Genomic DNA, 57,671 nt, shown 5'->3' on the forward strand with positions numbered 1-57,671 from the left:
AATGCATTGTAGTTGAACTCCCTTCGTGTGAAGTTCTCGTCCTCCTCGGTCTCTTCCTTGCGTTTATGGGCAGAAACCTCCAATACATCATCTTTCATAGTGATTTCGAAATCCTTTTTTTCAAAACCTGGTGCGGCAAATTCAATTTCAAAATCATCTTTGTGTTCTTTAACGTTCATTGATGGGTGGGTTTTTTCCAAATTGAAAAAATCATCATCAACAAACGCATCTCGATTGAAAAAATCAATCAGTCTTTCATTCCATGGAAATCGCTTTCCATCCAACTTTACGAGTGACATAACTACTTAATTTACTGATTAATGAATATGTATGTGACAATCCGACAAGAACCGTGTTTGTAGTATCAAAAACAGCCCGTCAGCTCAATGGTTTCTTTTTCTTGAGCACCGCCCCTGCATAATTGTAGACCTCTTTTTTGAGTTTGATGTAGGATTTGATGTAGTCCGTTACCTTGTCCTTTAGGTTCTGGTGCTTATCGTAATAATGGGCATCGCATTCGTCTTGGACACATTCAAAAATGCCCCCAAGCCCATTTTCATGCATCTTGATGGATTCCGAGAGTGATTTCCTGTCTTGTTTGGAGCTATTGAAATGCTGTTTGAAGTTTTCCGACCGTTCGAACAGTTTTGGGGTCCTTGGCTCAAAGACATAGGAGTCGAGCAACCTTTGGATAAAGGCCATTTCATCTTCGATGAACAGCAAATAGGATTTCCAATCCTGAAGTTCATCGTGCATTACCCCTATTTTTCTCTCCCTTACCATCACTGGGTACTTTAAATCGTTAATGAATGTAAGGTTTGGTCGGTTACTGTGAAATGATCTACATCATGTTGCTCAGATCCATTAGGAGGTTTCCGGATATCGATCATCCATTCCAAAGGATTGTTTCACCAATGCTTTGAACTGGTTCTGGGTCATACTGTCCACGGTTTTGGTGGAGGTTACCTTGGCCGCCAATCGGGGATGGTTCTTTTTCAATTCCTCTACAAATTTTTCAGGGGCTTCCGCAGGCCCGAAAATGGCTATCTGCTCCGCATCTGAAATTTCTTCCGCTATTTTTCCAAAATAATTTTTCAGTTGGTGTTTTTCACGTTCCAGATATTTGCTGTCCTGAACCACATCCTGGGGGCCCCATTTGGTTTTGGACCGTGCCCCTCCCTTGGGATTGAAAAAGTCCAATTCCGAAGGAATGTTGAAAAGACGTTCCTTTCCATTGTTCAATATGACGCCCTTGGCCACTTGCTTGTCCAACCATACTCCTACTCGCTTCATAATTCCATCTTTTTTAGTTATCATTCAGTTCCAAAATGGGCACTTGTGGGTCGTACCCTATCTTTTTTACCAAAGGGTTTGAAAGGATGCTTCCGAAGAACAGGTGTTTTCGGTTCAAGAAAGCGACCATTTGGCAATTGTGCTCTTCTATGAATGTATTGATACCATCACTGATTCCATCGGCAGGCAAAAAATGCATTTCATAGTCCGTGCCCTGAAGAATTTCCTTCAACAATTCCTTGTTCGCCGTTTCTTTTCGGCTGAGTTTTCCATCTTTGTCCTTATCGATGTGCACCACATTGATCTTCGCATCATGTAGTTTGGCCATCGCTATCAAATCCCCAATTTCCTTTTTCTTGAAAGGGGTTCTATAATCGGTGGGAAAAACAATTTCCCTTGGTATTTCGAACATATAATGGCTGGGTACGGCTATCACGGGACACTCTTTAATGCGCTCCATTACCTTGACGGTATTGGTCCCGAAAATTCGAGCCCTGGACTCCGTGATTCCTTTGGTGCCCATGACAATGATATCGATGTCCTTTTTATCGACCAAAATCTTAATGGCCTCCGTCAAACTATTGAAGGTAGTAATGGTATGGAATCGGTGCTTGTCATTTTGTGGGTGCAGTTGGATCATTTGCATCAATCGCTCCATCCCTTCTTCAGATTCCTTTTTTGCAGCTTCGTAATACGGCTCCCCTGTTTCGGGTACCCGCATACTGTCCAACGTATATCCGGAAATATGGAAAACGTTGAGGATATAGAACTCGCATCGCTCATTACTGAATAGCTCCATGGCATATCTAATGGCGTTCAATGCGTTCTTGGAATAATCCGTGGGTAACAACACTCTCTTGTCCATGATGCTTTTTGTTTTAATGAAAGTTACGGTACCTCAACATCCTATGCCATGATTTTGGTCAATTTGGTGTATTGGGCAAAATCAAAAATGGCACTTTCAGTTTGGTGTTGAGTTCCTTGATGATTCCCTTACCGATAAACTCCAAGAAAAAATGATGTGGATAATAGACCATGCAAAGCATATCTATACTCCAGAGATCAACAAATTCCAGAATGGTGTTCGCTTTACCATCGAAAATGGGCAGTTTGACTTCTTTGGAAGCTTTTTTCTCCATGCTGGCCAGAAAATCGGCCTTGTTCCTTCTATTGACTTCCGCTACGTTTTCTTCCTCGATGCCCATGGGCACGATAACACTGCCCATCAGATCGCCAAAAAACCGAAGGGCCCTGATATTCTCCGCTGCAATCGGATTTGCGTAATTGGAAGTGAACGCGATTTTATCCACTCTTTTAAAATCGATCTCCAATGGAACGATCAGTACGGGACAACTTGTCAACTCCCTTACCAATTGCATGGCATTGTTCCCAAAGAGTATGTGTTTTATCTCTTCTTTTGCTTTGTTTCCGATTACCGTGAGGTCCACCTTGTGTTCCTTTGCATAACCGGCAACACCCTTGGTCATATCGGAACACAGGGATACCTTGGTGAAAGTGTGGTCATTGTTCGCCCCAACATCCCTGACCAAACGGTGCACCAAAGCCTCCAAACTTTCCAAGGAAGCCACCTTGGCCTTCTCCCTATCAGCATCGTTTTCGTTACTGCACACATTCACGATATGAAATGTGCATTCTTTCTCCTTGAACAAGCGCGCGGCATAGTGGAGTGCATTGTATGAGTTGTTCGAAAAATCGGTGGGCACTAGAATCTGTAACATGGCTTTTTTTTATGGATTATACGGAAGTACTAAAAAGGGGACTTTACTGTGGAGCCCTATGTTTTTGATGACGGGTTCCACAAAAATGCGTTCCAAGAACGTATGCTTGTTCTTTACCATGGCCAGGAGTTCGACAGGGACCGCCTTTTGGAATTGGTTGATGGCCCCTATCAGATCCTGATCGGGCAGGTCGTGAAATTCGTGGTTGTGTTCCAGCAACCTCCCCTCCAAAAATGATTTATGGTCCAATTGGTCGGAATCAAGTCCTTCGGGGGATGTTACGTGCATAATGTGCAATTTGGAATGCTCGAGTTTTGAAAACTTGAGCAAAAAGTCGAGATCGACCTTATTGTAATCCACTTCATAATCGGTAGGGAAAAGAATGTTTTCCGGTGGTCGGAATTCAAATTCCGATGGCACGGCCAAGACAGGTATTCCCGTTTTCTGAATGACATGTACCGTATTGGAACCAAATAGGATTTCCTTGGCCCCGGTCGCTCCTTGTGTACCCATGACTATAAAATCCACATTCTCCTTTTGGGCGATGGAAGCGATTTCATCCGCCAAGGAATTGAATGCCGCATGGGTAACAAAAGTGTGCTTGGATACATGAAACTGTTCCTTGATTCTTTTTCGGGTATTTTCCAATGCTTCTTCGGCCTTGTATCTTTCATCGTCCGGTAGCCCCAATTGGCCTGGGCTTCCCAGGGTATAATCCACTCTGTACACTGGAGGTGTATAGGCATGTACCAAATAGAATACACAGGTGGAGTTTTCCAATAACTTCACGGCATATGAAATGGCATGAAATGCATTTTCTGAAAAATCGGTGGGCAAAACTACTCTGATCATAGCGCTGTTATTTAAGAACCTACTACTAACAAAACTATCCACAGAATAAAAATTATACTATGATTTACATCACATATACAAAAGGACCGAAGTATTTCGGTATTTGGAGGGAGCAAGATGACCCCACATCACTCGTGAATGACGTAGAACGGGATTTTGGTATGAAAGCTGATCTGCTCCACTATGGTATCAAAAAGGATTTGTTGGATAAAGTTCAGGTTCTTGGCCACCATGATCATCATATCGATATCCCTGCTCTCCACAAAACATTGGATGGCAGCCTTGACTTTCTGATTGGTAATGGTGTGAAAACTATGGGTCTCGGGGAAGGTATCTTCCAAAAAGTCCAACAGGTGTTCCTTGTTCTTTTCCTGTTCTTCATTAAGGCTATCCCCTTCTTTTAAGGCATTCATGACCCTGAACTTGGATTTTCCCAAGCCGATCATTTCTTCCATGGGACGTAAAATCCTCAACGAATAAAAAATATTGAAATCCGTCGGAAAGGCTATTTCCCTTGGTCTGGACAGCTCAACATCAATGGGGACCACAAGCGTGTTGCATTGCACCTTGGTAATGACATCCCCGGCATTGCTCCCCAACACCTTCTCCTTGAGTCCCGAAACACCTTTGGTTCCCATGACAATGAGGTCGATGTTTTGTTCTTCGATGTGTTTTCTGATGGTGGGGATGAAAAAGCCGTATTCGTGCAGGGCGAAAAAAAAGTGATTGGCCTCAGTACTGTGCTTTCTGCTCTGCTTGACCAAATCGGTCAATTTCTTCTTTGTGTTTTCCGAAGGTTCCCCTGTGGTTTCCTGAAAGGATTCCGCATCATTCTTGGTATCCAATAAGGTACCGACGTACAGCAAGTGGAAATTGCATTCCATTGCACTGAAAAGCATCTCGGCATACTTAAGTGCCCGAATGGAATTTTCTGAAAAGTCCGTTGGGACAAGAACATTCTTCATTAGGTCATAAATTGATGGTGCAATTTTATCATTCGGTAGGTCAAACCAAATGATAAATATCACTTACGCCATTTACGACCCATATTTTCTAGTGAACATGTTGGAGTGCCTCCTTGTCAAGGACCATGATATTCCTGTTTTCGATGGCAATAAGGCCTTCGTTTTTAAAATCGGAAAGGGTTCTGATAAGACTTTCGGTCGCAATGCCCGCAACCCCGGCCAAATCGCTTCGGGCAATTTTCAAGGGCCCCTGTTTGTCCCTATTCACTGCCTTACAGAACATCAAAAGGGTCTGTGCCGTTTTTTTCCGCACCGAACTATAGGCCATTTGCAGCAATTGGTTCTTTATTTTGGCCAGATCCCCGGTTATGACATCCATCAGTTCCAAGGAAACACTTTTGTTGTCTTCCAGGATTCCCTTTACCTTTTCCTTGGAGATTCCGGCCAGTTCCACATCTTCCATCGCCAATGCATATTCTTGGTACGGCATATGGTCCGTCAAAGAGGTAAATCCCAAAAAATCATCTTCGGAATATACGGATGTTATGAGTTCTTTTCCCTCCTCATCCAATCCACAACTTTTCACAACCCCCTTTAATATCAGGTACACCATATTGGAATGGTCCCCTTTGGAATAAATGGTCTCATCCTTTTTGAAGGACAATGCCTCGCCATGGTCATCAAAAAAATTCTTGAGTTCGTTGAGCGAACGTATTTCGGGTTCTCCAGGTCCTTTTGACGGGTGTTCCGCCAATGCGGTCTCCATCTGTTCGGCCTTTTCCAAACGGCAGTGGATGGCCGACAAAAGTTCTTCCTCTTCAAATGGCTTGGTCAAGTAATCATCGGCCCCAAGGTTCATCCCCCTTCGTACATCCTGTCTTTCGGTTTTGGCCGATATAAAGATAAAAGGGATATAACGGGTAGCCTCAACGGATGAGAGCTGTTCCAATACTTCGTAACCATCCATTTCCGGCATCATGATATCACACAGGACCAAGTCCGGATGTTCTTTGATCGCTTTCTGTACCGCTATCTTTCCATTGGACGCCGCAGATACATCAAAACCGGACAATTCCAACAGTTCCGCAACATTTTCCCGTAGGGAATTATCATCCTCCACCAGTAAGATTTTCTTCATTTTCCTTGTTATTTATTGGTATATACAGTGTGAATGTGGATCCTTTCCCATGTTCACTTTTAAAGGTCACATTGGAATCGAGGTTGTGTAAATGCTGTCTTACGATATTCAGTCCAATACCCGTTCCCTGCACCGTGAGCACATTACTGGCCCTGAAATATCTGTCAAAAATAAAAGGTTGGTCCTCTGGGGGTATGCCCAACCCTTTGTCGATTATATCAATGTGGAGTCGTCCGTTCCTCTCTGATACCGAAAGTTCAATTTCCGTATCCTCTGGGGAGTATTTAATGGCATTGTGCACCAAATTGGACAGGGCCAGGCCCATGATCTTCTCATCAAACTCCACGGTTATCCCATCAATGTTCTCTGGGTATTTGATTCGCTGTCCCTCTTTGAGCAAGGTATTGGCATCGTAAACAACTTCATTGATCAATTTGCTCAAGGGAAACGAGGTAATGTTGTACTTTACCTTCCCCAGGTCCAATCGTTCTATGGACAAAAAATCAGTCAGGATATTGTCCAAGTATTTGACCTTGGACTTAATGGTCCCGATATGCTTGTCCCTTTTATCCTGTTGTTCAGATTCCGTATATTTTTTCAGCAGGGAAGTTGAAGTCAATATACTGGACAAGGGTGTCTTGAACTCATGTGATACCAAAGACAAAAACTTGGTCTTCAGCTCATTCAGTTTTTTCTCCGCTTGAAGGGCCTGCTGCAACTGCTGTGTACGTTCCTCTACCTTGTTCTCCAGTTGTTGTGTATAGTTTTTACGCTCCGTGATGTCCAGTACAATGGCAACGAACACCCTTTGTTTTCCCAAAAAGGAAAGTTGAAGGTGTACCTCCACTGGGTATGTGGTGCCATCTTTCCGTTGATGCACGGATTCAAAGACCACTTTCTCCTTTTTGCCGGACATCAAGGGGGAGACCAATCTGGTAAACACTTCCTCGCTGAGCTCTGGTTTGATGTCCAACACCAACATTTGACGCAGCTCCTCTATGGTATATCCCAAATTGTGTTGGGCACCCTTGTTCACATTGATGAAAACAAGTGATTCCGCATCGAAAACATAGATTTCATTCAAGGTTTCGTCAAAAATCCGAAACCAGTGCTCCATCGCTTCTTCTGCCTTTTTTTGCTCCGTCACATCCATGATCAGGGCCAAAACATATTTTTTCTTGCGCAATTTGAAAGGATTGAGGCTTATTTCCAAAGGGAATTCCCCTCCATCTTTACGGCGCCCTACCAGGTCCCTGCCCTTGCCCATTTGTCTGGCCTTTCCCTCATGCATGAAGTTTTGCGCCAATCCCGAATGATGGTCCCTTACCTTTTGAGGCAGTAAAATCCGCATAGGTTGGCCGATGAGTTCATCGTCTTCATAACCGAACAGGGTATTGGTAGTGGAATTACTGGCGGTAATGAGCTGCTGTTCATCGACCACAAGGATTCCTTCGGAGATGACCTCCGATAACATACTGAGCACATTACTTTTTTCAAATAGTTCCAAAACAATATATAAATTTACTGATCTTGGTCATGGGAGGAAAGTTTTTACATGACTATATTTAGGTTTTAGCACTAAAATTTAAGAAAATGTTGGATTCTAAAAAAGACCTTGGAAACGAATTTTACCAAAATCTGGGTAAATTATTCTATGCCATGGCCATGGCAGACCACAGTATACATATGAAGGAAATGGAAAAGCTCAACGAAGTGGTTCGTGACCATTGGTTGGAGATTGATGATATCGAGGACGAATACGGCACTGATGCCGCTTTTCAGATCATCACTGTTTTCGATTGGCTATTGGACTACGAGAAGGACAGTGAGGAATTCTATGAGGAATTCGAAGCTTTTTACATGGACCATAAACTTCTTTTCACCTCAAAAGTGAAACAGCTGGCCATGTCCACATCAAGGGCCATTGCCGCATCGTTTGCTGGCAGCAATAAGTCCGAATTGATTTTGTTGGGACGTCTACAGTTACTCTTCGAAAAATAATCAAAGTTTGATGGTCATCACGGGCATCTTTGCGTGATTGGATACATTTTCCGCCAAACTGCCCACAACGAAATGTGCCAAGCCTTTGCGTCCATGGGTTGGGATGACCAATAAATCGGCATCCTTCTCAAAACAATAGTTCAAGATACCACGTTCCACACTGTGGTGGTTGTAAAAATCCACTTTGACATCTTTACCGATTTCCCCTTTAAAGGATTCCATTCTTTTCTCCACATCATCATGCCCCATAAAATTGGCGCCAGCTGAATTGATGTAAACAACCTCCAAGGAAGCCGAGAACAACTCAGCATACGTTTTGGCCTTCCGATAAACCGGAATGCACTCCTTGCCAAGGTCACAGGCCATGACCATTTTGTTGATGGTAAAATCCTTGTGCGGTTTTTTGATGACGATCACGGGCAGTTCAGAGGAGCGAACCACTTTTTCCGTGTTGGAACCCACGAACAGGTCACTGAAGCCACTGGTTCCATGGGAGCCCATGACGACCAGGTCACAATTTTGTTCTTTAGCCACTTGGTTTACCTCACCGAAATCCTTGTAATTTTGAATGATAGTGGACACAGCGACATTTTGAAGATATTGCCTTTTCGTAAATTCCTTGATTTTTTCCTTGGCCAGTTTCAAAAAATATTTGGCCTCAGCTTCTTCGGCAATTTCCGAGTTCGCCAATATGGAATCGGACATACCGATCATATGCAACAAAACAATACCTGCCCCGTGTTGCTTGGCCAATATGGCAGCAACTTCCAAGGCATATTCGGAATAGGCTGAGAAATCGACGGGTACCAATATTTTTTTCATGACATCCAGTATTAAAACAAAATGGTCTTTATCCTTTTCACAGGAAATGGCTGTTTCCAAAGCTCCATTTCCAAAACCATTATGATCATTAATGTTTTCCCTAAAAATAAAACGGGGATGTCTCGATTCCTATGATCTTGGTCATGTCAAAAACGGCAATGATCATTCCAGTGCATCCAGTTTCTTTTTTAGGGATGCCACCTCTTGCTGTAAGTTTTCCACTTGCGTCAAAAGATGATGGATGGCCTGAATCCCTTCGGGATTGATATCCAATTCGTTGTGCAAACGCACCATTTTTTCCAGAAGGGGAAGGTCTTCCACATGAAGTCGCCCCTTCTCTTCCTGGTACTCCACTTGCAGAATCTCATACTCGTACATAGCGTACACAAAAGATTCCCCAACCCCATGGCGTTCACAAAAAGTCTTTACCGATATGTAGTTTTCCTGTTTCATGTCTCTTTATAGTAGGTTGGTTTTTTCCAAGGATTCAAATAACGATTGCTGCTCTGGGGTCAATTTCTTGGGTATTTTCACGGTATAGGTAAGGTACAAATCGCCGAACTGCCCTTCTTTCTTGTATTTAGGGAACCCCTTACCCTTGAGTTTCACCTTGGTGCCGTTGTCCGTACCCGGTGCCACTTTCAACTTCACTTTTCCTGTTAAGGTATCCACTTGTATTTCGCCTCCCAGCACTGCTTTTACCAATGGAATCTCGACCGTTTTATATAGGTTGGCACCGTCCCGTTTGAATGCTGTATTGTTAACTATGGAAAAGGTAATGTAGAGGTCGCCCGCGGGTCCACCCTCAATGCCAGCCCCCCCATGCCCTTTGATTTTGATGGTCTGCCCATCCTCGATACCCGCGGGAATGGTCAAGCGGATGTTCTTCCCATTTACCGTGAGTGTTTGTTTTTGGGTGGTGTACACATCCATCAGGGACAATTGAAGCTGTGCATTGTAATCCTGTCCCCTAAATCGTACCCGCTGTCCGCTGGCTCCGAACCCAGAGCCGCCTCCACCGAACATGGACTCAAAAAAGTCTGAAAAATCCTGGGCAGAGCCTCCGGAACGGCTGTAGGTATAGCCCGAATAATCGCGGGCATGCCCCTGTTGGGCCCGGGATCGTTTGGCCTTTTCAAATTCCTCAGCGTGTTGCCAGTCCTTTCCATACTCATCGTATTTTTTCCTTTTTTCCGGATCTGAAAGCACTTCGTTGGCCTCATTGACCCGCTTGAAATTTTTTTCCGCCTCCTGATCGTTGGGATTCAGGTCGGGATGGTACTTTCGTGCTAGCTTGCGATAGGCTTTTTTTATTTGGTCGGTGGATGCTTTTTTGTCCACCCCCAATACGCTGTAATAATCGATAAAATCCATAGGTCCGTACCGTAATCTTAAATTTCGTTTCCCTTAATTGACTCATTCAAATTTCGCTAAAAATCTTCTTTTATTCCAATGACCATTATCAGTGTCCAAACAAGTCTTTTGAGTCGGGATTTTCATTTTCATATGTTCCCAACAACATTTACCTTTAAGAAAAATCAATTCCCGACGCCATGATCATCCATCAGTTTGACCAGACCAATTCCATCCTCAATACTTTTATTTCAGAGATCAGGGACGTGGAAATTCAACAGGACTCCATGCGTTTCCGGCGGAACATTGAACGCATTGGCGAGGTTTTGGCCTACGAAATGAGCAAGACATTGGTGTATGGGGCAAAGACCGTTCAAACACCTTTGGGCACCAAAAAATCCTTTCTGTGTTCGGACAAATTGGTGCTGTGTTCGGTACTCAGGGCGGGACTTCCGCTCCACCATGGGATCTTGGGTTATTTTGATGGGGCCGAAAACGCCTTCATCTCGGCATACCGACACCATCCCAACAACGACGATGCCTTTGAGGTCATCGTGAAATACTTTGCCGCTCCTTCCCTTGATGGTAAGGTTTTAGTGTTGACAGACCCGATGTTGGCCACGGGAAAAACCTTGGAAAATGTACTTGATGCCCTAAAGAGCCATGGAACGCCCAAACAAATCCATATTATATCCGTCATCGGTTCCAAGTCCGGGGTAGCCAAGGTGGAACGGGATTTTCCAAAGGACACCCAACTGTGGATTGCCGCTGTTGATGATGAACTGACAAGCAAAGGATATATCGTGCCCGGACTGGGCGACGCAGGGGATTTGAGCTATGGTATCAAACTGTAACGCCCCGCTCCCCTTACAATGGAATTTCAACCACTTCGTACATTTCGGGGATATGACAGTTCCACCCGAATTTCTCATGGATTCTTTCCCTATAAACATCCATTGCAGACCTTTCCCCGTGGACCAAAAAGACTTTTTCGGGAACGTTTTTTATGGAACCCATCCATGTCAACAGTTCCGCTTGGTCCGCATGGGCGGATAAACTCTCCAAATGATGTACTTTGGCCTTGATAGATATGTACTTTCCGTAAATTTTAAGTTCCGTGGCCCCTTCGAGCAGTTTTCGGCCCCGGGTCTCTTCCGCTTGGAATCCAACGAGCAGGATGGAAGTCGATTCCAAATCCCCCAATTGCTTGATATAGGTAAGCACCCGTCCCCCTGTGACCATGCCACTGCCTGCAATCACAATTTTGGGTCGTGGGTCATCAATGGTCTCCCAAGTTTCGGCATATGAACTCACGATTGAAATATGATTGCACATATTGTGGTATTCCTCCAAAGTAAGTTTGTGCCAACTTGGAAATTCCTCGAACACTTCCAAGACATTGTTTCCCATGGGGCTGTCCACAAAAATGGGAATGTTCGGAATCCTGTTCATTCTGTACAGTTTCCACAATTGATACATTAAGGACTGCAAGCGTTCCACGGCAAATGAGGGGATGATCAAGGTTCCCTTTTTCTGCAAGGTTTCCTTCACGAGCTCCGTCAAGATGTGCTCCACATCCTCCTCTGGGTGCAACCTGTCCCCATAGGTGCTCTCCACAAACAGATAATCCGCCCATTCGGGTTGTTTCGGAGGATTGAGCAATTCGTCCTGTTGGCGTCCCACATCCCCCGAGAACACCAATCGTTTTCCATAAAGGTCCATTTCGATATAAGTGGAACCGATAATATGTCCGTTGTACAAAAATGTTGCTGAGCAATTATCGGAAAGCACAACCGCTTTACCTTCTTCTATCTGCTCAAAAAACTTCAATGCAAAAGCTGCGTCCTCTTCGGTGTACAAGGGAAGAGCGGGGTCATGTTTGCTATAATGCCCCTCATTGGCCCTCTTCGCTTCCTCTTCCTGTATCTTGGCGCTGTCCTCCAGAATGATCCTTGCGATTTCGAGCGTGGGCGCTGTTCCCAAAATTTTACCCCGAAATCCATGTCGCACCAACAGCGGTATATAGCCGCAATGGTCCAAATGACCATGGGTAAGCAGCACATAATCCATTTCAGACACATCCACGGGCAAACGTTCCCAGTTGTGCTCCCGCAAGTCCTTTAGGCCTTGGAACAAACCACAGTCCACCATGATTTTGACCTCCTCGGTCTCCAAATAATATTTTGATCCGGTCACGGTTCCCGAAGCACCAAAAAAATGGATGTTCAATTTTTTCATGAGTATCTAAGAATTGCAAAGTGATTTCATTTCCTTTAAGATTCGTTGCTTTCTGCCATTGGAGACCCCTAAATGGTCGAGCAAGAAGTTGTTTTTCATCAACTGTCTGCACAAAACAATGTCCCGTTCCAACAGGAAATCCTTTTCCCTGCCGGACAAGAGCGTGGAGACCGTTATTGGGTAGAGCCGCAATCGGTCAATCCGTTCCTTGAGTCCATCCCCATGCGGATAATCCCAACTTAAAAGGTACAGTCCCGCACACTTGCCGTATTCGAGGGCATCTTGGGTAAATCGTGTATTGGTGACCACCCACCCAACTGTTCGATTAAAATTTTTATCATTTTTTGAATCCAAAGGGGGCTTGACATCCTTGTACCTTGAATTGATGTACAATGGGACTTTCACATTGCATTTGAGTCCGTCCTCCCCATGGAATTTGCATTCAATGATATTCAGGGTGCCGTTTTTTGTGGCCAATACATCAATTTCATGGGATACGCATGTACCCTCCAGTATCTCCCCCACTTTGGTCTCATATCCTGAGTAATGCAGAATCCCACTGATGAACTTTTCAAAGGGGAAGCCTGTTGGGCCCAATTCGTAGATGGCCTTTTTCAATTTGTACTTGGATGCGTAGACCGATTCCTTCTTCTTCAAAAGGGCGAAGGCCCGATTGTAGATTTCCCTAGTGGAAATGCCAGGATAAAGTTCGTCTTGGACACGTTGCACAATCTCCTCCACCATTTCTTCTGAAGCTCCACTGAACTGAAGGGAGCTTTTTAGTTTTTCCATGGAAAAATCCACTTTTTCCCCTGTTGACTTGGTAATATGGAAATGCTTGGTTGCCATACCACTAATTTACATACGAAATGTAACTTTTAGAAATATTATATCATTTTAGCGCTTGTTCGATTTACAGTCCGCAAGGTTTTGGACTGGATATCCGAAGCGGAAAAAAGATAAATTGAAAACACCTATATTTATGAATATTCATGTGCAATAACGGTAGCTGGATAGATATTCCAATACAGTTAGATAACCGCAACTCACAAGTATGATAAAAAATAAAAGTTGGTTTTACACGACCATAATGATGGTGCTCATTTTGACCTATTCCTGTAAGCAGCAAAAAGACAATGAATGGATATCCATTTTTAATGGCGAAAATCTAAAGGGATGGTCCCCAAAGTTCACAGGTCAAAAATACGGGGAAAATTACCTGAACACCTTTCAGGCCAAAGATGGCAAGTTAGTGGTCAATTATGATGCCTACGAAGAGTTTGACAACAACTTCGGTCATATTTTCTATCAGGAAAAACTTTCGAGTTACAGGTTGCGATTGGAATACCGCTTTGTCGGAGAGACGGTAGCGGGCGCATCATCTTGGGGCTATAAAAACAGTGGGGTCAAAATCCATTCGCCCCATCCTTCCGAACTGCCCCTTGACCAAACATTGCTGGTGGCTGTCGAGGCCCAACTACTCGGTGGCAATGGTAACACCGAACGGTTCACGGGCAATGTATGCACCGCTGGAACCCACGTTGTCATGAACGATAGTCTGATCATACAACATTGCACCAATTCCGACTACCCGGCCATTAACGATGCCAGTTGGGTAAAAATGGAAATTGAAGTACACGGAAGCGAAAGAATCATTCATAAAATCAATGACCGGATAGTCATGGAATACGCCAAACCACAATATGACGACACTGATGAATTTGCCCGTGAACTCATGGAAAATGGTCATTCAAGGGTAATCAGTGAAGGTTATATTGCACTTCAGGCAGAGGGTCATCCCGTTGAATTCAGGAAAATTGAGTTGATGAAACTGGATGAGTGATTGTTCAACCCATCTAAAATGAAGGGCTTGATGGATAAATCATCCGTATATGCCAACTTCGTATTTCACCATAAAGCTCCAATAAACAATGTAAACCTGTTTTGCGAATCATGAAACGGCATTCCCTGAAACATCCACTTTCTTTACGGTCCTTCCTTTTTGAATGGCCAATCTAGCATCTTCCAAAACCAAATATAGGCAGGGTACGATAACCAATATGATCGCTGTAGCGAACACAATACCGAATCCCAGTGAAATCGCCATCGGAATCAAATAGAAGGCCTGACTGGAAGTCTCCAAAATGATGGGTGCCAAACCTCCAAAGGTGGTCATGGTCGTTAAAATAATGGGACGGAACCTCCGCAACCCGGCTTCGTGGATGGATTTGTAGATGGGGTCACCCTCCTTTCGCCGTTTATTGGCATAGTCTATCATGATCAGGGAATCGTTGACCACCACACCGGATAGTGCTATGACCCCCATCAAACTTACCAAGGAAAGATCGTAGCCCAATAATATATGTCCGATTACAGCACCTACGATTCCAAATGGGATTGCCGTCATCACGATCAAGGGTTGCACATAACTGCCAAAGGCAATGGCCAAGAGCGCATAGATCAAAAGCATGGCTATGGCAAAACCTGCCCGTAGCGTACTGGTACTTTCCCGCATATCTGCCTGACTTCCTTCAAACGTCCAAGTTATCCCTGGAAAATCCGCCCTTAGTTGGGGCAATGTCTCTTCCTGCACCTTGGCGATTACCCTGTTCACGGAATTGGCAGGCTCCACGTCCATACCAACATTGACCACTCTTCGACCATCCCTACGGTTAATGCTGGTAAATGCTTCACGTTGTTGTACCTCGACCACATCCATCAGGGGAACTTCCACCCCGTCCTGGGTACGAATCAAGAAATTTTCAAGATTTTGAATGTCCTTCCGTTCTTTCATGGGGAGCTTTACACGGACTTCAATTTCATCCATACCGCGGAGCTGCCGCATGGCCAAGGCCCCAAAAAATCCGTTCCGTACTTGTCTCCCCACTTCATTGGAAGTCAGGCCAAGATTTCTTCCCTGCGGCAAGAGTTTAAAGTCGTATTGTAATTTTCCTTTGTTGTAATTATCCGTAACGTCACGCGTATTGGAAAAAGCTTCCATTCGCTCCACAAAGGCCGTACTTGCCTTTTCCAACACATTGATGTCGTTATGGCTCAAATCAATACTAATGGCCTGACGTGCACCACCAGGTCCACGTTCCGCTTCAAAAGTGATTTGGTCCACTCCTTCAATATCGCCAATATTGTCACGCCATAGCGCAATGACCTCCCCTGCGGTAATATCCCTTTGGTCCGGCGGTAACATCACAATTTCCACATCGATGAAGTTCTGCCCCCGAACATTCGTTTTAATCCCCTCCGCAACCTCGTACAGATTATGTTCTTCAAACATTCTCTGGGTAGCATCGGATATATCATGGGCCACCTTGGCGGCTTGGTCGGGCGTAGTGCCCACGGGCAAACGCACCCCAGCCTCTATTTCATCGGCAGCCACTTCGGGCATCATGATCATTCCCATGTGTCCACTGTAACCATATCCCCCCACAATCAACAACAAAGCAATCGCGCTGGACAAGGTAATATAGCGATGCTTGAGACATTTGTCCAATAGCGGACGGTAGCGTCTGTCCACAAACTCATTGAATTTATTGGCGAAGGAACTTTGCCAGCCTTCCAGTTTATGTACCCATTTATTTTTGCTCGGGTCCTTTTTTAAATGGGCCAAATGAGAAGGCAAAATAAACAATGCTTCCAAGAGCGACACAGCCAATATCACAATAACCACAGCGGGCAAAGGCTGCCAAAACTTACCTGTTTCCCCAGGCATGAAAAGTAAGGGGACAAATGCAATGATTGTTGTGGTAATACTGAAAACAACGGGCAGTGAAACATCCTTAGTGCCCGCAATAGCAGCTTTTATGGGACTTAATCCCTTTTTTCGGTATTCGTACACATTTTCCCCGACCACAATGGCATCGTCCACAACGATACCGAGCACCACCAAGAACCCGAACATGGAGATCATGTTAACGCTAATTCCGATAAGCGGTAGGAAAATGATTCCTCCAATAAAGGAAACGGTCATTCCCATCATAACCCAAAATGCAAGACGGTACTCCAAGAAAAGTGTAAGAATCAACAATACGATGATAATGGCCAAAACTCCATTTTCAGTAAGCAAGGACAATCGCTCACGATAGTCGGATGCCCTATTGCTATCCGTACGGAAATTGACTCCCGGCGGCAGTTGAAAATCTTCCAATATACCCATGGCCACATCCTCAATTTCCATAGGCGATTGATCCCCTATCCTAAAAATCTGGAGCTCCACATAGTTTTGTTGGTTGAATTGTCCATGAAAACCAGTTTCCACGAAATCATCGGTAATGGTGGCAATATCGCTAAGACTGACCTTGGCTCCGGATGGAGCTGAAACGATGGTAATGTTTCCATACTCGTCCGCCCATTGTTTTCGTTCCTTCATCCGAAGCAAAATCTCCCCGCTCTGGGTTTGTACGGCTCCTGCGGGAACATCATTACTACTTTGACGGATAATATCGGCTACCTGCCCAAGGGTCAGGTTATATTTTTGGAGATTGTTTCTCGTGATTTCGATTCTGGTCTCGTAATCTGGCACGTTATTGAGCTCTACTTGGGTTATTGCTGGATTGCTCAATAAAATGGTACGTAAACGTTCGGCAAGTATCCGAAGTGTCCAAATATCCGCTTTTCCATAAAGGCCGATTTGAAGTACATCCCGCTGTCGCGATCGTAGGCTTACCTCGGGTCGTTCGATATCATCGGGAAATGTTCGGATACGGTTGATGGCCTGATCGATATCCTGAAAAGCCTTCATACGTTCGGAACCTGCCACTAGTTCAATACTGACCTCGGCCGAACCTTCATTGGCTTGGGAAACAATCTCTTTGATCCCTTGCACACTCCGGACCGCTTCCTCCACAGGTTGAAGCACACCTTGTTCCACCTCTGCAGGCGATGCTCCCGGGTAGGCCACGGAAACGTCCACAAAATCAAGCTGGAATTCTGGGAATACCTCCTTTTGGATGGTGTACATGGTAAAAATACCTCCTCCCAAAAGTATCAGCATCAATAAATTGGTGGCAATGGAATTTCTGGCCATATAACCAATGGCCCCTTCTTTTCTCACTTTTTTATCCGAATCCTTTTCCTCCATCATAGCATTTTTTAGTCATTTTCCTCTTCTGATGCATCTTCGGAACGTGTCCGCAGTTCTATTCCGTTGGTTACCGTACTCAAATTGGTGGTCACAATTTTGTCACCATCCGAAAGACCTGATTGTATATAGGCATATTGGTTATCGGTAAGTATGATGTCCAATTCCCGTATTTCCAATAAATTGTCCTTCATGACCCACGCCGTTTGATTGGTCCTGACCAAATCCCGGTTGATCCGAACCACATCGGGAATGGAATCTGCTTGAATATTTACTTCCACAAAAGTCCCTATCATCAATTTGGGAGCTTCTTTCAATTCATCTGTGGTTGCCAACGGATCTTCCACCCGGACCAATACCCTTGCCAATCTTGTTTGATTGTCCAAGGCCCCAATTTGTCGGTCCAAATATCCGACACGTTGTGCTCCTGAAGGCCATGCAGATGAATTTTCTATATGGACTATGGAACCTTTTTCGGTGTTCGATTCAGGGAATTTCAAATGTTGTAAACGGGAAACGGGCACAGTGGCCGTTACCCAATAGCTATCTGTTCCCACGATTCTGCCCAAATTATCCCCTTGTGCCACCTGACTGCCCACGGTTACATTTTGACTGAGGATATGGGCATCGAACGGGGCCCGTATCGTGGTACGTTCCAGGTTCAACTGAGCTTGGTTCTTGGAAGCCCTTGCCGCTTCTATAGTTGCTTTTACAGCGTTTAATTGTGGCTGACGGAGCACCAATTGCGTTTCGTTATCAGAAAGTGGGTTGTCTCCGAAAAGGGAATCGTTGTTGATGAGCTGTAAATCTTGTTCGGCAATCTGTTGGCGTCCCATTTCGGTGGCCAGAGCTGTTTCGGACTGCAATAATTCGCTCTTCCGGAGCTCCAAGGTATTTCTGTAGTCAGAAGGATCTATCTGTAACAAGACTTCTCCCTTTTTCACAAAACCACCAGGGGTAAATGCCGGGTCGCGACGAATGATCTGGCCCGAAACCAAGGGACTCAGCGTAACATCCTCTACAGGCTGTACGGTACCTGTGGCCACGATGGTCGGGGCAAAAGTTCCCTTTTCCGCATCGACAACATCCACCAAAATAGCGGTCTCTATACTGGCTCCTTCGCTCTGTGCCTCAGGTTCAGTGGAAAATATCAAGGTGGTCACCAATATGCCTCCCATTAAGATGGCCAGACAGATGTATATTATTTTTTTATTGCTCATAGAGTTCGTCCAATTTACTTTTTTGATCTTCTATTGTTCTTCCCGTATCAAACCCACCGGCCAATGCCCTGTACAATGCAATTCGTATTTGTACATGCTGCAGTTGGGCGGCCACATAATCCCTACGGAGTTGTTGCTCTTGGTCCAATCCCAAGAGCACATCCAAATAGGGGCTGAATCCGTTCAAAAATTCCACCCGTAATTGTTTGTTGCTCTTTTCGGCAAGTTCCAGTTGCCTGCCAATATTCTCGAGACGTTCGGTCTGTTTTACATCTTGAACCAAAGCATCCTCCACCTCCCTAAAGGCGACCAAAGTGGCCTGTCCGTATTGATACAACCGCTGTTGTTTGATCGCAGTTGTCCTATCCACCTCGGCATTGAGCCGTCCCCCATAGAATAGAGGGGCCAAGATGTTTCCTGCCAAGGAATAGGCCCAGTTGTCAAAAAGGTTATCGAAATTATTGGAACGGAGCTGTCCCCGTCCACTTAGGGAGATCCGTGGGTATTTGCTTTGCACTGCCGAGGCCATATCACGGTCCGCGGCCAACAAAAGGGCAAAGGATTGTTTTAGGTCGGGCCTTCGCCTAACCAAGTCCAAGGGCAATCCTGTATCCGGCAATTCAGGGACTGTGGGCATTGAAGCCTCATCTAAAGCGATTCCTTCTTGCGGTTGTTTACCCAACAGGACCGCCAATTGGTTTTCCAGTAATTCTACATTCGTCTCAAAAATTATTTTTTGCTCCCTTGTACTTTCCAGTAGTTGAGCCTGTCGCAAGATATCCACTGCACGTATTTGCCCACCCACAAAACGTGAACGTATCAGTTTGATGATGGCCTCATTGGTTTTTATTTGATCTTCGGTAATCTGTAATTGTCTTTTTGCCGCCTGTAGTTGATACCAGCTCGTTGTGATTTCCGCTGAAAGTGACAATGCCAGGGTTTCATAATCAAAAAAACTGGCTTCTGACCTGAACTTTTCTGCATTCACAGCAGTACCGATTCGCCCCCATAAATCGAGTTCATAGCTTGATAAAAAACCCAATTGAGTGTTCTCACCACCCACGAAGTCAGGTTCGGGAAGGGTTCTTGCTGTTTGGGCCGAAGCTTCGATTGATGGCCATTTATTGGAAGCTTGAGACCTGATGGAAGCCCTCGAGGCCAAGAACTGTTGCCAAGTGGCAGCCAAGTTCATATTGGACTGCATGGCACTGTCGATCAAGCTGTTCAGACTTTCGTCCTGGAACACCTCCCACCATTTATCGGTAAGCATGGTATCTCCTGCTATGGTAAATTCCTGGAATTCATCAATTGGCGGAGATATATCCGAATATTTGGGGGAACAGTTGAGGAATAGCGATCCAATGGAGGATAGAAGCAATATCATCCAAAGGCTTCGCATGGGGTAAACCTTAAGATTACCTCTTACGCTGTTTTTCTTTCTCATACCTTGATTTGATGGGGTGCAGTTTTATAAATCCACACTTATATAATAACGTGAATTTCAGTGGATTTATAAAATAAAACCGTTTCAACAACCGTCCTGGACCTCTGAACAACAGGTTTTGCCCCAGCAAGCGAAATTTCCAAGATCTTCATTTCTTAGGGATTCAATAAATCCATTGGTAACGAACATATTGGAAAAAAAAGGAGCTGTAGCATAACAGAAAAGCACGGATATGCCCGTGCTTTTCCTCTTGAATCTCTATCAAATAATTAACTAAACCAGATAGATTCCTATTCCCCTCGATCCTTTAATTGATCTGGGCCTTTTACCATCTTTTCATTATGCTCCTTTACCACGGCCATGATCTCCTCAATGGCCTCGGGATGTTTGGAAGCAACATCATATTTCTCTGATGGATCCACGCTCAGGTTGTACAACAGTGGTGGATCATGTTCGGTGATCTCAGGACCATAGGCCGCCTGTGTTATAAAATGGGCCTTGTAATCCCCTACGCGCGCTGCGTAAAGTCTATCGCCCCTGTAATAGAACATATCGTTCCTATCACTTTTCATTCCTTTAAAAAGGACCGGCGACAGATCAACCCCATCCACTACCCTATCATCGGGTATGGGGACGCCCACCATTTTGCTGAAAGTGGTGAACAGGTCCATGGTGGTCCCTATATCGGTGATCAGCCCCGGTTCGATTCTCCCAGGGGACCAGAAAATACAGGGCTCCCGCATTCCACCTTCCCAAGTGGACCCTTTTCCGTCCCTGAGCAATCCGGCACTTCCCCCCTCTTCGTCCATGATCAGCCAAGGGCCATTGTCCGAAGTGAACACAACAATGGTATTCTCCGCAAGACCATTGTCCTTTAAGGACTTTATTACTTGTCCCACACTATGATCGATTTCTTCCACAACGTCGCCGTATATACCTCTAGGGCTTGTTCCTTCAAAATCTTCCGAAGCAAATAGCGGAACATGTGGTAGATTATGCGCCAGATATAAGAAGAAGGGCTCATCCTTTTTTTCTTCAATGAATTTTACCGCCTCTTCGGTATACCTTTTGGTAATGGTATGTTGATTGGCGGGACGCTCAACGATTTCCGTATCCCTCATCAAAGGCACATTGAAGGAATTGTAATCCTTTCGTTTCTCGGAATTCCAGAATTCCATATATCCGCCCATGGATGTGAATGGTACCACATTATCCATATCGTTACTGTAAGGGATGCCAAAATAAGAATCGAATCCATGACTGGTCGGAAGATATTCTTCTTTATGTCCCAAGTGCCATTTTCCTATTGCTGCCGTTGCATAGCCCGCTTCTTTCATTTGCTCCGCTATGGTGACCTCGGTTTGTGGCAAGCCATTGTGCGAATCTGGAAAAAGCACACGGACTTTACTGCTGGCCATACCACTCCTTACAGGCAATCTTCCTGTCAATAGGGCAGCACGACTCGGGGTACAAACACTGGCTCCAACATAAAAATTGGTCCACTTTTGACCTTCGCTCGCCATTTGATCCAAATGCGGAGTCCGAATAGTCGGATGTCCGTAGCTACTTAAATCTCCATACCCTAGGTCATCCGCAAAAATGATGACTACGTTTGGCTTCTCCCTTAAGGTCATCTCTTGGGCATCAGCAGATTCTCTCTGTTCTCCATTACAGGACGCAAGTATCGCAAAAGCACCAATAATGCCGAAAAGAATCTTATTGAACTGGTTAAAATTGAACATATGAATTATTTAGTTGATTATATCCTGCTGTTTTCACTGATAAGATATAAAAGTCAGCTGTAACTTGAAGGATGATATTTGTAACAACACACCCAAAACCTGTTCTAGGTTTAAGCCATACCGTTTAAAATCCATATCTTTTCCGCATCAAACAATAAAAATAAATTGGCCTATTTTCGTCATTAATTTCATGAAAGTGACGTGTGTTAACACCCATTAAACGAATCAAATGCTATAAATCCCCTATAACTTCGATATATTGAAACCTGCAATTCTTTTTTCCTTACTGATAGTGCTGATAAGCTGTAAATCCAAAACAAATCAACCAGAAGCATCCGATAAAACGTCAGGTCCGGTAGAACTTCCAACACCCAAAAAAGCCCCAAGGAAAGCCCCTGAAGGAGTGGTATGGATTCCTGGCGGTGTATTTGAACAAGGAGCTGTGCCCGACGACAAAATGGCCATGGCCCATGAAAAACCTGCCCATAAGGTATATGTGGATGGTTTTTTTATGGACATACACGAAGTCAGCAATGCCCAATTCGCCCAATTCGTGGAGGAAACTGGTTACGTGACCGTGGCCGAACGCGAAATTGATTGGGAGGAAATGAAAAAACAGTTGCCTGCCGGTACGGAAAAACCCCATGACTCCATTTTACAGCCAGGTTCGTTGATTTTCAAAAAGACAAAGTCGAGTGTCCCCAACCTATATGATTATTCCCAATGGTGGGAATGGAAAATAGGAGCCGATTGGAAACATCCAAATGGTCCCGGGAGCAACATAGAGGGCAAGGAGGACCATCCCGTGGTGCATATTGCTTATGAAGATGCCCAAGCCTATTGTAAATGGGCGGGACGACGTTTGCCCACCGAGGCGGAATGGGAATTTGCCGCACGCGCCAACAAAAGCGGAAGCACATTTTTCTGGGGAAATGACATTTCCCAATTAAGTAAATATGCGAATTCGTGGGAGGGAGAGTTTCCCGTGGAAAATACTATGGAAGACGGTTTTGAAAGAAGGGCACCTATTATGTCATACCCCAAAAATGAATTTGGCCTATATGACATGGCAGGTAACGTGTGGGAATGGACCAGTGATTGGTACAACACCAATTATTACAAAGAACTGGCTTCAAGCGGGGAGGTCGAACAAAACCCAAAAGGAGCCAAAACCCCTTTCAATTCCAGCAATCCATATGCTAAAGAAAAAGTTATCAAAGGAGGATCATTTTTGTGCAGTGCCTCTTATTGTGCCAGTTACAGGATTTCAGCACGTATGGCCACCAGTCCAGATTCTGGAATGGAGCATCTAGGATTCCGGACTGTGTCATCGCAATAAATCAATTGGTCAGCGACATAATCCAGGAACTTTTTTTACTCCTTCTCCTTTTTCAATACGGTCAATGGGGAGTTCCTAACGATTCCTATACTGTTTCCAACACCGAGTGCGAAGACCAAGAGGGTAATTGCCGGTAGAATGATAAAGAACGGTACCCATGAAGGAGTAAATGCCGTTTCAAAGAGCATATAAGCCAATAAAGTGCTTCCCAAAACCGCCAGCAAGACGCCCATAAAAGCCCCTAAAAATCCAAGAACGGCATATTCAATGGCAATCATTTTTAATATTTGAGCTCCCTGGGCCCCCAAAGTCCGAAGCAATGCACCTTGTTTTACCCGTTGGTGCTTGCTGCTGTAAATAGCGCCCATAAGTACTGCAACCCCAACAAATATGCTGAAGAAAGCCATAAAATTGATGACCCATCCGATTTTTCCCAAAATCTCTTCCAAAAGACTCAGGATTCGTTTGAGGTCCAGGATGGAAACATTTGGAAATCGGCGCACCAATTGCTGCTGAAGACGAGCCGAACCCATATCATCCGATGTTCTTGTGGTCATTACCCCAAATTGTGGTGCATTTTCCAGCACACCTGATGGAAAAACAATGGAAAAATTAGGCTGTAACCTACTCCAGTCCACCTCACGTATACTTTGCACCTCCGTATTCATAATTCTACCCTGTACATTAAAGGATACAGGGTCCCCAACAGTGACTTTGGCCATATCGGCAAAATCGCTACTTACGGAAATGGGCACATCGGAATCAGAATCCACTGTTGGTATCCATTCGCCTTCCAAAATACGTTCGGAATTGATGAGACTATCCCGATAGGTTACCCTAAACTCGTGGTTCAATATCCATCTGCCTACCTGGGAGGTGGTATCCTTTCTAATATCCTCCACATGTCTTCCTTTAAGCGTCTCCACACGCATAGTGACGATAGGAATTTTATCGATAACGGGATAGCCAGCCGTTTGAATCGTATTGGAGACACCTTCCACTTGTTGGTTCTGGATATCCATCAAAATCATATTGGCGCTGTTGGCACTGTCCTCGATAGCTGCCTTTTCCAAAAGCATATCCTTTGTAAAATACAGTGTACTGATCAAAAACGTTCCAATTCCTATGGCCAATACCAACACCAAGGTCTGATTTTGGGGACGGAACAAATTCTTCAAACTTTGGCGAGCAATAAAACTCCACGAATACGGGAAGAATTTTTTCAACAGAGCCATAAAAAATCGGGCCACTGCTGTCAATATCAAAAAAACAACCAATAATCCTCCTACGAAAAATAGGGAACGGACAATATCTCCCAACAGCCAAAATGAAAAACAGAACACAAACAAAACGACGCCCAAACCAACGGCCGTGGTGGCCCATTTGGAACGGGACTGTTTTTCTTGGACTACACGCAAGGCTTGTAAAGGGGATACGTACAATGTTTTCATCAAGGGATAAAGGGCAAACAACACTGACATGGCCAATCCCAGCGATATTCCGAGAACCACACTTTGCAGGGACAAGGTGATGTCGACATCAACGGGCAACAAATCCCCCAATAATATGGGGAACAGTTGTTGTAGGCCGTAACCGATTGCGGTTCCGAGCAGTCCCCCCGCAATGCCCATGCAGGCGATTTGGATAAAGAAAATAAGGTAACTCTGCCGTTTTGAAGCCCCCAAACATTTGAGTACGGCAATGGATTTTATCTTCATTTGGACATAGATACCCATGCCACTGGCGATACCTACACAACCCAATAACAAGGCGATAAATCCAACGAGGTTGAGAAACTTTCCAAAGTTCTCGTAACGTCGACCCAAACGGCGGGCTTCGGACAAATGTGTATCCAAATCCGCTTCCTCGGCATCAAGAACAGGGTCTACCTTCTCGTCCAAGAGAGCCATGTCATCGTTTTCCGTGGCCTTGAAGTAATATTTGTATTCGATTCGACTTCCTGTCTGGACCAGACCCGTCGATTCAATAAATCCAAAAGGAACCAGAATAGGAGGCGCAATGGCACCAAAAACCGAAGTGCTCCCAGGAACCGTTTCCAATTCGCCGGCAATGGGGAGGGTAACGGCTCCCAATTTTATACTATCCCCAACCTTAAGGTTGAGTTGGAGCATCGTAGTGGCATCAACCAAGGCTCCACCTTTTCTGAAATCTCGGGTTGCGGAAACAGGAGTTGTCTCCAATTCGCCATAGAATGGAAATCCCCCTTCCACCCCCCTGACCTCCATGAGTTTGGTGCCTTCGTTCCCCGGAAAGGCGGCCATGGACATGAAATTGATTTCCCGAGCGTCCGCTCCACCCAGCGAGTCCATAATGCCCATAACCCTATCGTTGACGGGTTTATCACTTTCAATAACATAATCCGCTCCTAAAAGTGCTTTGGACTGTGAGGCAATATTTTCCTTGAGCAATCCACTGAAGGAATGCACACTTACCACTGCGGCCACTCCCAATGTGATGGAGAATATAAATAACAAAAGTTTACCGTAGCTTGCCTTGCCATCGCGCCAGGCCATTTTTAGCAACCAAGAAAATCCAGCGTTGTTCTTCCCCATATTACCCAACAGTTTCTTCTATTTTGCCCGATCGCAGGCGAATACTCTTATCCGTTTTTCGGGCCAGTTCCAAATCGTGGGTCACGATAACCAGTGCAGTGCCCTGTTCTTTGTTCAGTTCAAAAAGCAAATCCTCTATTTTAGTTCCCGTTTCATCGTCTAAATTTCCCGTGGGTTCATCTGCAAAAAGTATGGAGGGTTTGTTGGCAAAGGCCCGTGCCAAAGCCACGCGCTGTTGTTCACCGCCCGATAATTGGGATGGGTAATGCCCTTCCCGATGCTGTAGCCCTACCTTGGCCAGGAGTTCCTTGCCATGGGCCGTTGCCTTTTTAACGCCACGAAGTTCCAAGGGAACAATCACATTTTCCAAAGCGGTCAAAGTGGGCAGTAATTGAAAGTCCTGAAATACAAATCCCACGTTTTCGTTCCTCAAGCGTGCCCTGCCATCTTCATCCAACTCGAACAAGTTTTGTCCGCAAAGCCAAATCTCACCTTCATCCGTGGTATCCAATCCCGCACAAAGTCCCAAAAGCGTGGTTTTACCACTTCCCGAAGGACCAACAATGGCAAAACTTTCACCACTTTCCACTTCAAAAGAAACATTGTTGAGAACGGTAAGGTCATGTTCACCGCTCCGATAGGTTTTAGAGAGGTGCTGAACTTTTAATATCTTTGATGACATATTGTGCATTTGGTTAAAACTCTCAAAATACTAAAATTGATCATGACCAAGAAAACCCCAAGCTTCCGATTGCCGTTAATGTTTTGTTATTTTTTGGCGCTGCTACTTCTTGGTTGTGGGGAAAAGGCCTCAAAAAAAAAGTCGGAAAAGACATCGACCATTGAAGAAACCGAAGCGACGGAGACCACTGATTCCAATAAAAAAATTCTCTTTTTCGGGGACAGTTTAACTGCCGGCTACGGACTTGAAGTAAGCCAGGCCTTTCCAGCTCTAATTCAACAAAGGATAGATTCACTAGGGCTTGATTATACCGTAATCAACGCTGGTTTGAGCGGCGAGACAACGGCAAGTGGAAAAAACAGGCTAGCGTGGGTTTTGGAAGATGGTATCGATATCATCATCATTGAACTGGGTGCCAACGATGGGCTACGGGGCGTTCCTTTGGCGGAAACAGAACAGAACCTGAAAAGTATGGTGGATACGGTCCAAAGTAAGTTGCCCGGGGCAAAGATCATTCTGGCCGGTATGAAGATTCCACCGAACATGGGACCTGAGTACACTTCAAAATTCGAAAGCATCTTTCCTGAATTGGCCGATTCAGAAGACATCAAATTAATCCCTTTTTTATTGGAAAACGTAGCTGGCATCCCAGAACTCAATCAAGGCGACGGTATTCATCCCACAGTGGAGGGACAAAAGTTGGTCGCCCAAAACGTATGGGAGGTTTTACAGCCTATTCTTTAAACACTTAGAAATCAGTACTTTTACCTATAAATAGACCCGAAGACCATTTTTTCTTCAAAAAGGCATTTATTTTATCACAATATTGTGGGGATTATTGGGTTTTGATATTTTCAGTGTTTAAAACTTCCCCTGATGACAATAAGCCACTCTATCTTTCATGATGCGGCCATTCCTTTTGCCGTTTTGGATGAGCAACAATCCTTTGTCGATTTTTCAAAACAATGGTTACAACAATTTGATCTTACCGCAGAAATAGAGGGTAAATGTTTTTTTGAAGTAATGCCTGAACTTCCCGAAGTATTAAAATCCGACATTGACCATTGCTTGCAAGGTGTTGGACATCGTTCGGACACCAAACGTTTGATTTTGACCAATGGGGATTCAAATTGGTACGATTGGAAAATAAGCAGTGTTCATAAGGATGATATGTCAGAACCAAGTATTTTAATCATTCTGGAAGACATAACAAGCAAAATGAGGGAGGAAGAACTGCTGGCAAAATCCCAAGAAGTTGCAAGGATTGGTGGCTGGGAAGTGGATTTGATAAAGAACACCATTTATTGGTCCAAAATAACAAAAGAAATCCACGAGGTGCCTGACGACTTCATCCCTAACTTGGAAAAGGGAATTTCTTTTTACAAAGAAGGACGAAGCAGGGAAACCATAACACGTTTGGTGCAGCAAGCCATTGAATCAGGAAAGCCATGGGACACCGAACTCGAAATCATTACCGATAAAGGCAACGAGCTCTGGGTACGGGCCATTGGAGAACCGGAAATGGTAAATGGCACATGTGTCCGAATCGTGGGGACCTTTCAGGATATCAACAAAAGAAAACAAATTGAGCTTGGTTTCAATAAGGTAAGCGAAAGATTGTCCGTTGCCACCAAAACTGCCGGTATTGGGATATGGGAATATAATATTCCCAATGATGAACTTTTTTGGGATAGTAACATGTACCTTCTGTATGGCGTAAAGGAAACCGATTTCAAAGGTGTATACGAAGCTTGGGAAACTTGTGTCCATGCAGATGATATTGAACATATCAACAGGGAAGTACAAGATGCCATCTCAGGTACCAAGGATTTTGATACCATTTTTAGGGTGATATGGCCAAACGGGGAAGTCCATTGGATCAAAGCTGAAGCAACAATTGTTCGGGACCATAAAGGAAATCCGATTAAAATGATCGGCATCAATGAGGATATCACGGATTTGAAGACCACACAGTTGCAATTGATCAAAAGTGAGGAATCGCTTCAAGCAACTTTGGAGAATTCTTCTGTCGGAATGGCCTTGGTAAGTGAGGATGGAAGGTTTACGGAGGTAAATCAAAGTCTCTGTAAAAGTTTGGGGTATTCCAAAGATGAACTTTTAAAGCTGACTTTCCAGGAATTAACCCACCCCGATGACCTCGAAAAAGACCTTTCGCTTTTGCAGGAACTTATCCAAGGAAAGATAGGTACTTATCAAATAGAAAAAAGATATTTCAATAAAAATGGTGGGATGGTTCATGTTCTTCTAACGGTTACGGCAGCCAGAAACATTGATGGCAACATATCCCATTTTATTTCACAGATCGTGGATATCTCACCCAGAATCAAAGCTGAAAGAAAATTGAAGGGGCTGTTGGAATTGTCCACCAACCAAAACAACAGCTTGTTGAATTTTGCACACATTGTATCCCACAACTTAAGGTCCCATGCTGCCAACCTGACCATGATCAGCAGTTTTTTAACGGACGAAACCTTGGGGGAAGAAGAGCGGAAGGATAGTTTGGGTATGTTGAGCAGGGCCTCCAATGGTCTCAATGAGACTATTAACCACTTGAACGAAGTGGTCCAGGTTAAACTGGAAACGGACAAAAAACTAAAACCGATTCATCTTTCCTACATAGCACAAAAGGTCTTGATGGATGTACAGGCCCTTATCGAAAAAAATGGTGCCCAAGTCACTGTTGATATCCCCAAACATTTTGAGGTCAAAGGTGTATTGGCCTATCTGGAAAGTATTGTCCTCAACTTGGTATCCAATGCCATAAAGTACAGAGACCCTGATAAGAAAACAGCCGAGGTTACCCTGAAGGCCCATGAAAATGATGAAAAGAACATTGTTTTACAAGTAACCGACAATGGACTGGGTATCGATTTGGAAAGACATGGCAAAAAACTCTTCGGAATGTACAAAACGTTCCATAGAAACAAAGATGCTCGGGGTATTGGCCTATTCATTACCAAAAACCAAATCGAATCCATGGGAGGAAAAATAACAGTGAAAAGTGAACCCATGCAAGGAACAACATTCGAAGTAACTCTTTTAAAAGCGTGATACCAAGGATGGGGATTGCCAACATTAACGACAAACATTGACCCAAGTCTCTTGCGATTCAAGGTATTGGGAACTTTCAACTATTTTTTGAAACGGTACACATACGGTGCCCTGTTCTGTGCTCCCGTAAACTTTTTTCCAAGGCGTTCCAGAACTTGGAGCCCAAGGATTTTCTTTTGAAAATTGTTCATGGGAAATTCCTTGTCATACACTGCTTCGTATAGTTCCTTTACTTCACGCATGGTAAATTCATCGGGAAGCAGGTTGAACCAAATCAATTTTTCATCCAGGTTTTGACGAAGTGCTTTGTGGGCCGATGTGACGATTGCATTATGGTCATGGGTCATTTTGGGGAGTTCTTCGATACTTACCCATTTCAAAAATTCTTCAAACTCCCCGATTTTTGGATCTACTTTGTTCAAATCCACCAAAGCGTAGTATCCAATACAAACGAAACGGCTGGTCACCCAATTTATGGCCTCCTCATCAAATCTTTCAGGGTCGAATTCACGTAGCCCCGACCTTACCAAATCCCTGAATTCACTACCAATGATCCTATCCGGACCACCAAAGGCCTTGAACTGTTCCAAATAGATATTATCAAGTCCTGTCCTTTCCCTCAAAATACGTGAAGCCGCATCATCTATACTTTCAGTCTGTAAAATATATCCCCCGGGAAGGCTCCATAAATTATCCCCGTAGCTCAGTTTAGAGATCAAAACCTTCAACTCTTTGTTCTTGTAACCAAAAATCACACAATCGATGGAAAGCTGTGCGATATAATCCTCTTTTTGAAACTTACCCATAATTCTTTTGTCGATGCTATCAACCAAGCACAAAGTTAACATTAGTTGTATATCATTTTGATGTTATAAAAATAACATTTCATTTCTATTATCTTTAATTTAGAAAATAAAATGTATATTTATCCTGCACACAAAACTAAACAACGCACTCATGAAGAATTTTCATCGACTTGAGGAACATGTTTTGGGTATCAAACTGTTCCAAAACACATTCCTTTTCTTATGTGGATCTATGCTAAGCATATCCGCATATTCCCAGCAAGATTCGCTTGCCATCATCAAAGTATTGGAAAAAGAGGGACTTACCTGGCGCATGGGAGACAAAAAAGCCCATGGGGAATTGTGGAAGGAACAACCGTACAGTCGTATCTTAGTTTCCACCGCGGATGGCAAAACGATTGATGTGCCCACGGAAACCATTATCAACCCACCTTCGAGCATGATCGGAAAAGGAGGGTTTGCCTTCCACTCCAACCATAAAATGCGCATCGACAATAATATTGCTTGGGTAGCGCATGATGAAGTATCGGTAGGAACCGATGGTAAAGAGACACTCTCCCATGAGGTACGTTTTTTGGAAAAATTCGATGGTAATTGGAAATTGGTGGGACAGTCCAACCATTTCTATAATCATCCGCCGGAAAATAAAATAGATACGACAAGCTACATTCAGACCGTGGATATTGAGACGGGAAGAATAGAGACCGTCCTTACCATTGACGACCATTTTGAGGCTCCCAATTGGCATCCCGACAACTACTTGATCGTAAACAGCAAAGGGAAACTGTACACGCTGGATCTGGAGACCAAGGATTTGGAGCTTTTGAATACCGATTTCGCAGACCAGAGTAATAACGACCATGGGATTTCCCCCGATAACCAATGGTTGGCCATTAGCCATAACGATGTGAACGACCCATCTCCAAAGGCTTACAAATCGGCTATTTATGTACTTCCCATTGAGGGTGGAAAGCCCAGGAGAGTCACTTCCGAGGTCATGTCCTTTTGGCACGGTTGGTCCCCAGATGGCAAACGTTTGGCTTATTGTGCCGAGCGAAACGGCAACTTCGATGTATATACCATCAGTGTAGATGGTGGGAAAGAGAAAAGATTGACCACAGCTGAAGGTTTGGACGATGGTCCCGATTATTCCCCCGATGGAAAATACATTTATTACAACTCCTACAAATCAGGGCATATGCAGATCTGGCGTATGCGCCCCAATGGAAAAAAACAAGAGCAATTGACCTTTGATGAAAACTCCAATTGGTTCCCGCATCCATCCCCAGATGGTAAATGGATTGTGTATATTGCCTACACCTCTGACCAAAAACAAAACCATTTATTCGGTAAGCAGGTAAAACTCAGGCTAATGAATGTGGAAACAAAGGAAATCAAGGATATTACCCCCGTTTTCTTTGGTGGGCAAGGTACCATTAACGTTCCTTCTTGGAGTCCGGACAGCAAAAAATTGGCCTTTGTGAGTTATTCCGTCAACTAAACCATAAAAACAAATCAACGTACATGAAAAATAACAATTCAAACAAAAGAAGAAAGTTTTTACGGCAGATAGGGGCCACCACACTGGCATCTGCAGCAACCCCTTTTGCCTCTTTTGCCGCGCAGGAAAAAGCGGAAGAGCGCATTTTGAGATATGACAGGAACTTCTCCAACAACGACAAGGTGCGCATAGGTGTAATCGGTTATGGTGTACAAGGACATTTTGACCTGAGCACTGCCCTAGAAGTTCCAGGCGTTGAGCTTGCCGGGATATGCGATCTTTACAAGGGCAGGTTGGTTCGTGCACAAGAAGAGTTCGGAAAGGACCTTTTTGTGACCCGTAGCTACAAGGACCTTTTGGACAAAGATGATATTGATGCCGTACTTATTTGCACAACAGATGTCTGGCATTCCCAAATTGCGTTGGATGCACTTGCCAAAGGCAAACACGTGTATCTGGAAAAACCGATGATGCACAAAATAGCCGAAGGCTATCCGATGATGAAAGCCGCTGAAAATTCAGGAAAGGTATTTCAAGTAGGGAGCCAAAGGGTAAGCAGCGTTGGCTATGCCAAGGCCAAGGAACTTTTGGCCGCTGGGGAAATTGGCGACCTTAACATGGTGCAAGCCGCTTGGGACCGACAAAGTTCCATCGGAGCATGGGAATATACCATACCCGATGATGCCAGCGCAGAGACCACGGACTGGGACACCTTCATTGAGGTTACTGACAAAATGGAATTCGATGCCAAAAAATTCTTTTGGTGGAGAGCTTTTAAGGAATTCGGTACGGGTGTCGCTGGCGACCTCTATATCCATCTGTTGAGCGGAACACATTTTATCACCAATTCCAAAGGGCCGGAAAATATTTATAGTACAGGCCAATTCAGTTATTGGAATGATGGTAGGAACATGCCCGATGTGATGTCCGGCGTTATGCAGTACCCAAAGAGTGAGGAGCACCCCGCATTTCAATTGAATCTTAGGGTCAACTTCATCAGCGGTACGGGCGGACAGGAAATCATTCAATTAATTGGCTCCGAAGGTACGTTGACCATAGATAGAAATGACATCATCGTTAGTTACAGTAAAATGCCAGAAGCTCCAGGGTTTGGCGGATATGACTCCGTATTTACATTTCCAAAAGAAATGCAGGAACGAATGGCTGCTGACTACAATGCCAAATGGTCGGAAGCACAACAAAAAAGACATCCAAAAGGCGATGTCATCTATAAAGCACCGGAAGGTTATAGTGATCATTTAGATCACTTTACCAACTTTTTTGATGCCATCAGAAGCGGAAAAGAAGTGGTGGAAGACGCTGAGTTTGGATTTAGGGCAGCAGCACCGGCGCTTGCTTGCAATACCAGTTATTTTGATAAAAAAATCATGAACTGGGATCCAAAAAAAATGAAATTGGTCTAATATTCCCCCATCATCTTTTGGAAAAGTAAGGAGGCATCAGGGTATTTTCAATGGTATCTCGGATTGTTTTGCCATCACTTGTCCTATGTCTCCCCAAAAGATTCTATCCTTTTTACTTCCCTTTCCCATTGTCATGACACTATTTATTGATACATTTACATGTTTCAATATAATATTGGTGCTTTGACGCTAAAACAAGTAGAAAAAATTTCCAAGGCCTTGAGCGATGTCAATCGTTTGAAAATAGTTCAGGCCATTCAATCTTGCGAAGATAAATTGGAATGCAGTACCATCACTGCTTCCCTCAATTTATCGCAGCCATCGGTCAGTCATCACATAAAAAAATTGGTGGATGCGGAATTGATAGAACCTCAAAAAGAGGGCCGTTTCTATTTTTATTCGCTCAACAAGGAAGTGATGGAAAACTACTTGGTAGCGCTCAAAAAACTGTGATTTTTTATTTCAACAATACATCGATACATCTAAATATATGGATTCAAAAACAGTTGCTTACTCCATTCTGGAACTAGCAGTACTTCCCAAAGGAAGCAGTATCAACCAGGTATATCAAAATACAGTCGCCCTCGCCCAACAAGTTGAAAAATTGGGCTATGAACGCATGTGGTTTGCGGAGCACCATAATATGCCCGCCATTACCAGTAGCGCACCGGATGTATTGATAGGACATGTGGCCCAAGCGACAACCTCATTGCGATTAGGTTCTGGTGGGGTTATGCTTCCCAACCACTCCCCTTTTATCGTGGCGGAACGGTTCGGCACTTTGGCCAATTTGTTCCCCGACCGTATTGATCTTGGACTGGGCAGGGCTCCCGGAACCGATCAGCCAACAGCGCATGCCATCAATCCGGGCTTTGTTCAGGCTACTCATTCCTTTCCAAACGATATTGAAAAAATCCAACAGTACTTCTCTAAGGACAATAGTTCTTCCAAAGTCAGGGTTCCCTTGGCCGAGGGGGTGGATGTGCCCATCTATATTCTGGGTTCCAGCACCAGTAGCGCGCGCCTTGCGGCACAAAAAGGATTGCCCTATGCCTTTGCCAGCCATTTTGCCACGGCACAGTTGTTCAATGCGCTCGAAATCTATAGGGACCAGTTTCAGCCCTCCGAAGTACAGGAGAAGCCCTATGTCATCGCGGGAATCAATGCCATCGTTGCGGACACTGATCAAGAAGCAGAACGTTTATATACTTCTGGCCTCCGTATGGTCATCAACATCCTATCGGGCACAACAAGCCAGTATATTGAACCTCCTACCGATATGGGCACGAGTTTGAAAGAAGTGCGTCAGCATCCGGCCATCATGCAAATGACACGCTATTCCTTCGTGGGAAGCAAGGATACCGTGAAAAGGCAAGTTATGGAGTTTTTGGAAGAGACCAAGGCTGATGAACTGATGGTTTCTTCAATAATGTACGATAGTAATGAACGAATCAAATCCGCAGCATTGTTCGCCGTGATAATGAAGGAAATAAATGAAGGTGCCATAGCTACTGTGGATTAGACGCTTACGAAAGTGATAACATATTCTCAAAGCAATTTGATTGTATATTTGTTGAAAAATCAACCTGTTTTTGAGAGTAGTTTTTCTTTACATATTGTTCCTTTTCAGTGCTTCCCTAGTAGCACAAGACACGACACCGGATGTTATGCAAAACGATACATCCACTGTAGATAGTCTGAATCAACTGGGTTATGATCTTTGGATTCGCAATCCCTCACAATCTGTTCAATTGGGAGAAGAAGCCTATCGCCTATCCGCTGCATTGAAATATGAAAACGGGGCAGCATTCGCTAAAAGGGTTTCTGGCGTAGGACATTGGTCGCTCGGAGAGCCAAAAAAAGCACTATTTGACCTCTATGAAAGTTTAGACCTATATGAGACTCTTGATGATCTTGAAGGGGTTTCAAACATTAAACTCAATATTGGGATGGTCTATGCGGATATTGATGAAGACTCCTTAGCGTTAAAACAATTTCATGAAGCCATAAACGGGTTTTCCAAGCTCAATTTGGATGATAGGACTGCCACGGCATATACCAAACTTGGCACTCTACAAATCAAAAATGGACGATTGGACAAGGCTCACACCAATATTACCAACGCCCTGAACATCCATACTAGAATAGATTATAAATACGGTATGTCCGAAGCACACAACAGACTTGGACGGATCTATTTGGAACAGGGCGACCTAGAACAGGCCGATTATCATTTAAGGCAATCCCTTACCATTGGCAGACGAATTGATGACAAGGACGGTATGGTCAGCAACCTTTTACAGTTTGGCAGAATGTTTTCCCTTCAAAAAGATTATGAAATGGCGGATATGCACTTCAAACTTGCATTGAGCAGAGCCGACCAAATGAATCTGAACAATTATAAACTGGACATTTTAAAAAACCTGGCAGAGTTGAAGCAAATGACCCAGCAGAACGATTCTGCCCTGATTTACTTTTCACAATATGTCAAGCTAAAGGATTCCTTGTTCAATCTAAAAAAATCCAGGCAAATTGCTGGGCTGGAGTTCCGTAATGAACTTATACAGAAAGATCGGGAATTGAACGCCCTTTCCAAAAGTCAAAAACTGAATAGAACCATTCAATGGGTTTTAATCGGAGGTATATGCATTGTGCTGTTGCTTTCCTTCTTTTTGATTAAAAACGTAAGACAGCGTACAAAAAATCAGAAGCAATTGTTGGAGCAACAAAGGATTATTGCAGAGCAAGCCTTGGAGAACCAACAACTACGAAGTATGGACCTTGAGGGAGAACTGGATGCAAAAAACAGAAAACTTACCTCCTATGCCATGAATTTTGTTCAGAAAAATCAATTGCTGGAAGATTTTAAGGATAAAATTCAAGAGGCAAAAAAATCGACTTCCCCCGAAAAGACCAAACGCATACTTACCGATATCGAGCGTACTTTAAAAATCAACCAAGGAAAAGAAAAGGATTGGGAAGATTTTAAAGAGCATTTTGAAAATGTGCATCCTGACTTTTTCAGCATTTTAAAACAAAAATATCCTGATTTAAGCGCAAACGATTTAAAAGTTGCAGCACTTACAAGACTCAATTTATCCATTAAAGAGGCCTCCAATATCCTTGGAATTTCTCCTGAAAGTACAAAAACAGCTAGATATCGCTTAAGAAAAAAGATGGCTCTACCGCAAGAAACCGACCTTTTTGATTTTTTGATACATCTCGATATCTGATTTTAATCGTTTGATTTTCAGGTATTTAAATATTTTCAAAACATTCTTGTCTACCTGTTGTCTACCTATATACTCTTCTTGTCCACTTCATATATAACTGCGGTATACCCAGTATAGGGCAATAAATTATTTGACGAAGAATTCTCCTTCTACTTTTGCGCCGTCAAAAAATATGTGGGACTCCCACAATTTCATCAATCTTAAAATCAATTATTATGAAACGACAGTTATTTGTTCAAGGTTACCACTGTAACCAAGGCTTGCCCTCCATCGGGACAAGAAGAAAAATGGAGTTTAATGTGAAGTTCAAATCTAAAATTTAAACACCATGGAAACCTTAAAAAATTTGCCGACACCTTTAGAGATTCTTTTAGATCCAATATCCTTGATTGTTTTGGGGATATACGCAGCACTAATGATTTGGGAAGCACTGTTCCCTGCACGGGAATTGCCAAAAATCAAGAACTGGAAAACCCAGGGATTATTGACCTTTGCCGTCTTCTTTTATTTATCCAGCTATTTGCCGATACTCTGGGATGGTTACATTTCCAAATATCAAATATTCGACCTTGCTTTTTTGGGAGATATTGGAGGAGCAATAGTAGGCGTATTCATTTATGAATTCGGTCTTTTTATTTGGCATTATAGTCTGCACAAAAGTGACTTCCTGTGGAAAGTATTCCACCAAATGCACCACAGTGCCGAACGTATGGATACGTATGGGGCTTTCTATTTTAGTCCTATGGACATGGCCGGATTTACACTTTTAGGGAGCCTTTGCTTGGTCGGGGTTGCTGGATTCACGCCTGGGGCATCTACCTTAATATTGTTGATCACAGTATTCTTGGGCATATTCCAGCACAGTAATATTGTTACCCCGCAATGGTTAGGGTATTTGATTCAACGTCCTGAGAGCCATACGGTACATCATGCCAAGGGCATACATGCGTACAACTATTCCGACCTGCCCATATTCGATATCATCTTTGGCACCTTCAACAATCCAAAGGGATATTCGCATGAGACCGGATTTTACGATGGGGCATCCAAACGGATAAAGGATATGCTGCTATTTAAGGATGTTAGTGAAGAAATCAACAAAAATGAAAAAGATGAAGCTTAGAAAAATAGCAATCCTGTTATGCGCAACCATTGCCATCTCTTGTTCATCGGATGATATTTCAGGTTCCGGAACATTGACTACGGAAAGTAGGGAACTGAATGCCTTCACCTCGGTTTCTGTAACGGGAATAGCCAATGTTAACATTACTCAAGGAGATAGTCAAACGTTGGAAATCACCGCAGATAGTAATGTTATGGATTACTTGAGAACAGAGGTCGATAATGGCAGCTTGAGCATATATCTGGCCTCTGGACACAACTACAAAAATATAACCGTTCAAGTGGAGGTTATGGCCAAGGGCCTAAACGGAGTTACGAACGAAGGTAGCGGAAGCATAAAAATTCTTGATGTGGAAAACCCCGATTTCTACATCAACAATAAAGGTTCCGCCGATATTTCACTTTCGGGAACATCAAATACATTGACTGTTGAAAATGAAGGGAGTGGCCGAATTTCCGGCTACTCCTTTTTTACCGATACGAGTGAAATCGATATTGTAGGTTCCGGTGATGTGGAAATCAGTTGTTCAGACCAACTCCATGTAGAGATAGATGGTAGCGGAAATGTTTTTTACAAAGGCAACCCGACCATATCCTCAAAAATTGAAGGAAGTGGAAAGGTCATAAACAGTAATTAAATAAGTAATGAAAAGTTCAATTATAAAACTCAGTTTACTATTAGCCTGCGTAGTAAACGTAAACGCACAAATCAAAATTTCCAATTTTGGCAATTACGAGCTAAAAAACGGCGAGGTTCTTCAAAACACCAGAATAGGTTATCAAACGTATGGAAAGCTGAACACAAATAGGGACAATACCATATTGTTCGCTACTTGGTACGCTGGTACCGGCGAGGACCTTAAACCATATATTGGTAGGGAATCCATGCTAGACACCACCAAATATCATGTAGTGGTAGTGGAAGCCTTGGGCAACGGAGTCTCATCATCTCCCACGAATACATCTGTGGAAAATGGAATAAAATTCCCTGAGTTCAGTATAGAGGACATGGTGGACCTTCAGCATAAATTGTTGACGGAAATATTGGACATCGACCATCTTTATGCCGTTACTGGAATTTCCATGGGGGGTATGCAGACCTATCAATGGATGGCTAGTTATCCTGATTTTTTTGATAAGGCCATTCCAATTGTTGGCATACCAGAGCTTTCTACCTATGAAAAGTTAAATTTTGAAATATTCAAATATCTGCTTGACCAGAGTGCAAAAAGCGATGCCGGTGATGCAACCTTTTTGATGATGGAATATAGTCTGGGACTGACACCTGAATACTTTCATGACTTAGACGATTCCACGGAGAAATTCTTTAAGGACGTAATAGAGGAGGCCAAAGAATTTGATCCTAACAACCTGTTGAGCCAAATGTTGGCCATTAGCAACTTTGACCCATATGAGGTTTTAAAAAGAAAGGGGGCAAAATGCTATGCCGACGTATTCAAAGGAGAAGCCTTGATCATTTATTCTGGTACCGATAATTTGCTATCACCATCAGCCAACGTAAAAACGTCTCAGGAATTAAATGCACAATCATTGGACCTCAACTCCAAATGCGGTCACTATGCATTTTCTTGTGATCTACAGGAGATAAGTGAAGCGGTTAATACATTTTTAAACTAAGCGTAGATGTCATAGGCAATCAGTCCAATAAGATGCATTTAATCGTGAAGGAAATGACCTGGCACTTATACATGGTAAATTATGTTAGTGATCAATCCGTCAGGTATACCTGTGAGACAGGAATCAATGAATTGAGCAAAGCTATAAAACATCAAATTCCACTTTAGTATGAATGGTAAAGGAAAAGATTTTCTTGGCACCTACTGAAAACAGCAAGATCTACACGGAAACCTATGCCAAGTTGGGCGGATATGATGATGTTGAATGGTTAGACAACTGTATGGAAAACATGACCGGTAGATTAACCTCGGCAAACGATAAGGGCGTACATATTGTAGCCGGTTTTTTGAACAAAGAAACAGCGCTTGGTAGTATTTCCCCTAACACCAAGGCGGATATAATTGCCGTAAAAGGGGATATAGATCCTGATTTTGTAAACACCATGGAGCGTATTGTATGTGTAATGAAAAACGGAAAAACATACATCAATAAAATTGATCAATGATTTTATACCACCTCCCCTACCACATTTTGACAATCTATTGTTGCCGAACTCTTTAGTAAACAATCTTTAAAACACATTATAATAAAAATAGGGCTGAATAGTGCTATATCAATCATCAATCAAATGAAACTCAAAATAATTATGGGATGTCTGTTCCTGGCCATTCCAATGGCCTGCTTTTGCCAAAAAAAAGGATTTCCTATTCGCATTCTTGCAGGAAATGAAGCCACAGCCATTCCTTTAAAAGAGCTATGGACAAGCCCATCACATCTTACCGTGCAACTGGGCAGCGAATTTTCGCACAACAGCCATAAGTCGCATTATCTCTATCAAACCATCAATGTGGGTTACATCCTCCACGAACAATTATTTCAGGGAGGGTACATAAATTCCGAGATAGGGTACGATTATAGGTTAGGCTTTGGACTAAATCTGAAAGGACTTATCGGACTAGGTTACCTTCACACCTTCTCAACAGAAGAGGAATACATCTTCAAGGAAGGGAAATATGAGAGTGCAACCGATTCGGGAAATTCTAGGATGATGCCCTCCCTTGCCGCAGGAATGGGTTTCCGAACGAACGCCAACAATCCCAAAAGCCCCGAAATCCTGATTTTGTACAAGGCCTGGGTCGAATTACCCTATTCGCCTGGCTTCATATCGATCATGTCGCATACCGATATAAGCCTGGGCATCAAATTCTTTATCCATTAAACTCCATTAACATTATGAAAACAACCTGTATAAGGACACTGCTAGTGCTATCAACAATACTTAATTCCTGTGCTGTCTCGGAAGATGAGATCGTGAAAGAAAGTACTTATGATTGCTTTATGTCCGACAACACTTCGAACCAAGGGCATCCAAAACATGTACAATACCAGGCTCTACTGGATGAGTTGGTCGGCAAGGGTGTACCCGGTATTATGATGACCATCTTTGATGGAAATGATAATGAAGGCCCATGGTCGGGAGCCAGTGGCATGGCCGACCTTAAAAATAGAGTGTCCATGAAAAATTGCAATATTTCAAGAGTGGGTAGTACCGTTAAAATGTTTACGGCCGTTACCGTTCTTCAATTAGCGGAAGAAGGTAAACTCAATCTCGATGATTTGGCTTCACAGTATTTATCGGATGAAACGATGGCTGGCATTGAAAATGCCCATGAAGCTACTGTGCGTCAACTTCTCGAACATAGTAGTGGTATTTACAACTATATCATCAATCCACACTTTCAAACGGCCTCATTAAATGATTTGCTCAAAGTATGGAAGCCTAATGAGCTTTTGGACTACGCTCGCGGTAAAAACGCAAATTTTGAACCAGGTACCGATTTGGACTACTCCAATACCAACTATATTTTTCTTGGAGAAATCATAGAAGATATAGAGGGAAAACCTTTTTACAAAGTATTCGAAGAAAGAATATTCAATCCTTTAGATCTAGCCTTTACGCAATTTGCAGCGGAAAGCCCGGTACCCAAAAATATTGTTCGTGGGTACATAGACCTCTACAGCAAACTAGAGGTAGTGGAATCCACGTACTACAGTGGATGGGATTATTACACCGCCGATGGTGGACTCATCTCGAACCCATATGATCTTTACGTATTTCTACGATCGATTATGGAGCATTCCATTATATCCGAAAAAAGTTTTCAGATCATGACCCAATGGAAAAGTCCATCCTATGATGATGATATACATTACGGATTGGGCATATTTAAGATGGAAACCAAGTTTGGGGATGCCTACATCCATAGCGGGGACGCCATTGGCTATGCCGCCACTATGCTGTACCTACCAAAGGATGATATTTATATCTCTTGGGCGGTCAATGGCAACTATGGTAAAATAGATGCGCTTACCCAAGAACTGGAAGCAATGGAGCATATTATAGCGAACGTAATCAAGTAGTTCTATGAGAAACCTGAAAAAGCCTTGGTTCGCGAAAGGACTTTATATCATATTGTTTTTCTTCTTGTCACCATTTGTTATGGCCCAAAGTCCGGTTACGGTAGCAGTGTTCAATGAATCGACCAGTATGCCGCTATCGCCACCTAAGATCGGACCTTTTCATCCAGGTGTCCTCACAGGAAGTGATATTACCCTCTATGAAAGTGATAGGAACAAGACCTATGTGTCCATCAACATTAGCTATACATTCCATAAGAAACTATATCAGGCTATAACCATTGGCCTTAATCTAGGTTATGATTACAAAATGGCATATGGCGGCAGCCTTAAAACGGGTATCGGTATAGGATATATGCATACTTTTCCCGTTCGGGAAATATATAGTTTTCAAAGCACGGAATACGGGTTGAAAAAAGCAAAAGGAAACTCTCGGTTCATCCCTTCGGTTTCTTTTGGCATTGGTCAGCGATTTAGTCCCAATGATTTTAAAAGCAGTGAATTGTTCGTTCAACAGCAGTATTGGTTGGAAATCCCCTATTCTCCAGGCTTTATTCCCAATATGTCCCATGCCAATACCATACTCGGTGCTAAATTTCCTTGAACCTTAAAGCTCATTTTTATATACGCCCGATATAATTATAAACATCAATATTAATGATCAAAACTATAAATACGGAACTGGACCGAGATAATGTAGATACACTTCCAATAAGCCTAGTCCTATGAAAAATACTTTTTTACCTTTTATTTTTTATTGTTTATTAGCTCTTTTCGGCTGTAGTAAAAACAAATTGGATACCATAACTGATGGCTCCATACCAAACCCAGGAACAGATATTGTTCAGCTACCCGTGGTGATTCATATGATACACGATGGTGAAGATGTAGGTGAGGGTGCAAATCTTTCAAAAGAGAGAGTACTGAGACAAATCGAAATCCTGAATGAAGACTTTAGAAGAAAAGTGGGCACTAATGGGTTCAATGATCATCCCGATGGGGCAGACACGAAAATAGAGTTTGTTCTGGCTCAATTTACCCCTGATTTTAAAAAGTTTAATGGCATTAACCGAATCGATACATCAAAAAAACCGGTGGACAATTTGGGATATAACCAAAATCACTACGCCCAATTTGCTTTCTGGCCTCCCGATGAATACATCAACATATGGGTCACCCCATTGCCTTTGTCCTCTGCCTGTTTAGCGCTTGGAGTTTCCTCTGGTCCGGATATCGAGTTGCCAGGTTCGGAACTGTTCAGTGTACCACATGATGATGACGCCGAAGGCATCTTGATCAATTGGATACATTTCGGAGAATCCAATATTGACTGCCATGCTAAACTGGGAAGGACCCTTACCCACGAAATGGGCCATTATCTGGGATTATTGCACACCTGGGGAGGAAGAGACTGTGCTCACAATGATTACTGTGACGACACACCTGCGGTAAACGAGCCTGTCTTTGGCAGCAAAGCTATCCTGGGCTGCGACGGAGAGGCCGTTATGATCGGAAATTACATGAACTACAGTGACGATGCGGTAATGAACATTTTTACAAAAGATCAGGCAGAAAGAATGTATTACGTTCTGCGGCACCATGCCGGCAGAAAAGGTTTGATGACCAGTACAGCCATTGAAAGATAACCAAGGAGAATCTCGAAAAAGTAGAACTTTCCCCTTTTTTCTGGTACCTCAATTAGACCTTCTGCCTCTGAACCTTCTTTGCGGAACACTGATCGTTCATATCCAATGAAGATCATTTGCTGACCCGCACAACATGGAACTCCACAGGGAAGGAAGGCTATGAAAAAAGGTTGCCCTAGAGGTCATCAGACCTGTACTTGTTGGATAAAAAGGTTTACAACAAAGCCTTGGTAAACATTTTTCCAGAGGATTGGCAGTGAGATGTCAATAAAGAATCGATACGGCGTTATCCCACAAACCCCTCGCTAAATTTTCTTGACAATACATCGACTTTGGTCTTTCTTTGCACTCTATAAAATGTATACCAAGAGCATTACAAAAGGAAAGAATGAAGAGATTGATCAAATTTGACAAATTTGTAGCAGGTATAATTCTTGTAATAGTCCTAGCCTACTTTTTACCTGGTTTAGCCAGTAGACAGAGCTCAGTTCCTTTGGACACCATAGCCAAAGTCGGTATATCGTTGATTTTCTTTTTTTACGGGCTCAAATTAAATCCTGACAAGATTCGCCAGGGCTTACGAAATTGGCGTTTGCATTTGTTGGCACAATCCTTTGTGTTCCTTGTTTTTCCGTTGATTGTTCTCGCTTTTTATCCCCTTTTCAAATCAGGTACCTATTTTGATATCTGGTTGGCATTCCTGTTTATGGCGGCACTTCCATCCACAGTATCCTCGTCGGTGGTAATGGTATCCATTGCGAAGGGTAACATTCCCGCTGCCATATTCAATGCAAGCATTTCCGGTTTGATAGGAATTCTGGTCACGCCACTTTGGATGGGCATATTTTTGGAGCATCAATCCACGGAATTCAGTTTTATTACCGTTTACACAGATTTAGTACTGCAAATACTTTTGCCCGTTGTCATTGGGTTGCTCTTTCATCGCTATCTCGGGAATTTCGCATCTCGCTACAGCGGCTATTTGACCTTGTTCGATAAATCAGTTATTTTATTGATCATCTATAAAAGCTTTGTGCATTCGTTCGAAGATGGCATTTTCGAAACCGTGGCCCTACCCCAGCTGGCAATGATCTATTTGGCCGTGCTAGCAATTTTTTTCTTGGTCTACGCACTTATCGGAGGAGTGGCGAAAAGCATGAAGTTTTCGATTGAGGACCGTATTACCGCACAATTTTGTGGTACTAAAAAGTCGTTGGTACATGGAACGGTCTTCGCGAACATCCTGTTTCCCGCTTCATTTTCGATTGGAATCATTTTGCTGCCATTAATGCTCTTTCATGTCACACAAATATTCATTATCAGCATCATAGCTTCCAAATACTCCAAACGTGAGATAGATATTGATACCGTAAAAACATATTCATGACGGAACCTTTGTCCCTCATGAACTTCCGTCATCACGTATATAGCACTACAGGAACTTGTTAGGTTTCCAACAGTAGGCTCATTGCTCGTTCAAACTTCTCTTTGTATTCAAATGAAATGTTTTTGGAGCCTTCTTCGTAGAATGCCTGCATTACCACTGGTACGCTATAGGGCAAAGTCCAAGCGCGCAGGGTGTTCGCCACCACCCTCATGTTATCAATTCCAGTGGAGGCGTTCCCACCATAAGCCCAACAGATCAGGGCCACTTTAATACGATCTAGGTAAGGTCCTTTCTCGCGAGCACTGATAATGAGCCAGTCCAGACAATTCTTCATGGCACCTACCATGCCGCCATGGTATAACGGACTCAACCAAATATGCCTGTCACAGCTTCGGAACAGATCCACCATTTCAAGAACAGCGGGAGGTGTATCCACTGCATCTTCAGAGAAAAAAGGAATATTATGGTCGACTAGGTTATATACGACCACCTCAACGCCCATACCTTCCAAAGTATCCTTGAAATAATCCACCATATGGTTTGCCGTGTTCAATCTTTTGGATATGGTCCCATTGAAAACAAGTACTCGCATTCTCTCTTCTTTAAAGGCTTATTTTGATGTGTAAAAATACCACGCTTTGGGCATCCTGCCCAGTATCCCGCAATCTTTTTCCTTCTCAATCATCTGCTGGGCAATCCTTTCTGATAATTGAATTGTTCCCCTAGTAAATACAATAAAAAGGGTTCCTCCACTCCCTTAAGGTTTTCAAGGGAGTTGGCTGCTCTTGGCCTTTCCTCCAATAGCTCATAGACATCCTTGGATACGATGAAACTATTGTTGAGTTTCTTGGTCAAGTCCTGGATTCTTGCGGCAACATTCACTGGGTAACCCATTACCAGCTGGTGGGGATTCCCTTGTAGTAACAGGTCTCCAGCAGCCACCTTTCCCAAATGGGCACCTACACCAATCTCAATTTCTTGTTTGAAATACTTTTTAAAATATAGTTCGTTCAATCTTTTCAACTCCTTGAACATTTCCTTTACACAGGAAACCGTTTTGTTTGCACTTTCTTTGGTGGTGTCTTCAAAACCGAATGCCGCATAGAGCCCATCACCCGCGGTTTCGACGATTTTACCTCCATGTTCCCTGATGATCTCCTCGAAATGATAGAACATTTTCCTGACCACGTGAATGACATCAAACGCCAGATTATGCTCTACAAAGGGGGTAAAGTTCCTGATATCCAGAAACAATAGGCACAGCCGCATTTCTTTACCTATGTTCTCGTCCTTGATGATCTTGTTCCTCAAATAAAGTGGATAATCGCTCTCATCATTCATGATGCGCTTAATTCTTACAGCCCCCCCCTTCACATAGGTCTGGCATGCCAAACGAACGTTTCTGGGCAACTCAAAGTATTTTTGCATGTTCTTTTCGGCCGTATTCGTTTCGGAGAGGTTTTCTTCGCCTTCAACGACCAATATCCGACATGTGGAACATCTCGCGCGTCCACCACATTCGCAACAGAAAGGAACACCTTTGTTCAACCCAGCTTTTAGAATCGAATCATCGGAACCAATTAAAAAAGATGCATCGTTGATTATGGTGATATGATGATATGTCCGAACCATATCATCGATCATTCCTTGGATTTTTCCATCCCCCGCCCAAGGCCCTGTACAGATTGATGATGCTCACCTTGCGCTCGAGCACATCCATGATTCCTTGCATCTCGGCAGACAATAAGTTCTGCTCGGAGGTCAACACATCGATGTAGTTCGTTTGGGAATTATATTCCAGTAGGCGCTTGGTGTATGAAACGGATTTGTTCAATGCTTCCAACTGCTTTGAACGCTTTTCGCACTTTATGTCCGCCTGTTGGTAGGCAAAAAGCGCATCCGAAACCTCTTGCCCCGCTGTGAGCAGGATTTGTTCAAAGGTATAGTATGCTATCTGTTGTTCGGATTTTGCCACTTCCAAGTTGGCTTTCAATGCCCCCCGATTCAGAATGGGCTGTAATAGACCACCGGCCACATTGGCGAACAGACCAACATTTTCCTTAAAAAGATCATCAAACTCAAAACTGGAAAAACCAGCTGCTCCCGTAATGGTAAATGATGGATAAAAACTGGCCCTGGCCCCGTTTGTAATCTCGAATGCCTCTCGATAGGCCAACTCGCTCTGAAGCACATCAGGTCTGTTGAGCAACAGTTGTGATGGCACACCAACTGACAATTCCATATCCTCTACTTCTTTAATCTTAGCATAAGAACTACGTGCAATGGCTCCCGGTTTTCTTGCCAATAAAACAGACAGTTCGTTTTCCAACTCCCTGATCTGCCGTTCCACATCGGGAATGCCCAATTCCGCCTGATATTGGTTAGCCTCGCTCTGAACCACGGCCGCACCGTTTACCACATTGGCCTGTTTCAACTTTTTCATGGTCGCCACGTAGGATTTTCGGTTGTCCGCGGTCTCCTTTAACACCTTCAATTGTTCGTCAAGTGCAATCAATTGATAGTATTTGGTAGCTATGGTGGCCACCAAAGCTGATTGGATGGCTTGCTTGGCTCCTTCCGCCCTTAGTAGCCCTGCCAATCTTGCCCGTTTGGCACTGTTCAATCTCCCCCAGATATCCGCTTCCCAAGAGGCACTCAGGGAAAGGTCGTACTGGGTAACATTGTCCACCAATCCGTACCCTTGGGTAAAGGAAAGTTTGGATCTGGCCACCGAGGCATTCCCTTGTAAGGTGGGAAGAAATGCCCGCTTGCTCTTTTTGAACATTGCCCCTGCTATCTGCAGGCGTTCCAAAGCAATCTTCATATCGTAATTCTCCATCAAAGCCTCATTGATGTAGCTGTTCAATAAAGAATCGGTGAAGAATGCTTCCAAAGGAATGGCTGACAATGCCTGTAAACTGTCCTTGTGTTGTTGCTCTACTCTATATAATCCTTTTGTCTCTGTTTCTGGTTTTGTATACTTCTTGGTAATCCCACAAGAGACCAAGAACAGAAAGGATAGAACCAACGATGTTTTATATAATGGGTATGTCCTCATGATTTTCATTTTATTCGTGAACTTCGTCTTTATGCAATTTTTCGCTCAGTCGTTCCTGAAGTGACTGGAACATGATGAACAAGGCAGGGATAACAAATACACCGCACAAGGTTCCCACAAGCATTCCCCCCACTGCGGCCGTACCAATGGATCGGTTACTGACAGCTCCCGCACCATTGGCGAACATCAAAGGCAGTAGACCGAATATGAAGGCAAAGGATGTCATTAAAATAGGCCGCAACCTGGCCTTGGCCGCACGGACCACTGATGATGCCAAGCTCAGCCCACTTTTTCGGTGCATCAAGGCGAACTCCACAATAAGTATCGAGTTTTTGGCTAAAAGCCCAGTCAGCATAATTAAACTGATCTGTAGAAAGATGTTGTTGTCGATCCCGAACATTTTGGCAAATAAATAGGCTCCCGCCAAGCCAATGGGCAGGGGCAAGAGTATCGAGAACGGCAGAATGTAGCTTTCATATTGGGCCGCCAATAGAAAATAGACAAACACCAAGCATAAAATGAATATATAAACGGTTTGGTTCCCACTGTTCACTTCCTCCCTGCTCAGCCCCGCAAACTCATAACCGAACTGTTTGGTCAGCTGTTCATCGGCCACTTCTTGAATCGCTTTAACGGCATCCCCGGAACTATAGCCCGGTGCGGGTACACCTGTAACGTTGGCCGAAGTGAACAGGTTGAAACGTTTGATGAACTCCGGTCCAAATACTTTTCGCAAACTCACAAATTGTGTGATAGGGGCCATTTCCCCATTCGCTGTCTTTACCAAAACGGAATGCAGATCTTCGGGTTTTGCCCTTGGACCCGGTTTGGATTGAACCATGACGCGATACTGCTTATTGAAACGGTTGAAATCCGAAGCATATATTCCACCGTAATATCCCTGCATTACCCCCAATACTTTATCCGGGGTTATGCCGGCCATCTCACATTTGGCTACATCGACCTCAAGCTCGTACTGTGGAAAACTATTGCTGAACGATGTTGTCGCATATAGGATTTCCGGTCTTTGGTTAATGGCCCCCATATAATTTTGAACCACACCGCTGAATTTCTCCATATCATTGGCAGTACGATCCTGAAGATTGAACTCAAAACCATTGGTGCTCCCAAATCCTTGAAGTGTGGGTGCGGCAAAAAAGATAATATTGGCCCCTTTGATTCCAGAGGTTTTGTAAAAAAGCTTGTTGACCACACTTTCGATATCCTGCCCCTCATCCTGTCGGTCTTCCCAAGATTTAAGACGGATAAAAAAGGCCCCATAGGAACCTCCCGCCCCACTGATGATATCCTGTCCTGCCATTCGGGTCAGGCTTTCCACCTCGGGAACCGTGCGCACAATGCTATCAACCTGATCGGCCAGTTCCGTGGTACGCTCCAGGGAAGATGATGGCGGTAAAATGATATTTCCAAAAATGGCCCTACTATCCTCCGACGGTACAAAACCAGTAGGTGTATTCTTAATCAGTCCCCAGGCCAATACCGAGAACGCCCCTATCAATCCAACAGCCAACCATTTTCTTCGCAAAAGGAATTGGACCCCTTTGATGTATTTGTAGGTTACTGCTTGAAAGGCCACGTTGAATTTGGCGTAAAAGCGTTTTAAAAAGCCCTTTGGTTTTTCACCTTCATCATCGTGATGAGCTTTTAAAAACAAAGCACATAAAGCTGGACTCAGGGTCAAGGCATTGATGGCGGAAATAACAATGGCAATGGCCAAGGTCAGACCAAATTGTTTATAGAACACTCCGGTGGACCCTCCAATAAATGATACTGGCACAAATACAGCTGCCATAACCAGCGTAATGGAAATAATGGCCTTGCTGATTTCGCTCATCGCATGTAAGGTGGCTTTTTTTGGGGATTTCGACCCTTGGTCAAATTTGGCATGGACGGCTTCCACCACCACAATGGCATCATCCACCACAATTCCGATGGCCAAGACCAGAGCGAACAAGGTCAACAGGTTAATGGTAAAACCGAACAACTGTAAAAAGAAGAAAGTACCAATGATCGCGACTGGAACGGATATGGCAGGAATCAACGTTGAGCGAAAATCCTGCAAAAAGATGAACACCACGATAAACACCAAAATAAATGCCTCTATCAAAGTATGGATCACCTTATCGATTGAGGCATTGAGAAATTCGTTGGCGTTCAAAAAGGGTACATATTCGATTCCTGATGGAAAATCCTCGGCACTCTCTTCAATAATCCTTTGGCACTCGTTGATCAGTTCATAGGCATTGGAACCTGCAGTCTGGCTAATGGCAATGGAGGTACTGGGATAGCCCAAGGTTTTTGTACTACTGTTGTAGTCCAATGCACCCAACTCCACATCGGCCACATCGGACAAGCGTAAAATCTCTCCATCTCCACTGGCCTTGAGCACAATTTGCCAGAACTCATCGGCGGTCTGTAAACGCCCTTTGTATTTTATGGTATATTGAAACGCTTGGTTTCCATTGACACCGAACTTACCTGGGGCAGCCTCAATGTTCTGCTGCCTCAACTTGGCAATTACATCTTCGGGAACCAACCCATAGGAAGCCATGGCATCGGGCTTGAGCCAGATACGCATCGCATAATCGCGTGCCCCATAGATAAAAGCATCCCCGATACCGTTTACACGCTTCAATTTGGGCAGAATGTTCAAACTCACGTAATTCTGTAGGAAATTCTGATCGTAATTGTCCTTAGTGCTATAAATACTGAAGATGTACACCAAACTGCTCTGCATCTTGCTTGTGGACACACCTGAACGAATCACTTCTTCCGGTAATAGATTACTGGCCTTGTTCACACGGTTCTGAACATTCATTACCGCCAGGTCGGGGTCGGTGCCCAATTTAAAATAGATGGTAATCGTGGCACTTCCATCATTTCCTGCCGTAGAGGTCATATACTGCATGTTCTCCACGCCATTGATCTGCTCTTCCAATGGGATGAGCACGCTTTTTCGAACCACATCGGCATTCGCACCTTGATAAGAGGCGGATACCTCGACCGTAGGAGGTGCAATATCCGGGTATTGTGATATGGGCAGTGTATATAGACCAAGTATCCCCAGAATAACAATGATTACGGAAATCACCGTGGACAGCACCGGTCTATCTATAAAGTTTTTTAACATATCCATGAAATTAATAGGCAATAAATTCCCAGGGCCATGTTCTTGGCCTTCTGAAAATCAACACACTATATTGTTTGTTATTGAATGAGTTGGGGTTGGATTTCCATGTCTTCCCGAAGGGTCCCCGCACCTTCGTAAACCACCACATCACCAGGGGACAGACCTTGTGTGACCACAAAATCCTCGTTGGTCGCCATGGACATTACCTGAATCTCGGTGCTTACCACATGGTTATCGACCACTTTGTAAACCATTCGTTTATCCTGTAATTCAAAAGTGGATTTTTGAGGGACCAAAAGTGCATCGGGCATTGTTTGCCCAAGAACAATGGTACCACTCCCCCCACTTCGTAGACTGTGGTCTTTATTGGGGAAAGTCGCTCTTATACGTGCAGTTCCCGTTTGCTGATCGAGCAAACCCGAAATGGACGTGATAACTCCCTCAGCAGCAATGCGCTGTCCATTGGATAAGTTGAAATGGACCTTGGGGAAATGCTTTAATTTCTCGTCAAGTGTACTGCCCTGGTAGGAATTGTAGAGACTCAAAAACTCGTTCTCATCCAATGAAAAGTAGATATGTACCTGAGCTATATCCGAAACAACCGTCAATGGGTTTTGGACCTGAGGACTTACCAAACTTCCCGTTCTGAAAGGAATCTTACCGACCACTCCATCAATCGGACTCTTGATCATGGTATATCCCAAATTTGTTCTCGCTTGGACCAAGTCCGCCTTCTTGGCCTTTAAATCCAGTATGGCCGCCTCCAATTCGTAAGGGTTCACGATATCATCTTCAACCAAGGGTCGGGTCTTGTCCACATGGATCTGCGCGTTCTTCACAGCCGATTCCGCGGATATTACCGACTGCTGATATTGCGGAGCATTTATCTTGAAGAGCAAATCGCCTTTTTTGACCACAGCTCCTTCATCCACATAGATTTTCTCGAGATACCCCTCTACTTTGGGCCTTATTTCAATATCTTCCCTTCCTTCAATGGTAGCTGGATATTTTTTTTCAAGTGTTGTTTGGGCTCGTTGGAGTTTTATGGCCGGATATTGTGGAATCTGGCCCATTTGACCAGTCTCTTTGCCTCCACAAGAACTGATCGATGCCACCAGTGCCACGAACAGAAAATGGTTTATATATTTCATCTTTATGATTAATTATGGTTGGAATAGCGCATGGGAATTCCTTTGCGGCGAAAAAACATGTTCGACCACAGATTTGTTTTGACAAAAATTAAGGGGTTTGGGAAAAGCTGAATCCCCGGGACGGCAACCACTGTCCCGAAGATCAGCTTACGGCACAGAAAGCGTTACGATTTAGCCGCTAAATAACGTTTCTCCACCGCTTTCCAATCAACAATGTTCCAAAAAGCATCAATATACTCTGGTCTTTTGTTCTGATAATTCAGGTAATAAGCGTGTTCCCACACATCCAATCCCAAAATCGGAGTACCTTGATCGGGTGCTGTATCCATCAATGGGTTGTCCTGGTTCGGAGTGGAGGTAACCTTCAGCTCCCCGTCAGCATCAACGATCAACCATGCCCATCCGGAACCGAACCTAGTGGCCGCTGCATTGGCAAAAGTGGTCTTCAAATCTTCCAAGGAACCAAAAGTGCTTTCGACGGACTTGGCCAGTTCCCCTTCCGGCAATTCAGAACCTCCAGGGGTTAGGATGGTCCAAAATAAGCTGTGGTTGAAATGTCCACCTCCATTGTTCCTGATTCCGCTGGACAATTTTGATATCTTCCCAAAAAGGCCTTCCAAATCCGAGTCTTCCAATTTGGCCTCTTCAAGTGCCGCATTCAATTTGTTGACATAACCTTGATGATGCTTCGTATGGTGAATTTCCATGGTAGTTGCATCAATATATGGTGCAAGGGCATCATAACTGTACGGTAATTCTGGTAATTTGTAACTCATAATATGTAGATTTGAATTAAATGACTTTTAAAAACAATACAAAGATACTACATTTGTATAATAAACCAAATATTTACTTTGTTTATTATGAATAATACTGTTCCTGAAAATGAACAAGCCATTTGGATACTTAAAAACGAAGGCGAAAAAACAATAAAAGACTTGTCAAAAGCACTTGGTGTTACCACTGAAGGAGCAAGGTTTCAACTTTTAAAGCTGTCCAAGGATGGGTATGTGAAATCCGAGAGCAGAGCAAAAGGAAGGGGGCGTCCACAACAATTCTGGTCGTTGACCCAAAAAGGTCATGCCAAATTTCCCGATTCGCATTCGGAGTTGACTTTAAGGCTCATCAATAAGATAAGGCAAAATCTAGGGGAAGACACCTTAACGGAACTCATCAGTTCCACAGGACAGGACAATCTTCAAAACTATCGAACTGCCATTCCCGAAACAGCACCTTTGGAAGAAAAAATCGAAAAATTGGCCGAGTTGCGCAATAAGGAAGGCTATATGGCCACTTATGAGCAAAACGAAGACGGTAACTATCTCTTAATAGAAAACCATTGCCCTATATGTGCTGCCGCCACCCTGTGTCAGGGGTTTTGTGCCACAGAGCTCAATACATTTCAATCGGTTTTGGGACCAAATACCAAAGTAGAGCGTATAGACCACATCCTGGCCGGTGCGAGGCGCTGTGCTTATCTGATTCAAGAAAAGTAAAAGGCCGGACAATTGCATATTGCCCAGCCTTTCAACATTAAGGTTGATATACACTATTGTTGAGCCATCTCCAAGTTTACCGTAAATTCCACATCATCTCCCAAGGTGGGTGTATCTCCTCCGACACCAAACTCCAAACGGTCCACGGTTCCCGTTAATTTCAATCCAGCTTTTAATTTCTGACTACGCTGATCGGTAATGACGCCATTTACCTTTCCTTCCAAGTTAACAGATTTGGTCACACCATGCATGCTAAGGTCTCCTGTAAGGGCAAAGGTCTTATCCCCTGTTTTTTCAAAACTTGTGCTTTTGAATGTTATGGAAGGATACTTCTCTGCATCAAAAAAGTCAGGGCTTTTCAAATGGTTGTCCCTGTTTTCGTTATCGGTATCGATACTTGCTACTTTGATTTCCACATCAAAAGAAGCATCATCAAAATTATCATCGGCGGTGGCCGTAATATCAAATTCACCAAAACTTCCTTCCACCTCAGAGATCATCAAGTGGGTTATACTGAATCCCACCTTGGAATGTGCATTGTCCGATTTCCAAGTGGATTGTGCTTGGATGGTGGTCCCTATAAGAACCATTACCAGAAAAATTGACAGTTTTCTCATACGTTGTAATTGTTTAATTGTGATTGTAAAGTTTAAATATAGATCATTTTGCTAATCAACCTGCACTGTGCCATCTGCAAGTGTAAAATTGAAGATTCCAGAGCTTAATTGATATACTCCCACCTCGATACCGTTGCGCATATCCGTTCCTTTGTAAATCACTCCCTTGGTGTTTTCAAAAGATTCGTTATCCACGACCATTGGCAAATAAAGTGTGGCATTGGTATTTGCAGGTACCGTTGCTTTGTAAGAGGTCATATTCCCCGATCCATCAGAGGTCCAACTACTCTTGATAACCCCATAATTGGATTCGTAACTACCGGAGAGGGATTCAAAATCACCTGCCACCTGAGGCTGCAGTACAAATTTTTTATATCCAGCTTGCCCAGATTCATGGTCGGTTGTAATCCCCAATTGGAACTCATACATCCACTGGCCAACGGCACCCAGTGCAAAGTGATTGAAGGAGTTCATTCGGTTTTCGTTGTTCTCCTTAAACGCCGCTTTAAATCCGTTCCAACGCTCCCAAATAGATGTCGCTCCTTTGGTAACGGGATACAACCATGACGTATAATCGGTACTTGAAAATAATTCAAAAGCTTCATCTACCTTGCCTCCCCTACTCAAAGCGGGCAAGATATTCGGTGTTCCCGAAAACCCGGTGGTAATGGTATAGGGCAAGAAATCTTCCGTGACCTGTTCGCTGTTCATTCCAAAGCCTCCTAAAGGGCCCTCTCTCATGGGGTATTCCACTCGAGAGCCATCTGCATTGGTATTACTGTTGGATGGCATCGCCACCAATTCTGCCAAATAGGCTTCAGCCTTCGGTTTATTCTCCTCGTTGAATACGTTAAAGTTCAAAGGGGTGGCGTAGGAAGTTTGGGAGTGCACAATAAAGCCTTCAAGATTCCTGGTCCTACCCGATGCTGAATCCACAAAAAATTGGTTCCACTCTTCCTTCGCCTTTTGATGTCTGTCCCTAAGTTCATTGGCATATGCAGTTTCGCCGATGGCATCGGCCATAATCGCAGTGACTTCCATCATATAAATATAAATGGCATTGTTCACCAGTTCAGGCGGTGTATTGTTGTCCATGGCCAACCAATCGGCAAGTCCGTCGGTTTTGGAGGATAAGTACGTATACTCTTCATTGAAATCGTAATGGTCCATCCCATCCAACCACAGGCGCATGGTCTCCATGTTTTCTTCAATGATTTTGGTATCCCCATATTGCACATACAACTGCCATGGCACCATACATACTGCCGCAGCCCAGGTTGTTCCATTGGCAAAGCTGGTATCATCGGTCATATTATAGGTCGGTACTGTGCTGCCGATTCCTCCTGGGGCCTCTGTTTCGCTGCCCACACCTTGATCATCGCGTAATGCGACCATCCATTGACGGAAAAAATTGTAGGTATCCGAATTATAGGTGCCTGTTCGTGTATAGGCTTGGGCATCTCCTGTCCATCCCATCCGCTCGTTACGCTGTGGACAATCGGTTGGCAGGGTAAAGAAATTCCCCAATTGACTACGCTGAATATTTTTGAAAAGTTGATTGGCCAGTTCCCCTGTCTCTCCATCCGAAGTGGTCGCAACATAAGTTCCACTTGGCAGTTCATCCGAAGATAAGGACAGCCCCACAACATTTTCGAGTGGTAGGGCTCCCGTATGATTGGGCAAGGTAATTTGAATATATTGATACCCTCGAAAGGTTGTTCTGGGTTGAATCACAGTTGGACCATCATCTTTGGCTATATAGAAATCCGTGGCCATGGCGGCCCTGTAATTCTCAGTAAGAATACGTCCTGCGACTCCCTTTCCGTTCTCATACCCATACATATCGATGTATTGAGGTTCATCGCCATCCAGACCTGGATAGACCTGCTCCGCGTATCTTAAAATAACGGTATCCCCTTTTTTGAGCCATTCTTCGGGCACAGTAATTGAAGGAACCCCTACCATATTGACGCCCATATTATAGGTGTAAGTGCTTTCATCATCACTGTGCACTTCCATGAGTTCGGTGGCTTGCAAGCGTTCCACTACGCGGACGGGACGATCGTAACGGGAAACGATTTCAAAATCAATCCATTCCCTGGGCTCGACCTCTTCAGCTTGGGCCCAACCTTCAGCTTCGTAGGCAATAGTAGTCCAACCATTAATATCGCCATCCACAATAATCTGTTCTTCCTTGAGTGCATTGTAGCGTTCTCCCTGGAAAAAACTGCCGTATTCCACAGGACCCTCGGTAAATATTTTCCATGAATCGGTATGGGTTACCACCGTTTGTTCGCTTCCATCTTCAAAGGTAATGACCAATTTGGCCAATAAAGCTTCGGTATCCCCAAAAAAGTTAAAGTTTGCAGGCGTATAGGTCATGTAGCCCGTATACCAACCCGGAAAAATCAGGGCCCCTATAGCATTCTCGCCTTGGCTGATTTTTTCCGTGACATCATAGGCATAGTAACCCAAGGTTTCACGAAATTGTGTGGCCCCTGGTGCAAACCAGTCCTCTCCTATCCGCTCCCCATTGATATAGACTTCATTGGACCCCATGGAAGTCACATATAGTTTTGCCTTCGCAATGGTTTTATCTTCCGTGCTGAATTCCGCACGCAGCATCGTTGCCGACCCATGGCTAGGGTCTGCATATTGAATCAAGGGTTGGTCTGTTTCATTATGCACTTCGATGTTGCCATCTTGATTGATGGACACACCTTCAAAATCTTCAAATATGGTATAAGTTGCTCCTCTATCCTTGCTAAAAACCGTATTGTTGTCGGGGTCGCTTTTCCCTGCATTCAGAATCTTGTAATCCCTGAAAACCATATGGCTGCCCGGTTCTGCACCAAAGCCAACGGAATTGATATGTGGATACGTCAAAAAGTTTCCTCCACCGCCACCTGTGACCGAAAACCCTACTTCCCTAAATTGAGGGGGTATGGGATTATTAGGGTCTTCGGGCTCCAAACGCAGCATTTTACCATTGATGTTAATAACAAGGTTACTGGCATTCACGCTGACACCCAGTGCATTCATTTCGTTCTTATTGCCCGGCGTGATCAATTCATTGATATTGGTCTGCGGATAATTTTCTTTGGAAATTACCATATATGGAACTGCTGCCGAGTCGTTCGGATCAAAACCAACCCGATATATGTTCAAGGCCGCCCCTTGAGCATCGCCGACACCGGAAATATCCAGTTCTAACCTAAGGTAGTTTTCCCCCTCGGCATTATTGATGTTCTGGAACTTATCGTTGAACCTATAGTCGTTGGCACCAATAATCAGTGATGCAGTGGTTCCTTCCAGAATCTGGACATCGGTTTTGATATCAAAAAGTAATGCCGATGCGGCATCCAAAGTCAAAGTATTCGTCCCTATGAATTGTGCACCATCCCATGCTGCCATGGTGGGATCCATCAAACCTGTTTCAAAGCTGGATGTTTGTG

50 protein-coding genes (2 of these 50 cut by a window edge) are annotated in these 57,671 nt (G+C 43.8%); 21 read left to right on the top strand and 29 right to left on the bottom strand.

The window, feature by feature from the left end; all coding sequences use genetic code 11:
- The 9 genes from EO132_RS04990 to EO132_RS05030 all read right to left on the bottom strand — a co-directional run.
- Positions 1-299, bottom strand: partial view of an Hsp20/alpha crystallin family protein gene (locus EO132_RS04990; RefSeq protein ID WP_127136873.1) — the 5' portion only. Its footprint begins 142 nt before the window's first position; only the first 299 of its 441 coding nucleotides appear in the window; the start codon lies at positions 297-299; the stop codon falls past the left edge of the window.
- Between the two features lie 79 nt (positions 300-378).
- Positions 379-756 carry a hypothetical protein gene (locus EO132_RS04995; RefSeq protein WP_205780315.1) on the bottom strand — a complete coding sequence of 126 codons (378 nt, stop codon included), beginning with the start codon at positions 754-756 and terminating at the stop codon, positions 379-381.
- A 108-nt stretch (positions 757-864) separates the two neighbouring features.
- On the bottom strand, positions 865-1,293 hold the full coding sequence (locus EO132_RS05000) for a hypothetical protein (RefSeq protein ID WP_127136875.1): 429 nt from the start codon (positions 1,291-1,293) through the stop codon (positions 865-867).
- 13 nt (positions 1,294-1,306) lie between these two features.
- Positions 1,307-2,158 (bottom strand): universal stress protein, encoded by an 852-nt coding sequence (locus tag EO132_RS05005; protein WP_127136876.1) that lies wholly within the window; start codon positions 2,156-2,158, stop codon positions 1,307-1,309.
- Between the two features lie 58 nt (positions 2,159-2,216).
- Entirely contained in the window at positions 2,217-3,032 is an 816-nt protein-coding gene (locus EO132_RS05010) for a universal stress protein (RefSeq protein ID WP_127136877.1), read from the bottom strand.
- 9 nt (positions 3,033-3,041) lie between these two features.
- A complete protein-coding gene (locus EO132_RS05015) occupies positions 3,042-3,884 on the bottom strand; it encodes a universal stress protein (RefSeq protein ID WP_127136878.1) in 843 nt (280 codons plus the stop codon).
- 128 nt (positions 3,885-4,012) lie between these two features.
- Positions 4,013-4,849, bottom strand: a complete 837-nt coding sequence (locus EO132_RS05020) for a universal stress protein (protein WP_127136879.1) — start codon at positions 4,847-4,849, stop codon at positions 4,013-4,015.
- A gap of 88 nt (positions 4,850-4,937) precedes the next feature.
- Positions 4,938-5,987 carry a response regulator gene (locus EO132_RS05025; RefSeq protein WP_127136880.1) on the bottom strand — a complete coding sequence of 350 codons (1,050 nt, stop codon included), beginning with the start codon at positions 5,985-5,987 and terminating at the stop codon, positions 4,938-4,940.
- Positions 5,959-7,494, bottom strand: coding sequence for a sensor histidine kinase (locus EO132_RS05030; protein ID WP_313781224.1), 1,536 nt, complete (start codon positions 7,492-7,494; stop codon positions 5,959-5,961). Before EO132_RS05030 ends, EO132_RS05025 begins: the two co-directional genes overlap by 29 nt.
- Positions 7,495-7,580: 86 nt before the next feature.
- On the opposite strand from EO132_RS05030, the gene EO132_RS05035 reads away from it, so the two are divergent.
- Entirely contained in the window at positions 7,581-7,988 is a 408-nt protein-coding gene (locus tag EO132_RS05035; protein ID WP_127136881.1) for a hypothetical protein, read from the top strand.
- On the opposite strand, the gene EO132_RS05040 is transcribed toward EO132_RS05035, so the two are convergent.
- The 3 genes from EO132_RS05040 to EO132_RS05050 form a co-directional block, all read right to left on the bottom strand.
- Positions 7,989-8,810: a universal stress protein gene (locus tag EO132_RS05040; RefSeq protein WP_127136882.1), complete on the bottom strand. Its 822-nt coding sequence runs from the start codon at positions 8,808-8,810 to the stop codon at positions 7,989-7,991.
- 162 nt (positions 8,811-8,972) lie between these two features.
- The gene (locus EO132_RS05045) at positions 8,973-9,263 is read right to left on the bottom strand and encodes a chaperone modulator CbpM (RefSeq protein ID WP_127136883.1); all 291 of its coding nucleotides are present in this window, start codon (positions 9,261-9,263) and stop codon (positions 8,973-8,975) included.
- A 6-nt stretch (positions 9,264-9,269) separates the two neighbouring features.
- Positions 9,270-10,184, bottom strand: coding sequence for a DnaJ C-terminal domain-containing protein (locus EO132_RS05050; RefSeq protein WP_127136884.1), 915 nt, complete (start codon positions 10,182-10,184; stop codon positions 9,270-9,272).
- A 179-nt stretch (positions 10,185-10,363) separates the two neighbouring features.
- On the opposite strand from EO132_RS05050, the gene upp reads away from it, so the two are divergent.
- A complete protein-coding gene (gene upp, locus EO132_RS05055; RefSeq protein ID WP_127136885.1) occupies positions 10,364-11,017 on the top strand; it encodes a uracil phosphoribosyltransferase in 654 nt (217 codons plus the stop codon).
- A gap of 13 nt (positions 11,018-11,030) precedes the next feature.
- Here the strand turns inward: upp and EO132_RS05060 are convergent, their stop codons facing one another.
- Both EO132_RS05060 and EO132_RS05065 read right to left on the bottom strand, forming a co-directional pair.
- The gene (locus EO132_RS05060) at positions 11,031-12,401 is read right to left on the bottom strand and encodes an MBL fold metallo-hydrolase RNA specificity domain-containing protein (protein WP_127136886.1); all 1,371 of its coding nucleotides are present in this window, start codon (positions 12,399-12,401) and stop codon (positions 11,031-11,033) included.
- A gap of 6 nt (positions 12,402-12,407) precedes the next feature.
- On the bottom strand, positions 12,408-13,250 hold the full coding sequence (locus tag EO132_RS05065) for an ATP cone domain-containing protein (protein ID WP_127136887.1): 843 nt from the start codon (positions 13,248-13,250) through the stop codon (positions 12,408-12,410).
- 205 nt (positions 13,251-13,455) lie between these two features.
- Between EO132_RS05065 and EO132_RS05070 the strand changes: the two genes are divergently transcribed.
- Positions 13,456-14,244: a 3-keto-disaccharide hydrolase gene (locus tag EO132_RS05070; RefSeq protein ID WP_127136888.1), complete on the top strand. Its 789-nt coding sequence runs from the start codon at positions 13,456-13,458 to the stop codon at positions 14,242-14,244.
- 108 nt (positions 14,245-14,352) lie between these two features.
- Here the strand turns inward: EO132_RS05070 and EO132_RS05075 are convergent, their stop codons facing one another.
- From EO132_RS05075 to EO132_RS05090, 4 genes are all read right to left on the bottom strand, one after another.
- Positions 14,353-17,499, bottom strand: a complete 3,147-nt coding sequence (locus EO132_RS05075; protein WP_127136889.1) for an efflux RND transporter permease subunit — start codon at positions 17,497-17,499, stop codon at positions 14,353-14,355.
- Positions 17,500-17,507: 8 nt separating this feature from the next.
- Positions 17,508-18,716: an efflux RND transporter periplasmic adaptor subunit gene (locus tag EO132_RS05080; protein WP_127136890.1), complete on the bottom strand. Its 1,209-nt coding sequence runs from the start codon at positions 18,714-18,716 to the stop codon at positions 17,508-17,510.
- Positions 18,706-20,160: an efflux transporter outer membrane subunit gene (locus EO132_RS05085; RefSeq protein WP_127136891.1), complete on the bottom strand. Its 1,455-nt coding sequence runs from the start codon at positions 20,158-20,160 to the stop codon at positions 18,706-18,708. The genes EO132_RS05080 and EO132_RS05085 overlap by 11 nt, the downstream gene beginning before the upstream one ends.
- Positions 20,161-20,450: 290 nt before the next feature.
- Entirely contained in the window at positions 20,451-21,902 is a 1,452-nt protein-coding gene (locus tag EO132_RS05090) for a sulfatase family protein (protein ID WP_164732276.1), read from the bottom strand.
- Positions 21,903-22,161: 259 nt separating this feature from the next.
- On the opposite strand from EO132_RS05090, the gene EO132_RS05095 reads away from it, so the two are divergent.
- Complete coding sequence (locus tag EO132_RS05095) at positions 22,162-23,241, top strand: formylglycine-generating enzyme family protein (RefSeq protein ID WP_235856381.1); 1,080 nt, start codon at positions 22,162-22,164, stop codon at positions 23,239-23,241.
- 35 nt (positions 23,242-23,276) lie between these two features.
- Here EO132_RS05095 and EO132_RS05100 read toward each other — a convergent pair whose 3' ends face one another.
- Entirely contained in the window at positions 23,277-25,814 is a 2,538-nt protein-coding gene (locus EO132_RS05100) for an ABC transporter permease (RefSeq protein WP_205780316.1), read from the bottom strand.
- Between the two features lies 1 nt (position 25,815).
- Positions 25,816-26,496 carry an ABC transporter ATP-binding protein gene (locus tag EO132_RS05105; protein WP_127136893.1) on the bottom strand — a complete coding sequence of 227 codons (681 nt, stop codon included), beginning with the start codon at positions 26,494-26,496 and terminating at the stop codon, positions 25,816-25,818.
- A gap of 42 nt (positions 26,497-26,538) precedes the next feature.
- On the opposite strand from EO132_RS05105, the gene EO132_RS05110 reads away from it, so the two are divergent.
- Both EO132_RS05110 and EO132_RS05115 read left to right on the top strand, forming a co-directional pair.
- Entirely contained in the window at positions 26,539-27,240 is a 702-nt protein-coding gene (locus EO132_RS05110; protein WP_127136894.1) for an arylesterase, read from the top strand.
- Positions 27,241-27,372: 132 nt separating this feature from the next.
- Positions 27,373-29,568, top strand: a complete 2,196-nt coding sequence (locus EO132_RS05115; RefSeq protein WP_127136895.1) for a PAS domain-containing sensor histidine kinase — start codon at positions 27,373-27,375, stop codon at positions 29,566-29,568.
- 80 nt (positions 29,569-29,648) lie between these two features.
- Here the strand turns inward: EO132_RS05115 and EO132_RS05120 are convergent, their stop codons facing one another.
- A complete protein-coding gene (locus EO132_RS05120) occupies positions 29,649-30,374 on the bottom strand; it encodes an NUDIX hydrolase (RefSeq protein WP_127136896.1) in 726 nt (241 codons plus the stop codon).
- Between the two features lie 151 nt (positions 30,375-30,525).
- Here EO132_RS05120 and EO132_RS05125 point away from each other — a divergent pair, with 151 nt between their 5' ends.
- From EO132_RS05125 to EO132_RS05190, 14 genes are all read left to right on the top strand, one after another.
- Positions 30,526-31,875: a TolB family protein gene (locus EO132_RS05125; protein WP_127136897.1), complete on the top strand. Its 1,350-nt coding sequence runs from the start codon at positions 30,526-30,528 to the stop codon at positions 31,873-31,875.
- Positions 31,876-31,898: 23 nt separating this feature from the next.
- Positions 31,899-33,299, top strand: coding sequence for a Gfo/Idh/MocA family protein (locus EO132_RS05130; protein WP_127136898.1), 1,401 nt, complete (start codon positions 31,899-31,901; stop codon positions 33,297-33,299).
- A gap of 159 nt (positions 33,300-33,458) precedes the next feature.
- Entirely contained in the window at positions 33,459-33,752 is a 294-nt protein-coding gene (locus EO132_RS05135; RefSeq protein ID WP_235856382.1) for an ArsR/SmtB family transcription factor, read from the top strand.
- Positions 33,753-33,789: 37 nt separating this feature from the next.
- Entirely contained in the window at positions 33,790-34,821 is a 1,032-nt protein-coding gene (locus EO132_RS05140) for an LLM class flavin-dependent oxidoreductase (RefSeq protein ID WP_127136899.1), read from the top strand.
- Positions 34,822-34,891: 70 nt separating this feature from the next.
- Positions 34,892-36,532, top strand: a complete 1,641-nt coding sequence (locus tag EO132_RS05145) for a tetratricopeptide repeat protein (protein ID WP_127136900.1) — start codon at positions 34,892-34,894, stop codon at positions 36,530-36,532.
- A 328-nt stretch (positions 36,533-36,860) separates the two neighbouring features.
- Positions 36,861-37,655, top strand: a complete 795-nt coding sequence (locus tag EO132_RS05150; RefSeq protein ID WP_235856383.1) for a sterol desaturase family protein — start codon at positions 36,861-36,863, stop codon at positions 37,653-37,655.
- Positions 37,645-38,292 (top strand): head GIN domain-containing protein, encoded by a 648-nt coding sequence (locus EO132_RS05155; protein WP_164732277.1) that lies wholly within the window; start codon positions 37,645-37,647, stop codon positions 38,290-38,292. Before EO132_RS05150 ends, EO132_RS05155 begins: the two co-directional genes overlap by 11 nt.
- A 7-nt stretch (positions 38,293-38,299) precedes the next feature.
- Positions 38,300-39,292, top strand: a complete 993-nt coding sequence (locus EO132_RS05160) for an alpha/beta fold hydrolase (protein ID WP_127136902.1) — start codon at positions 38,300-38,302, stop codon at positions 39,290-39,292.
- 172 nt (positions 39,293-39,464) lie between these two features.
- Complete coding sequence (locus tag EO132_RS05165; RefSeq protein ID WP_127136903.1) at positions 39,465-39,797, top strand: hypothetical protein; 333 nt, start codon at positions 39,465-39,467, stop codon at positions 39,795-39,797.
- A gap of 123 nt (positions 39,798-39,920) precedes the next feature.
- Positions 39,921-40,511: a hypothetical protein gene (locus EO132_RS05170; protein WP_127136904.1), complete on the top strand. Its 591-nt coding sequence runs from the start codon at positions 39,921-39,923 to the stop codon at positions 40,509-40,511.
- Positions 40,512-40,525: 14 nt separating this feature from the next.
- Entirely contained in the window at positions 40,526-41,713 is a 1,188-nt protein-coding gene (locus EO132_RS05175) for a serine hydrolase domain-containing protein (RefSeq protein ID WP_127136905.1), read from the top strand.
- A gap of 4 nt (positions 41,714-41,717) precedes the next feature.
- Positions 41,718-42,314 (top strand): hypothetical protein, encoded by a 597-nt coding sequence (locus EO132_RS05180; protein ID WP_127136906.1) that lies wholly within the window; start codon positions 41,718-41,720, stop codon positions 42,312-42,314.
- Positions 42,315-42,504: 190 nt separating this feature from the next.
- Positions 42,505-43,356 carry a M43 family zinc metalloprotease gene (locus tag EO132_RS05185; RefSeq protein WP_164732278.1) on the top strand — a complete coding sequence of 284 codons (852 nt, stop codon included), beginning with the start codon at positions 42,505-42,507 and terminating at the stop codon, positions 43,354-43,356.
- A gap of 388 nt (positions 43,357-43,744) precedes the next feature.
- Positions 43,745-44,743, top strand: coding sequence for a bile acid:sodium symporter family protein (locus tag EO132_RS05190; protein WP_127136908.1), 999 nt, complete (start codon positions 43,745-43,747; stop codon positions 44,741-44,743).
- A 58-nt stretch (positions 44,744-44,801) separates the two neighbouring features.
- Here EO132_RS05190 and EO132_RS05195 read toward each other — a convergent pair whose 3' ends face one another.
- From EO132_RS05195 to EO132_RS05220, 6 genes are all read right to left on the bottom strand, one after another.
- Positions 44,802-45,335, bottom strand: a complete 534-nt coding sequence (locus tag EO132_RS05195) for an NADPH-dependent FMN reductase (protein ID WP_127136909.1) — start codon at positions 45,333-45,335, stop codon at positions 44,802-44,804.
- 89 nt (positions 45,336-45,424) lie between these two features.
- Positions 45,425-46,387 carry an adenylate/guanylate cyclase domain-containing protein gene (locus EO132_RS05200; RefSeq protein WP_127136910.1) on the bottom strand — a complete coding sequence of 321 codons (963 nt, stop codon included), beginning with the start codon at positions 46,385-46,387 and terminating at the stop codon, positions 45,425-45,427.
- Positions 46,377-47,801, bottom strand: a complete 1,425-nt coding sequence (locus EO132_RS05205; RefSeq protein WP_127136911.1) for an efflux transporter outer membrane subunit — start codon at positions 47,799-47,801, stop codon at positions 46,377-46,379. The genes EO132_RS05200 and EO132_RS05205 overlap by 11 nt, the downstream gene beginning before the upstream one ends.
- Positions 47,802-47,811: 10 nt before the next feature.
- Entirely contained in the window at positions 47,812-50,952 is a 3,141-nt protein-coding gene (locus EO132_RS05210; RefSeq protein WP_127136912.1) for an efflux RND transporter permease subunit, read from the bottom strand.
- Between the two features lie 77 nt (positions 50,953-51,029).
- Positions 51,030-52,103, bottom strand: a complete 1,074-nt coding sequence (locus EO132_RS05215; RefSeq protein ID WP_127136913.1) for an efflux RND transporter periplasmic adaptor subunit — start codon at positions 52,101-52,103, stop codon at positions 51,030-51,032.
- Between the two features lie 164 nt (positions 52,104-52,267).
- Complete coding sequence (locus EO132_RS05220; protein ID WP_235856384.1) at positions 52,268-52,879, bottom strand: superoxide dismutase; 612 nt, start codon at positions 52,877-52,879, stop codon at positions 52,268-52,270.
- An 87-nt stretch (positions 52,880-52,966) separates the two neighbouring features.
- Between EO132_RS05220 and EO132_RS05225 the strand changes: the two genes are divergently transcribed.
- On the top strand, positions 52,967-53,599 hold the full coding sequence (locus EO132_RS05225) for a helix-turn-helix transcriptional regulator (RefSeq protein ID WP_127136915.1): 633 nt from the start codon (positions 52,967-52,969) through the stop codon (positions 53,597-53,599).
- Between the two features lie 53 nt (positions 53,600-53,652).
- Here EO132_RS05225 and EO132_RS05230 read toward each other — a convergent pair whose 3' ends face one another.
- On the bottom strand, positions 53,653-54,216 hold the full coding sequence (locus EO132_RS05230; RefSeq protein ID WP_127136916.1) for a YceI family protein: 564 nt from the start codon (positions 54,214-54,216) through the stop codon (positions 53,653-53,655).
- 51 nt (positions 54,217-54,267) lie between these two features.
- Positions 54,268-57,671: the 3' portion of a family 78 glycoside hydrolase catalytic domain gene (locus tag EO132_RS05235; RefSeq protein WP_127136917.1), read on the bottom strand. The gene runs 358 nt beyond the window's last position; the window shows 3,404 of its 3,762 coding nt (coding positions 359-3,762); its start codon lies off the right edge, out of view — the gene reads right to left on this strand; its stop codon occupies positions 54,268-54,270.

Source organism: Flagellimonas oceanensis (assembly GCF_003992595.1).
Taxonomy (GTDB): Bacteria; Bacteroidota; Bacteroidia; order Flavobacteriales; family Flavobacteriaceae; genus Flagellimonas; species Flagellimonas oceanensis.

What these genes read in the sequence shown, in the direction of transcription:
- EO132_RS04995 (WP_205780315.1), bottom strand. Translation starts at nt 756, where the DNA reads ATGCACGATGAACTTCAGGATTGGAAATCCTATTTGCTGTTCATCGAA.
- EO132_RS05000 (WP_127136875.1), bottom strand. Translation starts at nt 1,293, where the DNA reads ATGAAGCGAGTAGGAGTATGGTTGGACAAGCAAGTGGCCAAGGGCGTC.
- EO132_RS05005 (WP_127136876.1), bottom strand. Translation starts at nt 2,158, where the DNA reads ATGGACAAGAGAGTGTTGTTACCCACGGATTATTCCAAGAACGCATTG.
- EO132_RS05010 (WP_127136877.1), bottom strand. Translation starts at nt 3,032, where the DNA reads ATGTTACAGATTCTAGTGCCCACCGATTTTTCGAACAACTCATACAAT.
- EO132_RS05015 (WP_127136878.1), bottom strand. Translation starts at nt 3,884, where the DNA reads ATGATCAGAGTAGTTTTGCCCACCGATTTTTCAGAAAATGCATTTCAT.
- EO132_RS05020 (WP_127136879.1), bottom strand. Translation starts at nt 4,849, where the DNA reads ATGAAGAATGTTCTTGTCCCAACGGACTTTTCAGAAAATTCCATTCGG.
- EO132_RS05025 (WP_127136880.1), bottom strand. Translation starts at nt 5,987, where the DNA reads ATGAAGAAAATCTTACTGGTGGAGGATGATAATTCCCTACGGGAAAAT.
- EO132_RS05035 (WP_127136881.1), top strand. Translation starts at nt 7,581, where the DNA reads ATGTTGGATTCTAAAAAAGACCTTGGAAACGAATTTTACCAAAATCTG.
- EO132_RS05040 (WP_127136882.1), bottom strand. Translation starts at nt 8,810, where the DNA reads ATGAAAAAAATATTGGTACCCGTCGATTTCTCAGCCTATTCCGAATAT.
- EO132_RS05045 (WP_127136883.1), bottom strand. Translation starts at nt 9,263, where the DNA reads ATGAAACAGGAAAACTACATATCGGTAAAGACTTTTTGTGAACGCCAT.
- EO132_RS05050 (WP_127136884.1), bottom strand. Translation starts at nt 10,184, where the DNA reads ATGGATTTTATCGATTATTACAGCGTATTGGGGGTGGACAAAAAAGCA.
- upp (WP_127136885.1), top strand. Translation starts at nt 10,364, where the DNA reads ATGATCATCCATCAGTTTGACCAGACCAATTCCATCCTCAATACTTTT.
- EO132_RS05060 (WP_127136886.1), bottom strand. Translation starts at nt 12,401, where the DNA reads ATGAAAAAATTGAACATCCATTTTTTTGGTGCTTCGGGAACCGTGACC.
- EO132_RS05065 (WP_127136887.1), bottom strand. Translation starts at nt 13,250, where the DNA reads ATGGCAACCAAGCATTTCCATATTACCAAGTCAACAGGGGAAAAAGTG.
- EO132_RS05070 (WP_127136888.1), top strand. Translation starts at nt 13,456, where the DNA reads ATGATAAAAAATAAAAGTTGGTTTTACACGACCATAATGATGGTGCTC.
- EO132_RS05075 (WP_127136889.1), bottom strand. Translation starts at nt 17,499, where the DNA reads ATGATGGAGGAAAAGGATTCGGATAAAAAAGTGAGAAAAGAAGGGGCC.
- EO132_RS05080 (WP_127136890.1), bottom strand. Translation starts at nt 18,716, where the DNA reads ATGAGCAATAAAAAAATAATATACATCTGTCTGGCCATCTTAATGGGA.
- EO132_RS05085 (WP_127136891.1), bottom strand. Translation starts at nt 20,160, where the DNA reads ATGAGAAAGAAAAACAGCGTAAGAGGTAATCTTAAGGTTTACCCCATG.
- EO132_RS05090 (WP_164732276.1), bottom strand. Translation starts at nt 21,902, where the DNA reads ATGTTCAATTTTAACCAGTTCAATAAGATTCTTTTCGGCATTATTGGT.
- EO132_RS05100 (WP_205780316.1), bottom strand. Translation starts at nt 25,814, where the DNA reads ATGGGGAAGAACAACGCTGGATTTTCTTGGTTGCTAAAAATGGCCTGG.
- EO132_RS05105 (WP_127136893.1), bottom strand. Translation starts at nt 26,496, where the DNA reads ATGTCATCAAAGATATTAAAAGTTCAGCACCTCTCTAAAACCTATCGG.
- EO132_RS05110 (WP_127136894.1), top strand. Translation starts at nt 26,539, where the DNA reads ATGACCAAGAAAACCCCAAGCTTCCGATTGCCGTTAATGTTTTGTTAT.
- EO132_RS05115 (WP_127136895.1), top strand. Translation starts at nt 27,373, where the DNA reads ATGACAATAAGCCACTCTATCTTTCATGATGCGGCCATTCCTTTTGCC.
- EO132_RS05120 (WP_127136896.1), bottom strand. Translation starts at nt 30,374, where the DNA reads ATGGGTAAGTTTCAAAAAGAGGATTATATCGCACAGCTTTCCATCGAT.
- EO132_RS05125 (WP_127136897.1), top strand. Translation starts at nt 30,526, where the DNA reads ATGAAGAATTTTCATCGACTTGAGGAACATGTTTTGGGTATCAAACTG.
- EO132_RS05130 (WP_127136898.1), top strand. Translation starts at nt 31,899, where the DNA reads ATGAAAAATAACAATTCAAACAAAAGAAGAAAGTTTTTACGGCAGATA.
- EO132_RS05135 (WP_235856382.1), top strand. Translation starts at nt 33,459, where the DNA reads ATGTTTCAATATAATATTGGTGCTTTGACGCTAAAACAAGTAGAAAAA.
- EO132_RS05140 (WP_127136899.1), top strand. Translation starts at nt 33,790, where the DNA reads ATGGATTCAAAAACAGTTGCTTACTCCATTCTGGAACTAGCAGTACTT.
- EO132_RS05150 (WP_235856383.1), top strand. Translation starts at nt 36,861, where the DNA reads ATGGAAACCTTAAAAAATTTGCCGACACCTTTAGAGATTCTTTTAGAT.
- EO132_RS05155 (WP_164732277.1), top strand. Translation starts at nt 37,645, where the DNA reads ATGAAGCTTAGAAAAATAGCAATCCTGTTATGCGCAACCATTGCCATC.
- EO132_RS05160 (WP_127136902.1), top strand. Translation starts at nt 38,300, where the DNA reads ATGAAAAGTTCAATTATAAAACTCAGTTTACTATTAGCCTGCGTAGTA.
- EO132_RS05165 (WP_127136903.1), top strand. Translation starts at nt 39,465, where the DNA reads ATGGTAAAGGAAAAGATTTTCTTGGCACCTACTGAAAACAGCAAGATC.
- EO132_RS05170 (WP_127136904.1), top strand. Translation starts at nt 39,921, where the DNA reads ATGAAACTCAAAATAATTATGGGATGTCTGTTCCTGGCCATTCCAATG.
- EO132_RS05175 (WP_127136905.1), top strand. Translation starts at nt 40,526, where the DNA reads ATGAAAACAACCTGTATAAGGACACTGCTAGTGCTATCAACAATACTT.
- EO132_RS05180 (WP_127136906.1), top strand. Translation starts at nt 41,718, where the DNA reads ATGAGAAACCTGAAAAAGCCTTGGTTCGCGAAAGGACTTTATATCATA.
- EO132_RS05190 (WP_127136908.1), top strand. Translation starts at nt 43,745, where the DNA reads ATGAAGAGATTGATCAAATTTGACAAATTTGTAGCAGGTATAATTCTT.
- EO132_RS05195 (WP_127136909.1), bottom strand. Translation starts at nt 45,335, where the DNA reads ATGCGAGTACTTGTTTTCAATGGGACCATATCCAAAAGATTGAACACG.
- EO132_RS05200 (WP_127136910.1), bottom strand. Translation starts at nt 46,387, where the DNA reads ATGATCGATGATATGGTTCGGACATATCATCATATCACCATAATCAAC.
- EO132_RS05205 (WP_127136911.1), bottom strand. Translation starts at nt 47,801, where the DNA reads ATGAGGACATACCCATTATATAAAACATCGTTGGTTCTATCCTTTCTG.
- EO132_RS05210 (WP_127136912.1), bottom strand. Translation starts at nt 50,952, where the DNA reads ATGTTAAAAAACTTTATAGATAGACCGGTGCTGTCCACGGTGATTTCC.
- EO132_RS05215 (WP_127136913.1), bottom strand. Translation starts at nt 52,103, where the DNA reads ATGAAATATATAAACCATTTTCTGTTCGTGGCACTGGTGGCATCGATC.
- EO132_RS05220 (WP_235856384.1), bottom strand. Translation starts at nt 52,879, where the DNA reads ATGAGTTACAAATTACCAGAATTACCGTACAGTTATGATGCCCTTGCA.
- EO132_RS05225 (WP_127136915.1), top strand. Translation starts at nt 52,967, where the DNA reads ATGAATAATACTGTTCCTGAAAATGAACAAGCCATTTGGATACTTAAA.
- EO132_RS05230 (WP_127136916.1), bottom strand. Translation starts at nt 54,216, where the DNA reads ATGAGAAAACTGTCAATTTTTCTGGTAATGGTTCTTATAGGGACCACC.